Below are 42,692 nucleotides of genomic sequence, written 5' to 3'. Positions count from 1 at the left end.
AGCCGCGCCGAAGTGTCCATCGTCTGGTGCAGCATCGCCATCACCTGGTTCTCGATGCGTCGGGTCAGTTCGCGGCTCTGCTGTTCCTGGCACCGGGCAAGGCGCCGCCCCGACGCCTGGTCGCGTTCGTCGAACTCGCGAAGCGTCGCCCACAGGTCGGCGACGCCGTCGCCGGTGAGGGCGACCGTGCAGCACACCGGCGGCATGTCGGTGTGCGAGTGTCTGGCCCCGACGGCGAGCGCCTGCTTGAGGTCTCGCACGAATCGGGAGGTCTCCGGCCGGTCGGCCATGTTGACGACGAACAGGTCGCCGATCTCCATGATCCCGGCCTTGTTCATCTGCATGGTGTCGCCGAGCCCGGGCACCAGCACCACCGCGACCGTGTCCGCGACGGTGAGCACGTCGAGTTCCACCTGCCCCACGCCGACCGTCTCCACGATGACGATGTCGTAGCCCGCCGCGTCGAGCACCTTCACGGCGTCGCGGGCCGCGCGGGCCAGCCCGGTGGTGGATCCGCGAGTGCCCATGCTGCGTATAAAGATTCCCGGGTCCTGGCTGTGCGACGACATGCGGACCCGATCACCGAGCACGGCCCCTCCGGTGAGATGGCTCGACGGGTCGATCGCCAGAATCGCAACGGTGCGACCGTCGGCCCGCATCTGCCGCGCCAGCACGTCGACGAGTGTGCTCTTGCCCGAGCCGGGGCTGCCGGTGATGCCGATGACGTGGGCGCCCGCCGACGTGCCGAACGCCAGTTCGCCTGCGACGTCGGTGACCTCGCCTCGCTCGACCTTGCTGATGAGGCGGGCGATCTCGCGTTCGGATGTCAGCCCGACGGTTGTCCCGCTCATGGTCACGCGTCCACGCGAACGAGGTGGTTGACGCCCCGCCTGACGGTCCAGCCCGCCTGTTCGCGATCCCATTCTGCGGCACAGGGTTCGGCGGTAGCGGCACGCAGCGTTCGCTTGAGGACCTTGCCGGTCGGGGTTTTCGGCAGCTCCCCGATGAACTCGAGGTAACGCGGTACGGCGAAGTAGGGGAGTCGGGTCACGCAATGGCTGAGCACTGCGACGGGGTCGGGCGGCGATACGTCCTCGGCGACAACCAGATACGCCTTGATGTCGTCTTCACCTTCCTGCGCCGGCTTGGCGATCACGGCCGCCTCCTCGATTTCGGGCAATTCGGTGAGTGCGACTTCGACGTCGTAGGTCGTGATGTTCTCGCCCCTGCGACGGATGCGATCCTTGAGGCGGTCGAGGAAGTAGTAATAGCCGTCGGCGTCGCGCCTGGCGGCATCTCCGGTGTGGAACCACAGATTCCGCCATGCTTCGACGGTCCTGTCCGGCATGGCGTGGTAGTTCAGGAACGTCGTGAAGGGATAGCGGGGCCGGACCACGATTTCGCCGGCCGCTCCGTCCGGCACGGGTTCGTCGGTGTCGGGGTCGACGACGGCGACCTCGAACCACTCGTCGAGGGCCTTGCCGCAACTTCCCGGGCGCAGCGGCTCGTCGATCGGCCGATAGATCGGCAGGCAGATCTCGGTCATGCCGTATGCCTCAACGCATGTGGTGTCGAAGCGCCGCTCGAAGTCCTCTGCGACCACCGTCGGCAGCGGGATCGTGATCATCCGCCGCACGTGGTGGTCGGCGTCATGCGGCGTCGCCGGTTGGTTGAACACGTACTGCGCCATGACGCCCAGCAGACTGGTGACCGTCGCGCCCGACGCGCGCAGGTCCTCGAGCCAGCGACTGGCGCTGAAGGCGTCTGCCAACACGACTTCGGCGCCGGTCATCAGACACGGCAGCACCTGCATGAACTGCGCGTTGGCGTGAAACATCGGCAGGCAGATGTAGTACACGTCGTCCTCGCCGATGCGGAGCTGCTCGACGACGTGCGCCGCGAACGTGTGCATGTGCCCGTGCGGGACCACCACGCCCTTGGCGGGGCCCGTCGTTCCTGATGTGTAGATGATCGAGGCCGGGTCCCGATAGGTCACCTCGACCTCAGGAGGAGCGCCGGGCGAGGCGTCGAGATCCGGCAAACCGATTGTCGCCCAGGGAAGGTCGGGCACGCCGCCGCGAACAACCGCAGTCCGCAATGCGGTCAGTTCGCCCGCCACGTCGACGAGCGCGGCCGCATGTCGGGCGTCGATGATCGCCACCGTCGCGCCGGAGTTGTTGGCGACGTGCACGAGGCTGGGCCCGCGATTGGCGGTGTTGACCGGAACCTCAACGGCGCCGAGCAGGTTGATGGCGAACCAGCAGACGACCATGTCGATGGAGTTGTCCATGATCAACAGCACACGATCTCCCTTGGACACCCCGAGGGCCGCGAGACCGGCGGCTCTGCGCTCGCTCAGGGCCAGCAGTTCGGCGTAGGTGAGGCTGTCGCCGCCGAGCGTACGGATACCGCGCTTCGACGGGTGTTTGTCAGCCGCGCTGCGCAGGAAGGTGGGTAGCGTGAAACCGCTGCGGTCGGCGGGAGTGAAGCGTATCGAGCTCTTTGACGGTGCGGCCATGAGGGTTTGGCGAGCTGACACGACTCATGCCTCCGCGTGTTGGGCGCCCCGGATCGCGGCGACCCGTTCCTCGATGAACGACACAATGTCGGCCGTATCGGTGCCCGGCGGGAAGCAGCCGTCAATACCCATCCGGCCAAGCTCCTCGATGTCCTCGGGCAGCAGGCTGCCGCCGGCGATCATCAGGATGTCGTGAGCGCCCGCCGCGTCGAGCCGCTCCTTGAGCTCCCGCATCAGCCGGACGTGCTGCGCCGACAGGTTGGACACGCCGACCACGTCGACGTCCTCCTGGACGGCGGCCCGCGCGACGTCGGGAATGGTGGTGCGCAGGCCGGTGTAGATGACTTCCATGCCGGCATCGCGCAGCGCGCGGGCGACGATCTTGACGCCGACGTCGTGGCCGTCGATGCCGGGCTTGGCAAGAAGAACGCGGATCATGAAATGCCTTCCGGTGATGGGGATCAGGGCTGGACTCAGTAGATGGGCGGCGCGATGTACTCGCCGACCTCGGCGATGACCCGCTTCACGATCTCGCCTTGTGACGCGTGGACCTTGCTCGCCGCGATGACGGCCTCCATGACGTTGCCGCCGTCCGCGACGACTTTCTGCAGGTCGTCCAGCGCTCGTTCGACGTCGGAGTCGTCCCGCTCGGCGCGCACCTTCTCGAGGCGACGGATCTGCTCCTTCTCGGACTGCTCGTCGACGCGGAACGTCTCGATCGGGCGTTCACCCTGAGTGCCCTTGAAGTCGTTGACGCCCACGATGGTGCGCGTTCCGTTCATGATCTGCAGCTGTTGGGCGTGGGCGGTGTCGGATACCGTCTTCTCCAGCCAGCCGCTTTCCACAGCCCGGATTGCCCCGCCCTGGTCGTCGACTCGCTCCATCCAATCCCATGTGCGCCTTTCGATTTCATCGGTCAGGCTTTCGATGTAGTAGGAGCCCGCCAGCGGGTCGACGACGTTGGTGACGCCGCTTTCGTAGGCCACCACCTGCTGGGTGCGCAGCGACATGCGCTGGGCGAATTCCGAGGGAATCGAGTACGCCTCGTCGAAGCACGACACGGCCATGGATTGCACGCCGCCGAGCGCACCGGCCATCGCCTGCAGCGCTCCGCGGATGAGGTTGACCTCCGGCTGCTGGTACGTCATTGTGCTGCCGCCGGTTTGGACGTGCGTGCGGAGCTTCGCGTTCTTCGGGTCGGCGCCGAAACGGTCGTGAGTCAGTTGCGCCCACACCCGGCGGGCGGCCCGCAGCTTGGCGATCTCCTCGAGAAAGTCGTTGTGCACGTTGAAGATGAACGAGAAGCGTCCGATGAAGCTGTCGATCGGCAGCCCGCGGCCGAGAAGATCCTCGATATAGGCGATCGCGTGGCCAAAGGTGAACGCCAACTCTTGATCAGCGGTGGTGCCCGCCTCGCGAATGTTGTAGCCATTCAGGCTGATTCCGTTCCAGCGGGGCATGTGCAACGAGCAGTACTCGATGAGATCGCAGGCCAGCCGCACCGACGGAGCCGGCGGGAAGATGTAGGTCTTCTGCGCGTAGAAGTCCTTCAGCGGGTCGTTCTGCACCGTGCCTGCCAGCTTGCGGAGGTCGAGCCCGCGCATCTGGGCTGCCGCGACATACTGCGCTACCAGCACAAACGCCGGGTGGTTGATGGTCATCGAGACGCTGATGTTCTCCAGGTCGATACCGTCGAACAGGTCGTACATGTCGGGCAGCGTGTCGATCGCGACGCCGGTGCGGCCGACCTCGCCGACCGCACGCGGGTCGTCGGAGTCAAGGCCGATGAGCGTCGGCACGTCGTAGTCGTTGGACAGACCCGTCTGCCCCTGCTCGATGACGTACTTGTTGCGGGCGTTCGTCTCCGGCGCGGTGCCGAGGCCGACGACCTGCCTGCGGGTCCACTGCCGGGTGCGGTACATCGTCGGGTGCGGTCCGCGCGTGTACGGGTATTCACCCGGTGCGCCCAATTTGGTTGTCGGGTCCCACGATTCGAGTCGCGACTCGTCGTAGAGAGCGTCGACGGGAACGCCCGAGAGTGTCTGAAAGCTCGGTTCGACGGTGTCCTCGGTCGTGCTGGCTCGCGTGTCTGACACGGTCATGCGGACCCCTCTGTGACGTAGTGCTGTGGTTGGACCACATTTGTGGTGTACGTTACTATGGACTCTGGATCCAGGATTTGCAACCCGTTCCGCGATCGGACTCCACGGACTTCAATGAACCAAGGATTGGTGCCCATGCCCGAGATGACCGTTTCCCAGCTCATCGCCGATCGGCTGGTCAGCCAGGGTGTACGCCGCATTTTCGGCCTGTGCGGCGGACACATCCAGCCGCTGTGGGACGCGGTGGCCCGCGCCGGCATCGAGGTCGTGGATGTGCGGCATGAGGCCGCCGCCGTCTACATGGCCCATGCGACGGCCGACCTGTCCGGTGACCTGAGCGTGGCGATGGTGACCGCGGGCCCGGGGCTGACGAATGCGGTGACGGCGATTTCGAACGCGTTCGTCGGGCGAAGCCCGGTGCTGGTGATCTCCGGTCGCGCGCCGCGGCCGCAGACCGGCATGGGCGCGATGCAGGACATCGCCCAGGCCGAGATCGTCAGGCCGATCACCCGCCTCGTCGAGCAGGTGTCCGAACGTCACCACGTCATCTCGCGCCTGGACAAGACGATCGCGGCGGCGCTCGGCGCAGCGACCGGCGCGACCGGACCGGCCTACATCGACTTCCCGACGGACCTCTTGGAGGAGACGGTTCACGACGCCGACATCCCCGCTGTCGCAATGGAACCGCGTGCCGCGGTAAAGATTGCTCCCAGCCCGGACTTGGTCGCCCGGGCCGCCGAACTGATCCGCGCGTCGTCGCGGATCGTCGTCATCGGCGGTCGGTCGGTACGCACCGCCGCGGACGAGGTGCGGGCGTTTCTCGAAGCGGCACAGGCGCTTTACCTGGATTCGGGCGAGAGCCGCGGCGCGATTCGCGACGACGTGCCGGGCTACGTGCCCGCAGTGCGGGGACGGGCGATGGCCGAGGCCGACCTCGTCGTCACGCTGGGGCGACGCCTGGACTTCCAACTCGGCTACGGGTCACCGGCGGTGTTCTCTCCGAACGCGCGGTTTCTGCGCATCGGCACCTCGTTCGAGGAGTTGGGCGAGACGCGCCGCGGCGACGTCGAGGTACAGGGCAGCACCGCGGCGGTGCTCACCGCCTTGATGCAGAGCGAGGCGAGTCCCGCTGCGCCGGACACGGATTGGCTCACCGACATGCGTAAGTCGAACGAGGAGAGGTCGCGCAAGCTGGTCGCGAAACTGCAGTTGCCCGACCTTGACTCCGACGGCCGGATGTCACCGAATTTCGTCGTCGGCGCGGTGAACGACCTTTTGACGGACCGATCGGTGGTGGTCGCAGACGGAGGCGACATCCTCTCCTTCGCGCGGGTCGGCCTCAAATCCGTCGACTACCTCGACTGCGGTGCGCTGGGGTGTCTGGGTGTCGGGGTGCCGTTCGCGACCGCGGCCGCGTTGGAGCGGCCCGACGAACCTGTCGTGGCCGTGATCGGCGACGGCAGTTTCGGTTTCACGGCGATGGAGATCGACACCGCCGTTCGGCGGGGAGCGCGGGCGGTGTTTGTCGTTGCCAACAACGAGGGGTGGAACATAGAGCGCCACGATCAGGTCGATCGGTTCGACGGTAATTGCGTCGGCGTCGATCTGCCGGGGTGTCGCTATGACCAGTTGGCACGCAGCTTTGGCGCGCACGGCGAGCGGGTGGAAGATCCGGGTGAGCTCGCCGACGCGCTGAAGCGCGCGATGGACAACGCGCCGGCCGTCGTCGACGTCGTCGTCTCGCGACAGGCCAAGTCGCCGGACTATCTCAGCGGGCTGGCCGCGGTTCCGCCACGCCAGGCGGTCGGCCCGTGGAATGCCGCGGAGATGAAGCGCTTTGCCACTCAGTGAACAATCCACCCGCGAAGGCACTGGTTCGACGGCACGCGAATACAGTGACTCCGTTGCGCATGCCATCAGGAGACCAGACGTGAGCCTCAACCCCGATACCGACGCGGGCCTTCTCCAGGAGAAGGCCTCGTGCTTCTCTTCTCTGAGCGCTCTGCCGCCGCGTGACACGAGCGCCCTCGCCAGGTCTGTCCGAGACCGGCTGCGCAGGGCGATCGTGCTCGAGGAGTTGCCTGCGGGCGTGCGCTTGAATCAGGTGATGGTGGCGCAGCAACTCGGGGTGAGTCGCATGCCGGTGCGGGTAGCCGCTGCGGATCTGGTGGTTGAAGGGCTGCTCGAACCGCTGCCCACCGGCGGCGTTGCGGTCAAGGCGTTGTCCAGAAGCGACGTGGAGGCCGCATACAAGGTCCGCGAGGCGCTCGAGACACATTCGGTCCGCGAGGTGGCGCAGGCCCGGCCGGAGCGAGGGCTGCGCGAGTTGTCGTCGGTGCTGAAGAGGCATGAAGAACTGGGCGGAGTCAACGACACCGAACGGCTCCTGGAGCTGGACCGCGCGTTCCACTGGGCCATACTCGACGCCACTGGCAATCCGTATTTCAGGCGGGCGATGGTGCCGATGTGGTCGGTCGTCGAACGTGCGATGGTCGGCATGCTGCGCACCATTCCGGAGATGTTCGACCTGGCGTGGCGCGAACACCGGCAGATCGCCGAGGCGATCGCAAACGGCGACGCAGACCTGGCCGAACAACGGATAAGAAAGCACATCCGCGACTCGGCGACGAAGTTCTCGAAAGCCATCCGCGAGGGGTAGCGCACCACCGCTGAGGGGACGGCTTCGGCTGCGCTGCAGCATATTTCGGTGGATTTGTTGTGGGAAGGAGGCCGCCGTGACAGAAGCAACAGGCAACGCGGCCCCGGGAGGCAGGCGGCGCGCGTTGCGCTCGGGCGCCGTGGCGATGCTGCCGATACTCATCGGCATCGCACCGTTCGCCGCAGTCGCAGGCCTTGCGGGCACCCACAACGGCTTCACCGTTGTTGAAACGGCGGCTTTTTCGCTGTTCGCCTACGCCGGCGCAGCGCAGGTGGCCGCGCTGGATCTGATCGGCAACGGCGCCGGGGTCGGTGTGGTGATCGCGACGGCGCTCATCATCAATGCCCGCTTCATCGTCTATTCGGCGACATTGGCGCCAATGTTCTCCGATGCGAACGTCAAACAGCGAGTGGCCGGCTCGTACCTGTTGGTGGACCACGCCGTGCCGCTCACCCTGACCCGGACAGTCGAGTGGGCGCGCCGCGACAAGATCGCGTTCTATCTGGGCGCGTGCCTGATGTTCTGGAGCACCTGGCAGATCTGCTCATTCATCGGATCATTTCTCGGGGTCGCTGCCGGACACCGGTATCGTCGCATTCGCCGTCCCGATCTCGTTCCTAGCGCTTCTTGCGCCGCAACTCAGCAATCGGCCAAGGGTTTTCGCTGCTCTGGTCGCTGCCGTGGTAGCCGTTGCGGGAGCGGATCTGCCCGCGAACCTCGGCATGATGCTCGGCACCTTCGCCGGCATCGCGACGGGTGTGGCGCTCGGGTGGCGTTCGGCCGGCGAGAAGGCCGAATCATGAGCACGGCGACGGTATGGCTGCTCATCGCCGCGATCGCGGCCGGCGGCTTCGTCCTGCGCGCGATCTTCATCCTCGTCCCGATCCTGCCCAGGGAAGTCCCGCCACGGCTGAGCCTCGTGCTGCAGATGGTTCCCGCTGCGGCGTTCGCGGCGCTGGTGGCGCCGTCGCTGTTCCGCGAAAACGGGCATCTGCAACTGATTTCACCGGCATCGCTGGCGGGCGTCATCGCATTGTTGGTGTCGTTCCGGTTCAAGAACCTGGCACTGACCATCGTGTGTGGTCTGATCGCCTACGGCTGCCTGGACCTGCTGCTCTAACGGCTCCGGTAACACAGCTCAGGTGGCCGGCGATAGCCGGGCATGACGTTGTTTCGTGGAGCCGCGCTCGCCCTCGCGCTGATGGCGCCATGGGGTTGGGCGCCTGCGGCCCATGCGGAGAGCGCAGCGCAACTCGAACCCGTTGCGGTGCAGGCCTCGCCGACCTGCGGCGGCAGTGTCAGCGCCGAAGCGCAGGTGACGCCGGTACAGGTCGACGACCGCGTCGAAGACGGCGTGCGGGTGGCGATCCACTACGACGCAGGCATCTACGACGGCTCCTGCACGCTGACCGTTACCGCCAACTGGACGAACCTCGACACCGGCGGCTCGGGCAGCGGCGACATCACCGCGGTGTCCACGATCGACGGGCATTACGGTTTCATCGGCTACGCCAATGCGACATTCGAAACGGGCGAAGGGACCATCGTCATCACGGTCAGCTCGCACCCGGGCGCCGAAATGCGCATCACGACCTGAAGTCGCTTTTCGTCAGTGAATCGGCGTCTGGTAGCACCCGCAGCCACACCCACTGACACGATTGCAGGGTCCGCTCGAGCTCCTGTTCGGAGATCCTCGATGCCTGATAGAAACCGCGCTCGACCATCCAGCACAGCATGCGCGCCACCGCGGACGCCTCGTCAGGTCCGTCGCCGGATGGCAATCCGCCGCGCACCAGCAGTTCGGCCACGGCCTCGGCGATTGCATGCGCGGTCTCTGTCCACATCCGGTCGACTTCGGGAACGGTCGATGCGAAATCCACCGCAGCACGCAGCACCACGCCGTGGTCACGCCATTGTCCGGCGGTGTATTCCAAAGCGGCCGGGATGATCTCTTTCACGGGGCCGGAGCGTCCGAGAACCTCCTCGGCGCCCCGCTGAAGGGTTTGGCCGGTGCGCGCCACCAAGGCAATCAGAATGTCTTGTTTGGACGCGAAATAGAAGTACACCCCGCTACGCGTCATGCCTGCCGTCTCGGCGATGTCGCTGACGGTCATGTGCACGTAGCCGCGTGTCGCCAACAACGTTTCGGCCGCGTCGAGGATCTGTTGTTCCCGAAGGTCGCCCTTGCGCATTGCCGGTGGTGCGCCGCGGCGCGAAGGATATGCCTTGGCCATCGACCCGAGGGCGTCAGCTCGCGGCGAGCTGAGCGCCGTCAGGGAAATCCGTGCTGCGAGACAGTTTTTCCCACTGTCGGATATCGTCGTCGACAGCCTTGCGGGCCGCGGAGGCCAAACGCAGTGCATCCGAGCCGAGCACCAAGTGCGCGGGCGGCTCGTCGACATCCAGGATCGACAGGACGGCCTCGGCCGCCTTCTCGGGGTTGCCCAACTGGTTGCCGCTTGCCTTCTGTCGCGCAGTGCGGATCGGATCCATCAGCGCGTCGTAGTCGGCGATCGACCGCTCGGCGCGCGTCATCGAGCGACCGGCCCAGTCGGTGCGGAACGAACCCGGCTCGATGGCGGTCACGTGAACGCCGAAGTCCGCGACCTCTTTTCGCAGGCTTTCCAGCAGACCCTCCACCGCGAACTTGCTCGCGCAGTAGGCCGACATGCCCGGGACCGCCATGAGGCCGCCCATGGAAGTCACCGCCATCAGATGGCCAGCGCGACGCTGCCGCATGTAGGGCATGGCGGCCTGCAGTGTCGCGGCGACGCCAAACACGTTGGTAGCGAACTGCGCTCGCACATCCGAAAGGGGCGTTTCTTCGAAGATGCCCTCGACGCCGTAACCGGCATTGGCGATCACCACATCGACCGGACCCACCGTCGATTCGACCTCGGCGACCGTACGAAAGACCGCGGCGTCGTCGGTGACATCGAGCAACCGGGCGTGCGCACGGCCGGGACCCAGGGCCTCGAAGGCCGCGGCGTCGTCAGGCTTGCGCACCGTGCCGACGACTACGTCGCCGGCCTGCAGGGCGGCCGAGGCGAACGCGCGCCCCAGTCCAGTGCTGACTCCGGTGATGAGGAATGTACGCACAGCAGCTGTCCTTCTCGTCGAGCGATGGGTCTTGACACAGTGTCAACTCGAATCGACACAATGTCAACTTTCCAAGTCGGAACCACCTCGACAGGGACGCCGATTGGGGATTAGCGGAGTTTGGCGCCGATCTGCTCGGCTGCCTCCCGCACCTTCTGACCGGCGTACGCCAAGCTGTCAGGCGCCAGCCGATGGGTGACGAAGCTGACGCTCAACGCGTACTCGGGCGTCTGTCCCGCCCTGGCAGGCACGGCCGCAGCCACGCAGCACAGCTCTTCGTCGGCTTCTTCGTTGTCGATGGCGTAACCGCGGGCACGCGTGCGTTCGATTTCGTCGGCGAGACCCTCGATCGAGGTGATGGTCTGCGCGGTGAATGCCGGCAACGGTGCGGTCCCAACGATGTTGCGCCACTCGGCATCTGACATCGACGCGAGCAGGGACTTGCCCAGCGCGGACGCATGCCATGGGTCATGCTGCCCGACGACGTTGGTCTTCTTGACGCCGCGCCGACTCTCCAACACGTCGATGATGACGACGGCGTCGCCCTTGATCATCGCGAAGTTGACCGTCTCGTTGAACTCCGCCAACAGGTTCTCCATCGTCGGACGGACGGCGTCGCGCGGCACCCGGTCCGAAATGGCGTGCTGGCCCATCCGAAACACTTCCCACCCGAGGCGATACTGCGTGGAATCGAATCGCTCGATGAAGCCGAGGTTGCTCAAGCTGTTCAGATATCGCAGCGCGGTCGCCTCGTTGAGTCCGGCGCGCCGGGCGATGTCGGCGAGGTTCGTCGCGCCCGCTGCCTCGACCGCCTTCAGGATTCGGACGGTGCGTTCGACGCCGGACAGCGTGGTGCTGACTTCACGATGCTCTTTCACTCAGTGAAGGGTATCAGCAGCGATTGAAAGATGTCCGCTGCCTGCTGTTCGCGCTGCGACCCGGCATCGCTCGGGTCATCTTTCATCCAGTGAAACGAGGCAACGATTACTGAAAGAAATTCCGTCGGCTCCATTGACACCGGACAGTCGCCGTCGTCAAGTTTCAATCACTGCAAGCTAGTTTCAGTCAGCGAAAGCCGCTCGGCTGGCCAACCAAAGGAGCGCTTAATGTCATCGACACCGTCGGGCAACGGGTCATCGAGGATCGACGGGGCCGGGATCCTCGCCGCGCAACTCCTGCCGACGGCCGATGACTACGCCTTGACGCCATCGGACAAGCGCTTCCCCGACGGCGGCCACTACCGCCTGGAGATATCCGGCGTCGAGCGGGTGTCGACCCTGGAAGCGATGCTCGACGAAGCGACCAAGCACGGGGTCTTCATCAACCGCGTCGTGGCATTCGGGGGTGGAACAACGCTGCTCACCAAGGAGGAGTTGCGCGACTTCGCCACTCTGGCCGACGAGAACGGCATCGAGGTGATCGCCGTGCCCGGCCCCCGGACCGGCTGGGATGTCGGCCGCCAGGCGTTGAGCACCGAAGGGCAATCCGGCGGGCGTCGGGTGCGGGGGATCGACAATATCCGCTACCTACTCGACGATTACTTGCGGATCTTCTCGACCGGGTTGCGCGGCGCCCTGGTGTGGGACGAGGGCGTGTTGCAGATTCTCCACAAGGCGCGCGACGCCGGGCACATCCCCGCCGACACCAAATTCAAGGTGTCCGTCTACGCCGGACACGCCAACCCGGCGGCCATCAAAATCATGCAGGACCTCGGCGCCGACAGCGTCAACCCGGTCGGCGACCTGAGCCGGCCGATGCTCGCCGCGATCCGCAGCAAGGTCGACATTCCCCTCGACGTGTGGGCAGAGACCTTCGACTCCTTCGGCGGGATGAACCGGCTGTGGGAGGCAGGCCAAATCGCGGCCGTGACAAGCCCGGTGTACTTCAAGATCGAGCCGGGCGAATCAGAAGGGGTTATGTACAACGGCTGGATCGAGCCCGAATTTCACGAAAAGTTGGTGCGACACAAGGTTCGTCACGCAGCGATCCTCAACGAGCTCGCCGCCGCGACCACACCCGGCATCACCGTATCGCCTGCGCCGCAACGGAACGCATTGATGCACTGAGCTACGGCCCACGGCGACGACACGACGACGACAGACCAGAAAGAAGACCTCGTGAGTGCACAAGCAGCCATCGTCGGGTCGGGCAACATCGGCACCGACTTGATGGTGAAGCTCCGGCGCCATTCGACGCTCGAGCCGGTCGCCATGGTGGGGATCGACCCATCCAGTGACGGGCTGTCGCGAGCCCGCGGCTACGGGTTGTGGACCGCCGCCGGCGGTATCGACGCCTTGCTCATGTCGGAGGCGTTCCGTGATGTCGACATCGTTTTCGACGCCACCAGCGCCGACGCGCATATGTACAACTGGGCCCGGCTGCAGCGCACCGGACGCCGGGTAATCGACCTCACCCCGGCCGCGGTCGGACCCTTCGTCGTGCCGACGGTCAACCTCGAAGAGCATTGCGCAGCAACAAATGTGAACATGGTGACCTGCGGCGGTCAGGCGACCGTACCTGTTGTCGCGGCGCTGTCACGCGTCACTACCGTTCACTACGCCGAAATCGTGGCGTCCATCTCGTCGCGATCGGCCGGGCCGGGCACTCGCGCCAACATCGACGAATTCACGGTCACGACGGCACGCGCCCTTCGCGCCGTGGGCGGTGCGCAACGGGCCAAGGCCATCATCGTGCTCAACCCTGCCGACCCGCCGGTCATCATGCGCGACACCGTGACGGCACTGATCGAGCGGACCGATGACGCGGCAATCGCGGGAGCCGTCGTCGACATGGTTGAGGCCGTCGCGAAATACGTGCCGGGATATCGGCTCAAGCAGGACGTGCAGATGGTCGACGTCCCCCCTGGCGACACCCGTCGCAGCCTTGCCGGTGACATCGAGGGGCCGATGTGCCACGTGACGGTTTTTCTTGAAGTCGAGGGCGCCGCCGATTATCTGCCTCCGTACGCGGGAAATCTCGACATCATGACGGCCGCCGCGGTCCGGGTGGGCGAGTTGATAGCCGCTGATCGCGCTGAGCCTCAGAGGGTTTCGCTGTGATGACCGATATCTACGTCCAGGACGTCACACTGCGTGACGGCATGCACGCGATCGGTCACCAGTTGGAATTGCCGGATGCTCGCCGCATCGCCGCGGCACTGGACAGGTGCGGCGTGGCCGCCATCGAGGTGGCCCACGGCGACGGACTGGCTGGCGGAAGCCTCACCTACGGAGCGGGCAGCCACCCCGACGCCGACTGGATCAGCACAGCCGCCGAGGTCCTCACTCGAGCGCGCCTGACCACCCTGCTGCTACCGGGCATCGGCACACTGGACGACTTGACGGCCGCAGCGGACCTGGGCGTCACATCGGTGCGAGTGGCCACCCACTGCACTGAAGCCGACATCCCTGAGCAGCACATCGACGCTGCGCGCGAACGCGGCATGGACGTCGCCGGCTTCCTGATGATGTCGCACATGACCGACGCGAACAGCCTTGCCCGACAAGCCAAAATCATGCAGGACGCGGGAGCTCAGTGCGTCTACGTGACCGATTCGGGCGGGCGGCTGACCATGAGCGACGTCCGTGACCGCATCCGCGCCTACCGAGACATCCTCGACCCGGCCACCACCATCGGCATCCACGCCCACCACAACCTGGGGCTGGGCGTGGCCAACTCGGTCGTCGCCGTCGAGGAAGGCGCCCATCGGGTCGACGCCTCACTGACCGGACTCGGCGCCGGTGCGGGCAATTGCCCATTGGAAGTGTTCGTCGCGCTCGCCGACGTCACCGGGTGGAAACACCACTGCGACGTCTTCGCACTGATGGACGCCGCGGAGGATCTCGTGCGGCCGTTGCAACGTCGCCCGGTGCGCATCGACAGGGAAACGTTGACCCTCGGATATGCCGGGGTCTACTCCAGCTTTCTGTTACATGCCGAGCGCATCGGCACCGAGTACGGCGTACCGCCACGCAGCCTGATTCTCGAAGCAGGCGCACGCGGCATGGTCGGTGGTCAGGAAGACCTACTCACCGACGTGGCCCTGGACCTTCTGGCCACCCCCACCTGTCGCGGCGCAGCGGCATCCTGCTGATCACTCCCCGGAAGAAGTCGATGACCAATCCCACCCTCCCGCCTCCAGCGCAAGTCAGCGATTCCGCCGCAGCACCGTCGGCACTGAAGAGCCCGATCCGTCAAGCCGCCGGACGCCGGAACAACGGCCTCAAGGAAAACACCTTGGGGGTGCCGAGCATCGTGTTCTACATCATCGCCGCGGCCTCCCCGCTGACCGTCGTGGTCGGCCTGTTCCCCATCATGATCTCGGCGGGCAACGGCATCGGGATGCCAGGCGCCTTCGTGGTCGCCGCGGCGGTGTTGATGATCTTCGCCGTCGGCTACGTCGCGATGAGCCGACATGTCACCAATGCCGGGGCCTTCTACGCCTACTCCACGCTCGGGCTGGGACGCATCCCCGGGCTGGGCGCGGCCACGCTGGCGATCTTCGCCTACAACGCGATCCAGGCCGGCCTCTACGGCGGATTCGGCTACTACGCAGGCGAATTGATCAACAACAAGTTCGGCGTCCACCTGCCGTGGTGGCTGGTTTCGATGGTGGCCATGGTCGGCTGCCTCGGCTTGGGCATTCAGGGCGTACACGCCGGAGCGAAGGTCCTCGGCGTGTTCATGTCGCTGGAAGTCACGATGATCACCATCCTGTCGCTGTTCAGCCTGAGCGGGAAAAACGTTCCGGTGAGCGACTTCTCGCTGGAACCGTTCAGTCCATCTGTGGTGTTCGGCGGCGCGGTCGGTGTCGCGTTGATGTTCGCCCATGCTTCGTTCATCGGGTTCGAGGGGTCGGCCATCTACGGCGAAGAAGCGAAGGACCCGCAACGTACCGTGCCCCGCGCCACCTACATCTCGGTCGCGTTCATGGGAATCTTCTACGCGATCGCCGGCTGGCTCGTGATCAACGCGCTAGGGCTCGACCGGGTGATCGCGATGGCCACCGCAGAAGGCGGCGACTTCATCTTCGCGGCAAGCGACGACATCATCGGCCACAACATCTCGCTGATCTTCCAAATCCTCATCTGCACTGCGATCTTCGCCGCGATCGTCACCTTCCACAACAACGTGTCGCGCTATCTGTTCTCGCTGGGCAGGCAGGGCCTGATCTGGCGGCCGCTGGGCTGGACGAACGCCAAGCGGCAGACCCCGTGGGTGGCTGCGCTGACACAGACCGCGATGGTATTGATCGTGGTCCTCGCATTCGGCGCGGTCACCAGCGACCCGTTCGCCACCCTGTGGACATGGGCGACCGGCATCGGCGCCATTGGCGTCATCAGTTCACAACTGCTCGCCGCGATCGCCATCTTCGTGTTCTTCCGCCGGTCCAGTGTCGACAAGCGGCCGTGGAACACCTTCATCGCTCCACTGCTGGCCATCGCCGGCCTCGGCTACTTCGTCATCGTCACGCTGGGCAGCCTGGACGTGCTGCTGGGTGTGCACGGCGGAACCGCGGTGCTGATGGTGTCGCTGGTGTTCATCGCCTTGGCCATCGGCATGGTTTACGGCATCTACCTCAAATACACCGCGCCGCAGCGCTACGAGCGAGTGGGGCGGGCGCTCAACGAACGCCAACTCGACGAGCCGGCCCCCGAGGCAACCTAAACGGTTCAGCTGCAACGCAATCGCTCGACGCACCACCAAAAGAATCGAGGAACACCATGACATTCCATCCGAAGATGTTCATCAACGGCCAGTGGACCGACGCCGCGTCCGGTGATGTCGACGCGATTCTCGCTCCCGCCAACGGCGAACAGTTCGCCGAGGTTGCTAGCGCCGGTGCGACCGACGTCGACCGAGCCGTCCAAGCCGCCGACGCGGCCTTCTACGGATGGTCCAAGACCCCGGTCGGTGAGCGCAGCCGAGCGGTGCTCAAACTGGCCGACCGGGTGGAAGACGACCTCGAGACCCTGGCGCAGATCGAATCGCGCAACGTCGGCAAGCCGATCGGGTTGGCCCGCGAGGAGATGGAGATGATCGCCGATCACCTCCGGTTCTTCGCGGGAGCGGCGCGCTCGCTGGAGGGCCGCGCCGCGGGCGAGTACGTCGCGGGCAAGATGAGCATCATCCGGCGCGACCCACTCGGAGTGGTGGGATCGGTGGCGCCGTGGAACTACCCACTGCTGATGGCCATCTGGAAGATCGCGCCGGCCGTTCTCACCGGAAACACCCTGGTGCTCAAGCCATCTGAGCACACGCCGTTCTCCGCACTGCGGCTCGCCGAGCTGGCCTCCGACCTGTTCCCGGCCGGCGTGTTGAACGTGGTCACCGGGGACGGGCCCAACGTCGGCGCCCGCTTGGTCAGCCATCCCCGAGTACGGATGTCGTCACTGACGGGATCGCTACAGACCGGACGTGCTCTGTTGCATGCCTCGGCGGACTCGAACCTCAAGCGACTGCACCTCGAACTGGGCGGCAAGGCGCCCGTGCTGGTCTTCCCCGACGCCACGATCGACCTGGCCGTGGACAAAGTGATGGAGGGCGCGTTCTGCAACTCGGGCCAGGACTGCATGGCGGCGTCGCGGCTGTATGTGCATGAAGCCGTTCACGACGAGTTCGTCGCCAGCCTGCACAAGGCCGTCCAAGGGCTCTCACTGGGCGACCTGCAGGACGAAGCGACCGCCATGGGCCCGGTGATCACCGACGCGCACCGCCGCCGGGTGGAAGATTTCGTCGAGCGGGCTCAGTGCAGCGGCCACGTCGAGATTTTGCAGGGCGACGACCCCGGCGTCGGCTTCTACACCGCGCCGACCCTCGTCGTGGGTGCCCGCCAGGGCGATGAGATCGTCAGCAACGAGGTGTTCGGCCCGGTCACCTCGATCACTAAATTCGCCGATACCGATGACATCGTCGGCTGGGCCAACGACACCGAGTACGGACTCGCGGCGTCGGTGTTCACTCGCGACGTCGCGCGCGCGATGTCGGTGGCCGCCGATCTGCAGTTCGGCACGGTATGGGTCAACGACCATCTGCCGGTCACGCCGGAGATGCCGCACGGCGGGTTCAAGCAGTCGGGCAACGGCAAGGACATGTCGGTGTACGCGCTCGAGGAATACACCGAGATCAAGCACGTCATGGTCAACACCGAGGCTGCGTAGCATGTCCCCGGTTACCGCCATCAACAGGTTCTCGCTGCGACCAGGTGTCACCGCGGCGCAGTTCGAGCGGTTCTCCCGCGAGGTGGACCGCCCAGTGTGTCTGTCGTTTCCCGAGGTAAAGCGGTTCGACGTGTTCATCGCGGACGCCGACCCGTCGCGCGTCGAGGTGATCGAGCTGATGACGGTCGCCTCCTGGCCCGAATGGGAGGCGATCCGTGACGGGGCTCCCGAATTGGCTCCCATCGTGCAACGATTCTCCGAACTGGTCGACACCTCGACGGTCAGCACCGTCTTTACCCGCCCGCTGTCGCCGCCGGAAGAGAAGTGACATGTCCTCCACACAGAATTACGACGCCATCGTCATCGGTGCCGGACACAACGGACTCGTGGCGGCGAACTATCTGGCCAAGGCGGGCAGATCGGTGCTGGTGCTCGAAGCCCGCGACGTGGTCGGCGGCGCGTGCGTCACCGAGGAGCTGATACCCGACAGCAAGTGGTCATCGTGCGCATTCATCGCGGGACTGCTGCGGCCCGAGATCATCGAAGAACTCGAACTGCGGCGTTTCGGCCTGGAGCTCTATCAAGGTGATGCGTTGTCGTTCAGCCTGTTTCGCGACGGCACCCACTTCACGATGTGGAAGGAGACCGACCGCACGCTGCGCGAACTGGAGAAGTTGAACAAGCGTGACGCGCAGGCGTTCTTGGACTTCGGCATGCGGGTGCAGAAGTTTGCCGGCCTGGTGACGCCATGGCTGCTTGAACTGCCGCCGGAGCGCTCCGAGGTGCTCGCCAGATTTGAAGCGGCGGGTGAGCAGACGCTGTTCGACGAGTTCACACTGCTCTCGGTGCGCGACCTACTGGATCGCTACTTCCAAGACGAACGCATCAAGTCGATGCTGACCTTCTTCGGCATGGTGTCGATCTACGGCGGCCCCTCCAGTCCTGGTACCGCCTACACCTACGGGCATCATTCGTGGGGCGAATTCAACGGTAACTTCGGTCAATTCGGGATGGCCCGTGGCGGTATGGGCGCAATCTCGGAGGCGCTGGCCGCCGGTGCCCGCCACTACGGCGCGACCATCCGAACGGGTGCTCCCGTGGACAAGGTGATCGTGCGCGGCGGAAAAGCCGAGGGCGTGCGCCTGGTCGACGGAACCGTCATCACCGCCGCGCAGGTGCTGTCCAACGCCGACCCCAAACGGTCGCTGCTGGGCCTGCTCGAGCCGGGCGTTCTCGATGCCCGACTCGCCCGCGACGTCGCGAACATCGACACGCGAGGATCGATGGCGCGGATCCACCTGTTGATAGACGAACTGCCGCAATATCTTCCGTTTTCCGACGCGAGCGAAGGTCCGCAGCACCACGGTCACCAATTGCTCGGTCCCAGCAGGGAGGCCTTCGAGCAGGCGTGGGAAGCTCAACGCCGAGGCACGTTCCCCGACTCGTTCGTCATCGAGGCCGTCATTCAATCGGTGACCGACCCGACGCTCGCCCCACCCGGGTTGCACACCATGACGCTTGGCATACAACAACTTCCGTCGCAGCTGACCGGCACGACCTGGGCCGCCGAGAAACAACGGTGGGCCGACCTGGTACTGGAGGATCTATTCACCTACGCGCCCAATCTGCGCGACCACATCCTCGATCGCGTCGTGATCACCCCCGACGACCTGGACAACGAGTATCTGATCACCGACGGAAACATCTTCCACGGAAGTATGATGCTCGACCAGCTCTTCGGCGCGAGACCGTTACCCGAGATTGCGCACTATCGAACGCCGATCGACGGTTACTACCTTTGCGGGTCGGGCACCCACCCGGGCGGCGGCGTCATGGGCGCCAGCGGCCACAACGCTGCGCGCGTCGCACTCGACGACGCCGCAGGCGTCGCCGCGCTTCGGCCCCGACGTACCGACGCGCCTGTGTGTCCGCCATGGCAGCAGCGTCTGGTCGGCCAACTGATGGGAACGCGCGCCGGCCGCTGGCTGGGCTACCGGGCCGCGAGGCAACCCGCGCTGCGCAAGGTCACCGCGTACGCCGCCCGCAGCCGTTACTGACCGCAGGACTGGAGGGGAGTGGTACATCGATGGCGGAATCATCTCCGCTGAAGAGCAGCAGATGGTTCGGCGGACGCGACATCCCCGGGTTCGCGCACCGAGCCGCGATGCGTGCCTCCGGTTTCTCACGGATGGCCGTGGAAGGTCGCCCCGTCGTGGGGATCTGCAACTCGTGGTCGGAAGTGGTCAACTGCAACATGCACTTTCGCGGTCTCGCCGATGCGGTGCGCCGAGGAGTGCTTACAGCGGGCGGGTTCCCGCTGGAGTTTCCCACCGTCTCGCTGGGCGAGCAGTTGATGAAGCCGACGACTATGTTGTTCCGCAATTTGATGGCGATGGACGTCGAGGAGTCGATTCGGGCGTACCCGTTCGATGCGGTAGTCCTGCTCGGCGGCTGCGACAAAACCGTTCCCGCGCAACTGATGGGCGCCGCCAGCGCCGACGTGCCCGCCATCATGGTCACCGGCGGGCCGGCGACACCGGCAGTCTTCGACGGACGCCAGATCGGCGTCGGCACCGACATCTGGCATTACATGGACCGGGTCCGCGAAGGCACGTTGAGCATGGCCGATTACGACCGGTTGGAAGCGGCCGCCGGACCCTCGCAGGGCCACTGTCCGGAGATGGGCACCGCGTCCACGATGGCCGCGATCGTGGAAGGCCTCGGTATGACGCTGCCGGGCGCGGCGGCAGTGCCTGCGATGGACTCACGCCGAATGCAGGTCGCCGAGATGTGCGGCGCACGCGCAGTCGACATGGCACTCGAAGGTCTGCGGCCCTCTCAGGTCCTGACCGGGGAAGCCTTCGACAACGCCATCACCTTGATGCTGTCTGTCGGCGGGTCGACGAACGCGATCCTGCACCTGTTGGCCATCGCAGGCCGCGTCGGTGTGAACCTGACCCTCGACCGGTTCGCCGAATTAGCCGACCGCACACCACTTGTCGTCAATGTGCGGCCGGCCGGGCGGCATCTCGTCGAGCAAGTCTTCCACGTGGGCGGTATTCCCGCGGTGATGAAGATCCTCGAACCGCTGCTGCACACCCACGCCATCACCGCCACGGGAAAAACGGTGCGCGACAACCTCCCGTCGGCCGTCAATCCGGACGGCGAGGTGCTGGCCGACCTCGACCATCCCTTCCAGCCACCCAACGGCCTGGCGGTCGTACGCGGCAACCTCGCCCCCGCCGGCGCGGTCATCAAGACCAGTGCCGCCAGCCCCGAATTGCTCGTGCACGAAGGCCCCGCCGTGGTTTTCGACAGCATGGGCGACATGATGGCCCGCTTCGACGACCCGGATCTCGACGTCACCGCCGACTCGGTGCTTGTGCTGCGCAACACGGGACCGCGAGGCGCACCCGGCATGCCCGAATGGGGTCAGCTGCCCATCCCGAGCAAGTTGCTCCGCCAGGGTGTCACCGACATGGTCCGCATTTCCGATGCGCGCATGAGTGGAACGGCCTATGGCACATGCGTCTTGCATGTCAGCCCCGAATCCGCGGCCGGTGGGCCACTCGGATTGATCGCCGACGGCGACATCATCTCGCTGGACGCACCCGCAGGAACGCTCAGCGTGCGCCTGTCCGATGCCGAGATTGACGAGCGCCGCCGCACCAGCGATACCGGGGCCAAGGCGCCGCCGCGACGGGGGTATGCGGCCCTCTACGTCGACCATGTGATGCAGGCCGACACCGGGTGTGACTTCGACTTCCTCGTCGGCCGTTCCGACGACCCGGCCGCCGAACCCGAAGGCGTCTTCGATGGATGGGTGGGCGGCTGGTAGCGCCCCTCGTGGCGAAAGCCACAGGACCTCGGCAGCGAGTCCTCACAGGGGTGAGGAATAGCCTCGTGTAGCGGAAGCGTTTCTCAGCGTTGACAGCTAGAGCGAGGTGCACATGGAATTCGGAATCTCCACATTCGTCAACGATGACACCATCGACACCGTGACGCTGGCACGCGCGATCGAAGAGCGAGGCTTCCACGCGCTGGCGATCGCCGAGCACACGCACCTCCCCGCCAGCCGGGAAACCCCGTATCCGCAGGGTGGCGAGCTGCCGTCCATCTACTACCGCACGCTCGACCCGTTCGTCACGCTCGCCGCGGCCGCGGCCGTGACCTCCAAGATCGAGTTGATCACCGGCATCGCTCTGCTCATCCAGCGAGACCCGATCATCACCGCGAAGGAGGCCGCCAGCATCGACCTGATCTCGGGCGGCCGGTTCGTCTTCGGTGTCGGCGCGGGATGGAACATCGAGGAGCTGCGCCACCACGGCACGGATCCGAAGACCCGCGGCGCGCTGCTGGACGAACGTATCGAGGCGATCAAGGCGCTCTGGACCCAGGAGCCCGCCGAATACCACGGCAAATTCGTTGATTTCGATCCGTCCTATATGCGGCCGAAGCCGGTGCAAAAGCCGCACCCGCCGATCCTGATCGGAGGCGACTCCGATGCGACCGTCAAGCGGGTGATCCGCCATCAGGCTGGCTGGATTTCCAACCCGCTGCCGGTCGAGCGCCTCACCAAGCGGATCGAGCAGATGCGTGAGCGCGCCGGCCACGACGTCCCACTGACGACATTCGGCACCCCGATCAAGCCGGACTACTGGCAGGCCCACGAAAACCTCGGGTATCGGCAGGTGAATCTGCTGTTGCCGACGAAGCCGCGCGACGAATCACTGCGTCTGCTCGACGAGTATGCGAAGAAGGTCGCCGAGTACCGCGGCTAATCGCCGTCGGCGTCAGTCGATCCTGACCTCGTCGCCTTCACGCACCGTGCCGCCGACGCTGACCGCCGCGTAGAGGCCGGCGCAGGGCAGGTTGCCGAAATCGCCTGCCTCGACGCGGTTGTGCTCGAACGGATAGCGAACGGCCTGCGGCGAGCGTGGCATCGCGCCGTGTTCCAGCGTCGGCACCGAACAGCGCGGCGTCGGCATGGTGCCGTCCAATGCGACACCGCCGACGCGGATTGTCATACCGACCCAATCGTTTTCGACGAACGGCGGGCATCCGTCGGGAGTCTCGATCACGATGTTCGGCCGGTAGCGCAGCGCCTCGTCCGAGCCGAGGCCGACGGCGTCCAGCGTCGCGGTGGTGATCAGGTGTACCGGCGAATGGTCGACGAACGCACCACCAGAGGTACCTTGAGCGATTTCCAGTAGGGCGGCTTCGATTTCGGCGTCGACGCCGTGGGTCAGCACATCGATCGGGTCGGACCGCTCGACCACGGCGCCTGCCGACCGTTCATCGGCGACGTGCACCTTGCGGCCGCAGAGTTCTGACACCGGCTCCGCGGCCTCGTCGATCGGCACCGTCCGGCCGTCGGGCAACGTCACCACGACACCGTCGGCGGCAGTGACCGCGGAGCACTGCAACAGACGGCGCCACAGGCGTGGATTCTTGGCGGTGGCGACCCTGCCGGTCTCGTCGTCAATGAACGCGTAACGCCGATCACCCACTACGCCAGGCGGATTCACGTCGAGCGTCGCGCACTGCTCACCCAACATCGACTTCACCGGGTAGCGGCGGAGCATGGTCACCCGCCCGGTCACCTCAACACTCATGCCAGAGCAGCCCCTCAGCGGAAGCGGACGTTCAGCGTCGCCAGGCCGAAGATCTTCTTGCCCGCCGACTTCGCCGCGACCATGATCACGCCGGAGCGGGTTTCCGGGTCCAGCGACTTGATCCGGCCGCTGAACTCGATGTCGGCGCCCTCGGCGGACACGATCGCGGGCGCCGACAGCCGCACCGCGTAGCGCGTCACCGCGCCCGGGTCACCCGACCATTTGGAGACGTACCCGGCGCCCAGACCCATGGTGAGCATGCCGTGGGCGATGACGTCGGGAAGGCCGGCCAGTTTGGCGATGGTCTCGTCCCAGTGGATCGGGTTGGCGTCGCCGGCCACGCCGGCATAGTTCACCAGATCGCCACGGGACAGCCGGGTGTGCTGCACGGGCAGCTCGTCGCCGACCTTCACATCGTCGAACGACGGTGTTCCGGGGGTGCGGGTCATACCTTCCTGGGCAATTCGCACCTCGCGGGGCGGGCGCACCGTCTTGTGGTACTCCTCGTCGGCGCCGATCGCGAGGATGTCGACGTCATGCATCATCGCCTTCGCGACAGACTCCTTGATCTTCGGATCCACATCCTCGGCGGTGACGCCGACGACCGTGGTGTGCAACGTGTGCACCCGCTCGCCGGCGGTGTCGGTGAAAGTGTTGGTAACGGTGATCAGGTCGCGGCCCGCGATCCTGCGCACTGACGTCAACTCGACGTCGATGGTCAGTTCATCGCCGGCGACGATCGGGCGGTGCTGCTCGAACACTTCCTCGGTCTGCAGGTAGGTCTCATAGCCGACGACGATCTGCTCGAACATGCGGCGATTGCAGGTCATGCCGGGCGTCGAGGTGAAGGTGAGCGGCGCGACCAGGTCCGAATAGCCCAGCTCGGCCGCTGCGGCGACCTCCCAGTGCGCCGGGTGGTAGTCCTGAACGGCGCGCGCGTACTCGCGTAGCTTCTCGCGGCCGACCAGATAGGTGTTGTCCATCTGGTAGTAGTGGCCGACCCGCGCTTCGAGTGCCGACGTGTCTGCTGCGGTCATGGATGTGCTCAACTTTTCTATCGACTTGTTCGCTGAGGCCGATCGAACGACCCTAACCCGCGTACGCCGCCACGCTGAAACGCCCTGTGCTCGCAGGAGCAGTCCCCACGAATTCGTTAAACCAGGGGCGGGGGGTCCAGGTAGTAACCGTCTTCGGTGGATAGCGTCCGCTTGACTAGGCGGGACTGTTCGTCGGCGAGGACCTCCTCGTCGCCGCGTGCGAGTCCGTCCAGGGCGACGTGTGCGACGAAGTCGGGCGAACTCTTCACGGCGTCGATATCGCGCGCCATGTCGGTGTCGATGAAGCCGACGTGCAGGCCCACCACCTGTGTGTCGGTCTCGCGCAACTCCACACGCAGTGCGTTCGTGTAGCTCCATGCGGCAGATTTCGTCGCCGAGTACGCGGACACCATGGGTCGCGCGAACCATGTGGCGTCGGATAATACGTTCATGATCGCGCTGGGTCGATTGCCCACGATGGCAGGAGCGAAAGCTTGGCAGGACCGGACGGTGCCATAGAAGTTGGTCTCGAACATCTCGCGAGACAGATCGATGAATGCGGTATCGAGGGCACCCACGTTCACCTTGCCGAGTGCGGCGTTGTTGATCAGCAGCGTCACATCACGGCAGTGCTGTGCCGCGGCGGCGATCGAGGCCGGTTCGGTGAGATCGAACCTCATTGGCACGACTCCGGACAGGGTGAGCCGGTCGGGATTGCGGACCCCGGCGTAGACCTTCGTTGCACCGCGGGACTGAAGCGCTTGCACGAATGCGCGACCCAATCCTCGGTTCGCGCCGGTCACAAACGCGACTGAACCTTCGATCTGCATCATGGTCCTCCCGCTTGAGCCGAATAGATGACGGCTCCGCGCCGTTGACGGAGAGAACCCATCGGCTGATCGGATCTATTGCTGGGCACGATGCCAACTCCAGATAGCGGTTATTAGCGCGACGAATGGCCTTTCGGTCAACCGGTGTCGCTACCTGTCCGAGATGTCCGCCTCCTCGAAGGCAGCGATCAGGTGTCCAATGTCGCGGCGACGCGAATTGGCCGGCCACACCACCCATGTGCGACGGATGAGTGGGTGGGCAACGAGCGGCGACCACGCGATGTGGGCGGGACGGGGATGCGGCCAGTCTTCGGGGGCAAGCGCGAACGCTCGTCCACCGCTCGCGCCAACGCTGATCAGCTTCACCGCGGGGATGAGTTCGTGCTCTTGCCGCGGAAGGGCGATGTCAATTCCGTGACTGCGCAGGATTGCGGTCAGCTCGTCGTACCAGGCCGGAGAGTCTTGACGGGGAAACCCCACCCATTCCATTCCGCCGAGAGCGTCGAGGGGAATCCCGTGTTGGCCGGCAAGCTTGGTGGAGACCTCCAATGTGGTGAGAACCCCGAGGGTTTCCCGGTTGACCAGCATGGCGTCGAACTCAGATCCAGCGTGACGCTCACGGACCAGACCGACGTCAAGCTCACCATCGCGAAGGGCGGCGAACTGTGCCGAACTGGACAGATAATGGGGAACGACTCGAGCGTCGGGCCGGCTCTCGGTGAATCGCGAGAGCGTCCGCGGCAGCATGCCACGCGGTGGCTCCAACGGCACACCCAATCTGATGACTCCGCTAGCTTTGTTGGTGTAGTTCGCCATCGTGCGTAGCGCCTGAGCTTGCCGAGCGAGCACCGCACGGGCCTCGCCCAGCAACGCCGTCCCGGCCTCCGTCGGACCGACGCCAGTGCTGCTTCGAACAAGTAGCTTTACACCAAGCTCGCGCTCCAGCGCGTTGACTGTTTGCGATAACGCCGACTGGCTGACGTGAAGCCGGCGAGACGCTGCGGACATTCCGCCTTCTTCGACGATGACCACAAACGCATTCAACTCGCGCAGCTCCACGACCTGTCATCCCTTTACACAGCGAAGCCACCTGCAAGGTAGCCAATTAGCTTATCGCCGTCATCAGCGATTGACATAGCCAAGCGCAATACCCGGCCGTATTAATCCCGTTGTCCTGCTTGGCGGTCCATCCGGTTGCCAAAGACATGGGCCGAAAGGGGCAGGAAATGCAGAAGCACGACATCGTGATCGACACGACCATGCAGGGGCGCGACACCGAACTCTTCGACGTCATCGTCCTGGGCGCGGGCCCCGTCGGGCAGACCGTTGCCGATCGCACGCGAGCCGCCGGACTGAGCGTAGCCGTGGTCGAGCGCGAACTGGTTGGCGGAGAGTGCTCGTATTGGGGCTGCATCCCCAGCAAGGCCATGCTTCGCCCCGTCACCGCGGTCGCCGATGCCGGCGCGTCGAAGGCGCCCGAGAAGCTGTAACCGGACCCATCGACGCCGACGGCGTATTCAGGCGTCGCGATGCCTACGTAACCGACTGGGACGATGCTGGGCAGGCTGAATGGGTGAAAGCGATTGGTGCACAGTTATTTAGAGGCCACGCGCGGTTAACCGGCATCCGCAAGGTGTCGGTAGAGACTTTCGGAGGTGCCAAGAGCCTCAGCGCCCGCCACGCCGTCGTCATCGCCACCGGCAGCATCGCGGCTGTTCCCGATGTGCCAGGGATCGTCGAAGCTCGTCCGTGGACAAACCGAAAGGCCACGGACAGTAGTTCTGTCCCCCATCGATTGGCAATCGTCGGAGGCGGCGGCGTTGGTGTGGAAATGGCGACCGCCTGGCAGGGGCTAGGAGCGTCGGTCACGCTGCTCGTGCGCGGCAAGGACGTCCTGCCGCGGATGGAGTCGTTTGTCGGTGAACTAGTCGGACAGCGATTAACCGAGTCCGGCGTCGTCGTACGTACCGGTGTATCGGTCACCGAGTTGCGCCGACCGAACGCCGTGGGCCCGGTGACTGTGGTGCTCGACGACGGCACCGACCTTGAGGTCGACGAAATTCTCTTCGCCGCCGGTCGTGAACCCCTGACCAGCGACGTCGGACTCGACACCGTCGGCCTGACCCCAGGCGACTGGATCACCGTGGATGACACGGGACGCGTCACAGACGTTGACGGCGACTGGCTCTATGCGCTGGGCGACGCCAACGGTAGGGCCATGCTGACCCATCAGGGCAAATACCAAGCGCGTATCGCAGGCGCGGCGATTGCAACGCGGGCAGCGGGTGAGCCACTCGACACCGAACCGTGGGGTGCACATGTCGCTACTGCCGACCATCTCGCGGTGCCGCAGGTGTTCTTCTCCGATCCGGAAGCCGCCGCAGTCGGTCTCACCGCCGCACAGGCTCGTGATGCCGAGTATCAGGTTCAAGTGGTCGACGTCGATCTCGGTAAATCGGTGCCCGGGGCGAACTTTTACGCCGACGGCTACACAGGGCGTGCGAGGCTGGTGATCGATGCCGAGCGGGAGGTTCTGCTTGGCGCGACGTTCGTCGGTCCCGGAGTCGCCGAACTACTGCATTCAGCGACTATCGCAGTCGTGGGTCAGGTGCCCATCAGTCGGTTATGGCATGCGGTGCCGAGCTTTCCAACAATCAGCGAGGTCTGGCTGCGGCTGCTGGAAGCATATCGAGACGCCGGATAACTCTAATTGCCACTGTATTTCGTTGAGAGACCGAAAAGTGACCGTTGCGCATCTGGCGCAATCGCGTGGCTCATCGGGCGGCTGAGTTGTACGGCCTCCGCTACTTGGGCTCTGCTAGCGCGCCTTGACTGCAAACTCTCGTCGGTTCGCCGCCACGAAGTGTTCGACCGTCATGGGGCTTTTGCCCCCGACCGTCTCCACGACGTCATTGGTGCCGGCGAAGATTCCGTTCTGATAGTCGATCGCGACATTGCTCAGGTGTTGAATCAAGTGCTCGCCAGCGCCGGAGGCGCGAAGCTTCTCAGCGAACGCCGCAACGGTGATGGGCTCGTACCGGACCGGTCGACCAAGTGCGAGGGACATCGCTGCGGCAATCTCGTCATGGTGCATCTCCACCGGTCCGAACAGGGGATACACCCTTCCCGCGTGTGGCTCGGGATCCGCCAAGATGGCGGCGATGACATGCGCCTGGTCTTCGGCCGCGATAGGCGCGTGCCTGCCGTCGCCAAGCGGCAACGCGAGCACGCCCTCGTGTTCGTTGTAGACACCAAATTGAGTCAGCCACTCAGCGAAAAACGTCGGCCGCAGATGCGTGACCCGCAAGGGTGTCCAATCGAGCCAGCGCTCGGCCAGCCAATGTTGTCGTGCCGCATTACTCACAGCGTCGGGCCGTGCGGAAACTTGCGACATGTTCACTACTGCATCGACGCTACGAACATCGTGCGCTGCCTGCGCGAAAACTGCAGTGGCCTCGAGTAGATGGGGACGGATCGGGTAGGTGAAGTACGCGCGGTTGACGCCGTCCAATGCTGCGCGGACGGTCGGCATATCCAGCAGGTCGCCAATGACGACTTCAGCACCGGCCTCTGTCAACAACCGAGAGCGATCGTCTTCCCGATGTACCAGGGCGCGTACGCGAAACCCTCGTTGTACCAGAAGACGAACGGCATGCCGGCCCGTTTTCCCGGTGGCGCCAGTGATGAGGAACAGCTGTCTGTCGGCAGGCTTCATCGCCGAATTCTCCTACGTCTTCGAAGCTTTCCGCTTCGGGGTCCACCCGTCTGTACCGCCCGCAGCGGCGAGCGCGAGGTGCGGGGTTCCTCACCGGCGACCGTAACGGAGGCTGTTGCCGCCGACGACAGTGTGAAGGCGCTGGGCTCGATGTCGAGGCGGTAGGTCACAGTATGGCCAGTTGCTTTGCTTTCGCCGTTGCGCGGCATCACTTTTCGATAGAGGCACAACGCTGCCGCGTTGTCGTCACTGACCAGAGCATGGATAGTGCTCACGTCGCGTGCTACGCACAGATCTATGGCTGCTCTGACCAAGGCAGTTCCCAAACCGCGTCCTTGCTCCGCTTCGGCAACGCATACCCCGACCTCTGCTCCGCGCAGGTCGGTGTGGTCAAGGCTGTACTCGGACCACCCGATCAATATCCCACCACGCAACGCAACTGCTGCATTCCAGCGCGTTGGCCACCATTGACGGATGTAATTCAGGTAGTCCTCCGGTATTCCAGTGGCTCCACCATGGAATCGCGATGCCAACGTGCGGCGCGAGAGCTGAGCGCCAAGGCGTTCGAGATTGGGTAGGTCTTCAGGTCGCCACTCGCGAACGACGATGTCGGGGTCCACGCGGCGCACCGGTCGACTCCTTCGCGAGCTTGCACGCTGTGTCGACATGGATCGATCCTCTCGGCAGGCTGTAAACCTCTAAGTAAGGGAACCGATTTGCAGAGCCTGCGAATTGCCGACGGCCATGACGTTTGCCGATGGTTACGATCAGTGGTGCCAATGGCGCCGGCGGCGGTGCCTGCACAGAAACCTCGATTCGCATCTACAGCGAGAATTTCGGAGGTGCCAGGCGGGCGCACTTGTGCGCGTTGTGCTCACGCCAGGAAACGGAGCGGACCGGTGATCGGTAGCCGGTCGAGGTGGGCACGCTCGAGCGATGAACGATGTGAGCAGGTCTTACGGGGTGCGCCAGTTTGTCGCGCAACCTCCGTTCTGGGTCACAGGGCCCCGTAATGTATGGATTCCAGGCGGCGGCTTTGGCGCTGTTGTTCGGTGGCGTCTACCTCTGGACGCGGTGGTCGCGGCGCAAGGGAGATCGTCATTTTGGTCACCGGCGACGGGTTGACAGTCAGTACACGGCGCGGCGAGAAGTATTCCTTCCACGACGCAAAGCTGGGCATGTGGGGCGAGACCGGCAGGATGACGATGGGCGTCGCGCTGCACTTGCGTAGCGGCGTTACCTCGCAAAGGGTGCGACGACATGAAAACGCTTCCCGCACTGGGGCGGGAAGCGCTTCACGAGGAGGTTCCATCGATATCAGGATGTGCTCTTGCGCCGACGTGCCTGTGATCCGGCCAGCCAGACAGCCGCGATGAGGAAGTAGAGGGCGCCGAACGCTGCGTAGGGCGCGATGTCGGCGACGCCAGGCACCTCGGGTGCGTTGGCCTGCTTCAAGAACAGAATGCCGACGAGTGCCGACTGAGCGCCACTGAGGATCATGGGCCATTGCGCGCCATAGTTTTTCCACCGACGCACTCCTGTCGCGAGCTGGAAAAGCCCTGCCAGCGTCGCCCACACTCCGAACATGCCGAGCACAGCGTTCATGCCGATCGCGAGCGTTATTGCCACGGCCCCAGCAGTGAGGATGCTGACGACGGTGTTGAGCGTCTGGGTCGGGTTTCGCCTCAGTCCGCCGTTGTGTTGCGCATCCATGAGATTGCCTACCGCATCCCAAAGTGGGTAGAGCACAAGCAGAACACCCGCGACCGCCGAGACCTGGGTGCCGATGATGAATGCGGCGGCAACCCAGACGCCGGCAACCGCGGCGCGCAGCAGGTAATACGAATGCAGCCAATGGTTGTCGGTGTCCGTGGCTATGGGCGTATTCAGAGCTGTACTTGTCACCTTGTTTTCCATTCTTTAGTGGTTTCCGCACTCGCGATACGAAGCACGGCAGCGCAAATCAACTAGGTCCTAGCGTCGGCGCACCAGACGTTCGATCATGGGTTGTGTGATCGCCCCGAAGATCTTCGGATCGCCGTAGGCCCTAGCCGACAGCATCGCCCCGTGCACCGTCGCCATGAACATCTCGGCTTCGGATTGGGCATTATCGGACAAGACCAATTCGCCCTCCTGTGCGCCACGGTCGAGGACGGATGCGAGCCATGCCGACAGCGCGCGGAAGTACGCCCGCACTTCCAGTGCGACCTCTTCTGGGAGAACGGGAATCTGACTGGCCAGAAGGGCACATACGCAGTAACTGGTCGTGGGCTCGCCGATGCAGGCCTCCCAGTAGCCGGTGTAACCGCGTAGTTGACCGACCGTGTTTGGCGAACGACGTTCGATTTCGGCCATACCGCCCACGGCCTCTTCGCGGTACCGCTCGACCAGTGTGCGGACGAGGTGGACCTTGGTGGGGAAGTGGTGATGAATGCTCGCCTTGCGGATCCCGACGATCGCGGCGATGTCGGCGTAGCTGAACCCGTTGTAACCGCCGGCGACGATCAGCGATCGTGCGCACCGAAGGATCTCGTCGGCGGTGTCGGTGGCGCTGCGCATGGCCGTCAGCCTACCTTCTAGTAGGTAGGCTGACAAATCCGACTGCGCACATGGGGCGGGGTGGTCGTCGATCAACCCGCGGAACAGGGCTCAATGAGCGCTCTGAGCAGCGGTGGAAAGGGCACGGGCTCTGGTGGCCGTCGCCATCGCCGCCGCGGCGGTCGCCACAGCGCCGAGCGCGATGAACATGGCGGCATACCCGTCCAACAGACTGGCCAGCGCGGCACCGACGAAGGGACCGACAGCGGTGGCGACCATGACGGGGGCGGCCAGAATGCCGCTTAGCCGGCCGTAGTGTGTTGTCCCCCAACGCTCGGTCACTGCCGTGGCCTGCAGCAGGGTCATGACGCCGCGGGCCATACCGGCGGCGAAGACAACCGCGACGAGCGCGGCGAGCGAGGTGACGACGCCCAGCAGGGTGGTGGTCACGGCGACCGCTGCCATCACGATCACACTGCGCGGCACGACACCGATCCGCCTGACCATCGTCTGATATCCGAAGCGTCCCAATACCTGCGCTGCGCCACCCAATCCGAGCGTCACCGCTGCGGCGCCGGTGCTGACTCCGCGCTGTGTCATAAGCGGCACGAGATTCACGATCACCGCGTACGACGCCAGCGCGGTGAGGGCGAACGAGGCTGTCAATGCGATGAACGGCAGGCTGCGCGCGGTTCGGGTGGGATGCTCCACCGCATGGTGGTGGTGCTCGATCCGTGGCCACGGCCGACGCAGCCCGAAGAAGTGTGCCGGGATGGTCACCACGGCGAGAACACCGGCGAGGACGAGAAAGGTGTCACGCCAGCCCAAGTGGGAGTCCAAGGCGGCGGTGAGCGGCGCGAAGACAGTACTGGATAGCCCGGCTGCCAATGTCAACGCGGTCAAGGCGGGTACGGCGTTGGGTGCGAAGTAGCGCGTGAGCGCGGCGAATGCCGGCGGATACAGCGCCGCGCTCATCGCGAACCCGGCGGCAATCCAGGCAGCCACGAACCACCCGAAGTTGGGGGCGAGCGCGACGGCGACCACCGACAACGCGCCGAGCACCGAGCCGGCCGTCATGATCCAGCGGGGGCCGTACCGATCCAACCAGCGCCCGACCGCGATGCCGGCGAGCGCGGAGATGACCAATCCGGCTGAGAACGCCCCTGTCACTGCGGGCGGCGACCAGCCCGTGTCGGCGCAGATCTGCCCGGACAGGACGCTGAACGCGTAATACAGGACGCCCCAACTGGTGATTTCGGTGACGCACAGTGTGACCAGCACCCAACGTGACCCTACGCCGCGGTCGGCGGCGAGCCGGTCGTTGTCACTCCGCGCGGTCATCTCTCAATCATGTTGAGTAGCAAGTAAACCCCCCAGTCAAAAGTACGCGACCGCCGCACATGGCACGGCTATGGGTCTGGATGAGCTCGGCTATACCTCCCATAACGAGAACACGGGTTCAGTGTTCCCGACAGCGCGCGCACTATCTATGTGGGAACCTTCACTTCGGAAATGCAGCAGGAGCGCAGCGTGGGATCAACCTCATTCACCGTCAACGACCGGACCTACACCATGCCGGCCGCCCCAGTGGTTGTCATCTGCATTGACGGCAGTGAACCGGACTATCACTCCGAGGCCATGCGGGCCGGACGGATGCCATGGTTGAGCAAGCTGCTGGACGGCGAAAACAGCAGTTCGTGGCCTGCTCACTGTGCCATGCCGGCGCTGACCAATCCGAACAATCTGTCGATTGCGACGGGGCGGCCGCCGGTCGTGCACGGCATCAGCGGCAATTACATCTTCGACACCGAGCGGGGCGAGGAAGTGCTGATGAACGACAAGCACTTCCTCCGGGCGCCGACGATCTTCGCCGTGGCCAACGAGGCCGGGTTGCACGTCGCGCCGTGGTGACGGCGAAGGACAAGCTGCGTCGCCTCCTCGGCGCGGGACTCGTCGAAGCGGGGCCCGGTCAGCGCAATGACGGCGAATTTGTCGAACCCAGCCGGAAGGGGATTTGCTTCTCCGCGGAGAAGGCCGACCAAGCAACCCTGCAGGACAACGGGATTGACGATGTGTTGGAGCTGGTGGGTCGCCCGCTGCCGAGCGTCTACTCGGCCGATCTCAGCGAATTCGTGCTCGCGGCCGGTGTCGCGACCCTGCGGTCGCGTGCCGTCGACTTGATGTATCTGTCGCTGACCGACTACATCCAGCACAAACATGCACCCGGTAGCGAGACCGCCAACGCGTTCTACGGAATGATCGACTCGTATGTGGCAGAGCTCGACGAGCTGGGCGCGATCGTCGTCCTGACCGCCGACCACGGAATGAGCGCCAAGACCGACGCGTCCGGTCGGCCGAACGTGATCTATGTCGAAGACGAGGTGCGCCGCATCCTCGGCCTCGACGGCACCACGAAAGGTGTTGAGGGCGCCGACGACATCCGGGTGATTCTGCCGATCACCGATCCCTACACGGTGCACCACGGTGCGCTCGGCTCGTTCGCCAGCATTCACCTGCCCGCGAATGCCGATCGTGAATCGGTGATCGCCGGACTGAGCCGGCTCGAGGGCGTCGAAGCAGCGCACACCCGTCAAGAGGCGGTCGATCTCTACAGCCTGCCCGCGGACCGTATCGGCGATGTGATCGTGATCGCTGACGCCGCAACAGCTCTCGGCCGATATGCCGAATGGCATGACCTCAGCGGACTCGACGCGCCGCTGCGTTCGCACGGTGCCCTGGGTGAACTGCAGATCCCCTTCATCGTCAACCGCCGGCTGCCCCGCCCCGAACCATTGGACGAACCGTACGGACAACCTGCATACGTACACAACTACGACGCGTTCTGGGTCGCTACCACGCTGGTGAGCCAAACCGAAGTCTCGGTCGCTCAGCGGGTCGATCGGGCGCGGGTCGAACGCGGCGACGGCTCGACACGAGCCCGCCCATAGACGAACCGCGAGTCGGCTCATAGACGAACGCCGAACGTGCAGCCTCTGCGAATTTCGGCGCGATTATTCGCCGTACGTTCACGTTCGGCGAAGGGGCCGTTATCGACCACCGGGGTGGATGGCCGTTACCGGCTGAACTGTTACGTTGGCCCAACAAGGGCTTCGACCTGATGGCGCGTGGGGAAGGCGTCAGGACGGTGGTCAGCTTCTGACGTCCTGGCGGCGGTTTGACCTCGACCGCCGCGGGTAAACGCCCGTGATTGTAGGGTGCTGACAATCGACCGAGGTGAAATCGTGTTGCTCTTTATCTTCGGCTACGGCATCAAGCAGAAGATGCTCGGCCCCGGGAACGTCCGGACCTGCCCGCGCTGTCACAACACGACGCAATGGACCCGCATGCGCGAATTCAAGCAAGTCAGCCTCTTCTTCATCCCCGTCGCACGCTGGGGCCGCAAGGAGTTCGAGGTCTGCGGCATCTGCGGCGCCACCAGTTACGTGTGACGGCAGGAACGACATTGCCCTCGCAGGTCTTCTTCGACTTCTTCGGCACACTCGTCGATTACGACCCGTCGATTCACCCCACCTACAACGCACCGCTGGCATTCGCCAGGATGGCGGGATTGACGATCAGCGCTGAGGCGGTCGACGAGCAGTGGCGACGCGCCTGGGGCCAGCTCGACGACGCCGCCGCCGAAACAGGACGCGAGTTCTCCATGCACGAAGTAGCACAACAGTATTGGCACACCATAGGTGCGCCGTCACTGCCAGCGGGTGCGATTGAAACGCTGATCGCCGACTACATCGACGCGTGGACCGAAAAGGTCGCCATCGCGGCCGGTGCGCACGACTGCGTCGAGGACTTGACGACAGACCACCGGCTCGCCGTCGTCAGCAATACCCATCACCCTGAGCTTGTTCCGCGACTGCTCCGAAAGTTCGGTCTGCACAACGCGATCGAGACGGTGATCACCTCGGTGACTATCGGCTGGCGCAAACCGCACCCGAAGATCTTCGAGACGGCCCTGCGCCAATGCGGCGTCGCGGCCACCGACGCCGTCTTCGTCGGCGACAACTGGCAGGCCGATATCGAAGGCCCGCGCGCGATCGGGATGGCCGCCGTGTACGTCGGACCAGCCAATGAGCGGACACCGACCGTAACGCTGACCGACCTGCCACACGTCATCCGGTCGTTGTCCTGAGCCAGCACACCCGTAGGCTCACCCAGACACTCACCCGGACGCGGTGGAGCCCTCGGTGTTGAGCAGCATCACCGACGAGTCATCCCGCAACCCGAGCCGAGAGCGGGCCGGCTCGACGGCGAGCACCCGCAACGCGGCCAGACTCGCCGCGCCGCACGGACCGCTGTCGACGCCTGCGGCCGACAACTCGGCGCTCGCGTCCGCGGCGGCCGCATCGTCGACCACCACCGCACCCGCCAATCCCCGCGCCAGGTCGGGCCACGCCAGATACGACGGCGTGCCGCAGTTCAACCCGGCCATACTCGTCTCCCCGGTCGGCACGGTGGTCGGCCCGCCGGCGGCCAGGCTGGCCCGAATGCAGTCGGCCACTTGCGGTTCCACGGCGACGATCCGGCAGTCGGGCTGCGAGCGGCCGAACAGCACGGCGGCATGGGCGAGTGAGCCGACACCGGCGGGCACCACGATGAGGTCGATCCCCACCCCGAGTCCCGGGGCCTGGTCGGCCGCCTCGTCGAACAGGGTCGCGTAGCCGTCGACGATCCACCGCGGCACGTCCTCGTACCCGGGCCAGGACGTGTCCTGCACAAGCAACGCGTTGGGATCGGCCTCGGCGAGCGCCGCCGCGTGCCGAACCGCCTCGTCGTAGGGGACATCGAGCACCCGCACATCGGCGCCTTCATCACGGATCAGTTCGACGGCTCGTTCGGAAACACCGTTGGGCACAACGATTGTCGCGGGAAGGTTCATTAAGGCAGCCATGCGCGCGACGGCCCGGCCATGGTTGCCGTCAGTGGCGGTGACGAGCCGGCGCCCGTCGCGGGAGCCATCGCCGAGCGCGCGGTGCACCGCCCACGAGGCGCCGAGCATCTTGAACGCGGGCAGCCCGAGCCGCAGCGACTCGTCCTTGACCACGACCGAACCCAAGCCCAGCTCCGCGGCGACCGAGGGCAGCGGGACGAGCGGCGTGACGGCGTAGTCCGACAGGCTCTCGTGGAACCGGCGCACCTCCTTGGTCTCGCGCGGCTCGGCGGGTCGTCCGGCACTCCAACTCGGGTTGGGCAGAAACGGTTCGGTCGTCAGCACTGCGCACCTCCTGCCTCGGAACCCTAGGCAGCGGCGGGACGCCGCAACATCACCGATTGCTGCCGTCGATCCGGCAGTAGCACTGAAGTGTTTTACTAGACTCGTCTCGTGCTGGATGTACGCCGACTGCGGTTTCTCGTCGAGCTCAGCCATCGAGGCACCATCGCCGCGGTCGCCGATGCCCTGCACATGAGCCCGTCCGGGATCTCCCAGCAGCTGGCCCTGCTCGAACGCGAAGCCGGTGCGGTGCTGCTCGAGCGGGTGGGCCGCGGCGTGCGGCTGACCGACGCCGGACGCCGGCTGGCCGACCGCGGGGCAGACATCCTGGCGGCGCTCGAATCCGCCCAGGCAGAGCTGCGCTCCGGCGAGGAACCGCCGAGCGGCACCTGCCGGGTGGCGGCCTTCGGCAGCGCCGCCCGCACGTTCGTCCCGGTGCTGCTCGAATGCCAGCAGCGGTACCAGGGGCTGCGCATCGAACTGGTCGAATCCGAACCCGAAGTCGCGGTGCCCGCGCTGCTGAGCGGCGAATTCGACCTGGTGGTCAGCGAGGAGTATCCCGGCACCGACACCGAACAGCCCCGCCGCATCGACCGCGAAGTCCTCGGCGAAGACCCGCTCGAGATCATCGCAGCGACATCGCTGGTGGAGGGCCGCGACCTTCTCAAGGACGGTGGCGGTCTGCCCTGGGCGCTCGAACCCGTCGGCGCCGCTTCCCGCGCGTGGGCGGTGCAACACTGCCGCGGACTCGGGTTCAGCCCGACCGTGCAATACGAGTCCTACGACCTCGACCTGCTTCTGCTCCTGGTCCGCCACGGCGCCGCGGCCAGCGTCCTGCCGAGATTGGTGCTGCCGCCGCAACGCGAGACGCCGGCGCTGCGGCGGCTCGAGACGGGATACTCACGAACCCTGGTCTCCCTCGCCCGACGCGCCAGAGTCGGCGACCCTTCGGTGCGGGCAGTGCGGGATGCCCTGCGCGGCCACTTCGCCTAATCGGCAGTTTCAGTGACTAATGCCATGCAGTGACCGGCGCTGTTCTGCGGCGCCCGCGCCCGCGATACTTGTGCCATTGCGACGTACGAGGCAGGAGGACGCGTGACGGCACAGGTGGCGTTGACAACCGACATCGGCGAGGGACTGGGTCGGTGGAGCTTGGGTGACGATGACGCATTGCTCGAGATCGTCACGGCCGCGAACATCGCCTGCGGCTTCCACGGCGGTGACCCCGGCATCATGCGCCGCACCTGCGCGATCTCGGTCAAAAACAACGTCGCCATCGGCGCCCAGGTCAGCTACCGCGATCTGCACGGCTTCGGGCGCAGATACATCGCGGTCCCGGGGGCAGAACTGCGCGACGACCTGCTCTACCAGATGGGCGCGTTGGAGGTCTTCGCCCGAATCGCCGGCGGCAAGGTCGATTTCATCCGCGCCCACGGCGCGCTGTGGAACGTCGCCACCAAGAACACCGAGCATGCCCAGGCGATCGTCGACGCCACCCTCGAATTCAACAAGGACATCCCGTTGCTCTGCCCGGTCGGAACCGAATTGTGGCGTCTGGGCGAGGAAGCGGGCCTGCGACTGATCGCCGAAGCCTTCGTCGACCGCGCCTACACACCGGAAGGGCTGCTGCAGCCGCGGTCCGAGCCGAACGCGCTGCTTACCGATCCCGACCAGGCGGCCGCGCGGGCCGTGCAGATGGTCAAAGAAGGCCATCTCACCGCCGTCGACGGAAGCGAAGTGTCCGTGACCGCCGAGGCGCTGCTGGTGCACTGCGACACCCCCGGCGCCGTCGAGTTCGCCCGTAAGACGCGCGCGGCGCTGGAAGGCGCGGGAATCGAGGTCGTTCCCATCCGGTGACGCGCGCCGCCTCCCCACCCGTCATACGACCCTGCGGTGACGCGGCGTGGCTTCTCGACGTCGGTGACAACGACCTCGTCCATCGATGGGCCGACGCGGTGCGCGCAGCCGACCTGCCAGGCGTCTGCGATGTCGTTCCGGGACTGGAAACCCTTCTGGTGCAACTGGATCCCGACATCGCTGACGCCGGCACGGTGCGCGCGGCCATTGCCGACATTGAGCCGGCTGCCGGTGGATCGGCCGCACACGAACGGCACGTGATCGATGTGCGCTACGACGGTGAAGATCTCGCCGACATCGCGCGCTTCACCGGCCTGACCGTGGACCAGGTGGTGGCCGCACACACCAGCACCGAATGGCGGGTGGCGTTCTGCGGCTTCGCCCCCGGCTTCTCCTATCTGATCGGTGGCGACCCCCGACTGCGGGTGCCGCGGCGCGACGAGGCGCGGATCAGGGTGCCCGCGGGATCCGTCGCCTTGGCCGGCGAATTCTCGTCGATCTACCCGCGCGTCTCGCCCGGCGGATGGCAGTTGCTCGGGCACACCGACGCGGTGCTGTGGGATTCGGCCGTCGACCCGCCTGCGGTGTTGCGGCCAGGAGCGGTGGTGCAGTTCCGCGCCGTGGACCGATGACCTGATGACCTCACTGACGATCGAATCGGTCGGCGTACTTGCGCTATTGCAAGACCGCGGCCGGCGCGGCCTCGCGCATCTAGGGGTGGGCCGTTCGGGTGCCGCCGACCGCACCTCATACGACCTGGCGAACCGCCTTGTCGGCAACCAGCCCGGAGCCGCATGCATCGAAACCGTTTTCGGCCGTATCGAAATCCGGTTTGACACAACCGTTCTCGTTGCGGTCACCGGTGCTCCGGTGACGATCCGCTGCGGTGGCCGCGAGCAGGCGATCAACAGTGCGTTCACCGTATTCGCAGGCGAGACGATGGCTCTCGGCGCTGCGAGCGACGGCTTGCGCACCTACATCGCGGTCCGTGGCGGCATCGAGGGCGACCGCGTGCTCGGGTCGGCGTCATGGGACACCATGGCCCACATCGGCACGCCGCCGTTGCGCGCCGGCGACGTCTTGAAGATCGGCGACCGGTGCGCGGACTGGCCGCCCGTCGATTGCGCGCCTGTGGCAGCGTCGATGAATTCCTTACTCGAACTGCCGTTGCTGCTCGGTCCGCGCGACGACTGGTTCGCCGACGAGGCCATCGAATGCCTGGCCACTGCGCGATTCACCGTGAGCCCGGATGCCGATCGGGTGGGGATCCGGCTGGACGGTCCGCCGCTGGCGCGCCGACGGCCCGGCGAACTCGCCAGCGAGGGCGTCGTGGTCGGCGCCCTGCAGGTGCCGACCAACGGCAGACCGACGCTGTTCATGCCCGACGCCCCGGTGACCGGGGGATATCCCGTCATCGGCGTCGTGCCGCGCAGCGGCGTGGACCGCGCTGCGCAGGCGGTTCCCGGCGCTCGCATCCGGTTCAAGCCGGTTCGACCAAGCGCTGTGAACCAGTGACAAATATGTTGAGTTCAGCTGGCTATCGATGCCATAGAAACGGCCCTCGGATTGCAATAACGTGGCGCCGCACCAGCCCCTTTCGACAGGGAGGACCTATATGCCGGCGACATTCGGGCTGGCCGTGGAGAACTTCACATCGGCCCAGAAGACGCCTCGCATCGAGGAGTTGCTCACGACGGCTCGCCGGGCCGAACAACTCGGCTTCAGCTCGCTGTGGGCGTGGGACCACCTGTTCCTCGGCAGCCGACAGCCCTTCCCGCAACTGGAAGCACTGACGACGCTCGCCGTGCTGGCCAGCCACACCACGACGATCGAGCTGGGCACCGGAGTCCTGGTGCTGCCGATCCGCGACCCGGCGCTGCTGGCCAAGACCGCGGCCTCGATTCAGGCCATCTCCGGTGGCCGGCTGCGGCTCGGCGTGGCCGCGGGCTGGTACGAGCGCGAGTTCGCCGCTACCGGAACCCCATTCAAGGCCCGCGGTCGGATATTCGAACGCAACCTCGAAATCTGCATGGACCTGTGGACCAACGACGAGGTCACAGGGAGCTGGGATGACCTGTCGTTCCGCCGCGTCAAGATGCTGCCGCCGCCCCAGCCGCGACCTCAAATCCTCGTCGGCGGATACGTCGACCGGGTTCTCAAGCGGGCCGCCACACTCGGTGACGGCTGGCTGACGTACTTCTACACCCCCGAGGCCTTCGCTGCGTCGTGGGCCAAGGTCCGGCGGTTCGCCGAAGAGGCCGGCCGCGACCCGTCCGAACTGCGATCGCTCAACCAGCTGCCGATCTGCATCGGCCCCTCGAAGGAGGCCGCCAGGGCCCAAACCGGTCCCTGGCTGGCGTCCTACTTCGACACACCGGAGTGGAGCAGCGCGACGCCCGACAGCGCAATCTGCGGTACACCCGAGGACTGCGCCGAGCAGATCGCGGCCCACCTCGACGCCGGGGTGCAGGAGATCTGCTTGATCCCGCACCAATACGACCTCGAACAAGTCGAGCGGTGCGCCGCGGAGGTGATGCCCCTGCTCGGCAGCGCGGTGGGGGCGGCGTGAGCGCGCGGCTGGCCACCCAGGGCGTCGTCGCCGCACGCGCCGAGCTGGAAGCACGAGACCGGCGAGACCACGAAAAGCTCACCAGCGCACCAGAAGCCGTGCGCCGCCTGGTGGGCGACGGCGCGGTGATCGGGGTTGGCGGCACCAACCACGCCCGCACTCCCATGGCGTTGTTGATCGAGGTGCTGCGCCAGGGCCGCACCGGGCTGACGTTGGCCCGCCCGCTGTCGTGCTTCGAAGCCGAACTGTTCCTCGCCTCCGGTATGGCCGACCGCGTAATGACCAGCTGGGTCGGCATCGGCCACGGGTGGGGTCTGGCGCCGGTGCTGCGCCATCTCGTCGAAAACGGCCAGGCCACCTTCGAGGAGTGGAGCCACCTCGGCATCGGGTTGCGCTACAAGGCAGGCGCCATGGGTGTTCCGTATCTGCCGACGATCAGCATGCTCGGCTCCGACATCGACCGTCGGCTCGGCCTGGCCAAGGTCACCTGCCCCTACACCGGCCAACAGCTCAACGCGGTGCCCAGCCTCAACCCCGACGTCGCGCTGCTGCACGTGCAGCGCGCCGACGCACTGGGCAACGCCCAGATCGACGGCTATGAGCTGATGGACTCCGACCTGGCGCTGGCCGCGCGCAGCGTCATCATCTCCGCCGAGGAGATCGTCGCCACCGACGAGTTGCGCCGAGATCCCGGCCGCACCGTCATCCCGGGCTTCGCGGTCGATGCGGTGGTGCACCAACCGATGGGCGCCTATCCGCACGAGTGCTACGGGCATTACGAGGCCGACATCGCCGAGTTCTCGGCCTACATGCACGCGGTGAAATCCGGTGGGGTCGATGGCGCGCGCGCCTACGTGTCGGCGCTGGTCGCCCACCCTGACCACGACGCCTACCTCGCCTCGATCGATCCCGCGCGGCTGTCGGCGATCCGGCGAACTGCAGAGGAGATGCTGCGCCAATGATGGAATCGGCAACGAAAATAGCTGACGGTCAACGGAACTCGACTCAGCATCCCGACGCCAAGCCGGATGAGATCATGACCATCACCGCGAGCCGGCTGCTCGAGGACGGCAAAGTGCTGTTCGCGGGGATCGGCCAACCACTGGTTGCCGCGGCGGTCGCCAAGCGTCGGCAGGCTCCGCACCTGACCGTTCTGCTCGAGGGCGGAATGATCGGCGTCGAGTTGGCGCCCGGTGAGCTGCCGGCGTCGACCAACGAAGTCCGCGCCGCGATCGGTGCCCAAATGATCACCGGTGCAACGGATATCTTCCTGATGGCGCAGCGCGGCTACTTCGATTACGGGTTCATCGGTGTCGCGCAGGTGGATCAGTACGGCAACGTCAACACCAGTGTCGTGGGCGATATCGCCAAGCCGAAGGTGCGGCTGCCGGGGCCCGGCGGCGCGAACGACATCGCGTCCATGTGCAACCAGGTGGTGGTCGTCACCCAACACGAGCCGCGCCGGTTCGTCGAATGCGTCGACTTCGTGACGAGCCCCGGTTTCCTCACCGGCGGCACCAGCCGCCGCGACAGCGGGCTGCTGTACGGCGGGCCGCGCTGGGTGGTCACCGATCTGGCGCTGCTCGACTTCGCGCCCGACTCGCACCGCATGCGGCTTCGAGCGCTGCAGCCCGGCGTGACCGTCGATAAGGTGCAGGCGGCCACCGGCTTCGAGCTGCTCGTGCACGAGGACGTGGACGAGCTGGCCCCGGTGGGCGACGACGAACTCGCGTTGCTGCGCTATCTCGTCGGTGCCAGCGAAGACA

General features: G+C 65.6%; 42 protein-coding genes and 1 pseudogene (1 of these 43 only partly in view). 25 read left to right on the top strand and 18 right to left on the bottom strand.

What is annotated here, in order from left to right; translation table 11 throughout:
- The 4 genes from meaB to CQY20_RS12975 all read right to left on the bottom strand — a co-directional run.
- Window positions 1-851 (bottom strand): methylmalonyl Co-A mutase-associated GTPase MeaB (meaB, locus tag CQY20_RS12990; protein ID WP_097940484.1); only part of this gene is annotated, 851 nt, incomplete at its 3' end.
- 2 nt (window positions 852-853) lie between these two features.
- Window positions 854-2,518 carry an AMP-binding protein gene (locus tag CQY20_RS12985; protein WP_097940483.1) on the bottom strand — a complete coding sequence of 555 codons (1,665 nt, stop codon included), beginning with the start codon at window positions 2,516-2,518 and terminating at the stop codon, window positions 854-856.
- A gap of 24 nt (window positions 2,519-2,542) precedes the next feature.
- A complete protein-coding gene (locus CQY20_RS12980; protein WP_097940482.1) occupies window positions 2,543-2,956 on the bottom strand; it encodes a cobalamin B12-binding domain-containing protein in 414 nt (137 codons plus the stop codon).
- 35 nt (window positions 2,957-2,991) lie between these two features.
- Window positions 2,992-4,620: an acyl-CoA mutase large subunit family protein gene (locus CQY20_RS12975; RefSeq protein WP_097940481.1), complete on the bottom strand. Its 1,629-nt coding sequence runs from the start codon at window positions 4,618-4,620 to the stop codon at window positions 2,992-2,994.
- Between the two features lie 135 nt (window positions 4,621-4,755).
- On the opposite strand from CQY20_RS12975, the gene CQY20_RS12970 reads away from it, so the two are divergent.
- From CQY20_RS12970 to CQY20_RS12955, 4 genes are all read left to right on the top strand, one after another.
- The gene (locus tag CQY20_RS12970; RefSeq protein WP_097940503.1) at window positions 4,756-6,471 is read left to right on the top strand and encodes a 2-hydroxyacyl-CoA lyase; all 1,716 of its coding nucleotides are present in this window, start codon (window positions 4,756-4,758) and stop codon (window positions 6,469-6,471) included.
- Window positions 6,472-6,550: 79 nt separating this feature from the next.
- Entirely contained in the window at window positions 6,551-7,279 is a 729-nt protein-coding gene (locus CQY20_RS12965; RefSeq protein WP_097940480.1) for a GntR family transcriptional regulator, read from the top strand.
- A 76-nt stretch (window positions 7,280-7,355) separates the two neighbouring features.
- Complete coding sequence (locus tag CQY20_RS12960) at window positions 7,356-8,399, top strand: AzlC family ABC transporter permease (RefSeq protein WP_097940479.1); 1,044 nt, start codon at window positions 7,356-7,358, stop codon at window positions 8,397-8,399.
- 42 nt (window positions 8,400-8,441) lie between these two features.
- Window positions 8,442-8,876, top strand: coding sequence for a hypothetical protein (locus tag CQY20_RS12955; RefSeq protein ID WP_097940478.1), 435 nt, complete (start codon window positions 8,442-8,444; stop codon window positions 8,874-8,876).
- Here the strand turns inward: CQY20_RS12955 and CQY20_RS12950 are convergent.
- The 4 genes from CQY20_RS12950 to CQY20_RS34830 all read right to left on the bottom strand — a co-directional run bounded on the left by CQY20_RS12950 (window position 8,866) and on the right by CQY20_RS34830 (window position 11,423).
- On the bottom strand, window positions 8,866-9,513 hold the full coding sequence (locus CQY20_RS12950; protein ID WP_097940477.1) for a TetR/AcrR family transcriptional regulator: 648 nt from the start codon (window positions 9,511-9,513) through the stop codon (window positions 8,866-8,868). The genes CQY20_RS12955 and CQY20_RS12950 overlap by 11 nt on opposite strands.
- A gap of 13 nt (window positions 9,514-9,526) precedes the next feature.
- Complete coding sequence (locus tag CQY20_RS12945; protein WP_097940476.1) at window positions 9,527-10,378, bottom strand: oxidoreductase; 852 nt, start codon at window positions 10,376-10,378, stop codon at window positions 9,527-9,529.
- A gap of 110 nt (window positions 10,379-10,488) precedes the next feature.
- The gene (locus CQY20_RS12940) at window positions 10,489-11,256 is read right to left on the bottom strand and encodes an IclR family transcriptional regulator (RefSeq protein WP_097940475.1); all 768 of its coding nucleotides are present in this window, start codon (window positions 11,254-11,256) and stop codon (window positions 10,489-10,491) included.
- The gene (locus CQY20_RS34830) at window positions 11,253-11,423 is read right to left on the bottom strand and encodes a hypothetical protein (RefSeq protein WP_163701075.1); all 171 of its coding nucleotides are present in this window, start codon (window positions 11,421-11,423) and stop codon (window positions 11,253-11,255) included. The genes CQY20_RS12940 and CQY20_RS34830 overlap by 4 nt, the downstream gene beginning before the upstream one ends.
- 61 nt (window positions 11,424-11,484) lie before the next feature.
- Here CQY20_RS34830 and CQY20_RS12935 point away from each other — a divergent pair, with 61 nt between their 5' ends.
- From CQY20_RS12935 to CQY20_RS12895, 9 genes are all read left to right on the top strand, one after another.
- Window positions 11,485-12,444 carry a hypothetical protein gene (locus tag CQY20_RS12935; RefSeq protein WP_097940474.1) on the top strand — a complete coding sequence of 320 codons (960 nt, stop codon included), beginning with the start codon at window positions 11,485-11,487 and terminating at the stop codon, window positions 12,442-12,444.
- 51 nt (window positions 12,445-12,495) lie between these two features.
- Entirely contained in the window at window positions 12,496-13,437 is a 942-nt protein-coding gene (locus CQY20_RS12930) for an acetaldehyde dehydrogenase (acetylating) (RefSeq protein WP_272938809.1), read from the top strand.
- Complete coding sequence (gene dmpG, locus CQY20_RS12925) at window positions 13,437-14,471, top strand: 4-hydroxy-2-oxovalerate aldolase (protein ID WP_174814706.1); 1,035 nt, start codon at window positions 13,437-13,439, stop codon at window positions 14,469-14,471. Before CQY20_RS12930 ends, dmpG begins: the two co-directional genes overlap by 1 nt.
- Window positions 14,472-14,491: 20 nt before the next feature.
- The gene (locus tag CQY20_RS12920; protein WP_097940472.1) at window positions 14,492-16,045 is read left to right on the top strand and encodes an APC family permease; all 1,554 of its coding nucleotides are present in this window, start codon (window positions 14,492-14,494) and stop codon (window positions 16,043-16,045) included.
- 56 nt (window positions 16,046-16,101) lie between these two features.
- Window positions 16,102-17,538: an aminobutyraldehyde dehydrogenase gene (locus tag CQY20_RS12915; RefSeq protein ID WP_097940471.1), complete on the top strand. Its 1,437-nt coding sequence runs from the start codon at window positions 16,102-16,104 to the stop codon at window positions 17,536-17,538.
- Between the two features lies 1 nt (window position 17,539).
- Window positions 17,540-17,866 (top strand): RedY/HapK family protein, encoded by a 327-nt coding sequence (locus CQY20_RS12910; protein ID WP_097940470.1) that lies wholly within the window; start codon window positions 17,540-17,542, stop codon window positions 17,864-17,866.
- Window position 17,867: 1 nt separating this feature from the next.
- On the top strand, window positions 17,868-19,595 hold the full coding sequence (locus tag CQY20_RS12905) for a phytoene desaturase family protein (protein WP_097940469.1): 1,728 nt from the start codon (window positions 17,868-17,870) through the stop codon (window positions 19,593-19,595).
- A gap of 29 nt (window positions 19,596-19,624) precedes the next feature.
- Window positions 19,625-21,376: a dihydroxy-acid dehydratase gene (locus CQY20_RS12900; protein WP_097940468.1), complete on the top strand. Its 1,752-nt coding sequence runs from the start codon at window positions 19,625-19,627 to the stop codon at window positions 21,374-21,376.
- A 112-nt stretch (window positions 21,377-21,488) separates the two neighbouring features.
- On the top strand, window positions 21,489-22,319 hold the full coding sequence (locus CQY20_RS12895) for an LLM class F420-dependent oxidoreductase (RefSeq protein ID WP_097940467.1): 831 nt from the start codon (window positions 21,489-21,491) through the stop codon (window positions 22,317-22,319).
- A gap of 12 nt (window positions 22,320-22,331) precedes the next feature.
- Here the strand turns inward: CQY20_RS12895 and CQY20_RS12890 are convergent, their stop codons facing one another.
- The 4 genes from CQY20_RS12890 to CQY20_RS12875 all read right to left on the bottom strand — a co-directional run bounded on the left by CQY20_RS12890 (window position 22,332) and on the right by CQY20_RS12875 (window position 26,079).
- Entirely contained in the window at window positions 22,332-23,153 is an 822-nt protein-coding gene (locus CQY20_RS12890) for an MOSC domain-containing protein (protein ID WP_097940466.1), read from the bottom strand.
- A gap of 14 nt (window positions 23,154-23,167) precedes the next feature.
- Window positions 23,168-24,190 (bottom strand): fused (3R)-hydroxyacyl-ACP dehydratase subunits HadA/HadB, encoded by a 1,023-nt coding sequence (locus CQY20_RS12885; RefSeq protein ID WP_097940465.1) that lies wholly within the window; start codon window positions 24,188-24,190, stop codon window positions 23,168-23,170.
- Between the two features lie 116 nt (window positions 24,191-24,306).
- Window positions 24,307-25,020, bottom strand: coding sequence for an SDR family oxidoreductase (locus CQY20_RS12880; protein ID WP_097940501.1), 714 nt, complete (start codon window positions 25,018-25,020; stop codon window positions 24,307-24,309).
- Window positions 25,021-25,170: 150 nt separating this feature from the next.
- Window positions 25,171-26,079 carry a LysR family transcriptional regulator gene (locus tag CQY20_RS12875; RefSeq protein ID WP_207767272.1) on the bottom strand — a complete coding sequence of 303 codons (909 nt, stop codon included), beginning with the start codon at window positions 26,077-26,079 and terminating at the stop codon, window positions 25,171-25,173.
- A 167-nt stretch (window positions 26,080-26,246) separates the two neighbouring features.
- On the opposite strand from CQY20_RS12875, the pseudogene CQY20_RS12870 reads away from it, so the two are divergent.
- Window positions 26,247-27,724, top strand: a pseudogene (locus CQY20_RS12870) (dihydrolipoyl dehydrogenase family protein).
- Window positions 27,725-27,838: 114 nt separating this feature from the next.
- Here the strand turns inward: CQY20_RS12870 and CQY20_RS12865 are convergent.
- From CQY20_RS12865 to CQY20_RS12845, 5 genes are all read right to left on the bottom strand, one after another.
- Window positions 27,839-28,735: an NmrA family NAD(P)-binding protein gene (locus CQY20_RS12865; protein WP_097940464.1), complete on the bottom strand. Its 897-nt coding sequence runs from the start codon at window positions 28,733-28,735 to the stop codon at window positions 27,839-27,841.
- Window positions 28,732-29,355 carry a GNAT family N-acetyltransferase gene (locus CQY20_RS12860; protein WP_165789255.1) on the bottom strand — a complete coding sequence of 208 codons (624 nt, stop codon included), beginning with the start codon at window positions 29,353-29,355 and terminating at the stop codon, window positions 28,732-28,734. The genes CQY20_RS12865 and CQY20_RS12860 overlap by 4 nt, the downstream gene beginning before the upstream one ends.
- A 697-nt stretch (window positions 29,356-30,052) precedes the next feature.
- Window positions 30,053-30,652 carry a DUF308 domain-containing protein gene (locus tag CQY20_RS12855; RefSeq protein ID WP_097940462.1) on the bottom strand — a complete coding sequence of 200 codons (600 nt, stop codon included), beginning with the start codon at window positions 30,650-30,652 and terminating at the stop codon, window positions 30,053-30,055.
- A gap of 57 nt (window positions 30,653-30,709) precedes the next feature.
- Window positions 30,710-31,294: a TetR/AcrR family transcriptional regulator gene (locus CQY20_RS12850; RefSeq protein WP_097940461.1), complete on the bottom strand. Its 585-nt coding sequence runs from the start codon at window positions 31,292-31,294 to the stop codon at window positions 30,710-30,712.
- A 90-nt stretch (window positions 31,295-31,384) separates the two neighbouring features.
- On the bottom strand, window positions 31,385-32,614 hold the full coding sequence (locus tag CQY20_RS12845) for an MFS transporter (RefSeq protein WP_097940460.1): 1,230 nt from the start codon (window positions 32,612-32,614) through the stop codon (window positions 31,385-31,387).
- A 171-nt stretch (window positions 32,615-32,785) separates the two neighbouring features.
- Between CQY20_RS12845 and CQY20_RS35150 the strand changes: the two genes are divergently transcribed.
- The 4 genes from CQY20_RS35150 to CQY20_RS12830 all read left to right on the top strand — a co-directional run bounded on the left by CQY20_RS35150 (window position 32,786) and on the right by CQY20_RS12830 (window position 35,420).
- Window positions 32,786-33,184, top strand: coding sequence for an alkaline phosphatase family protein (locus tag CQY20_RS35150; RefSeq protein WP_207767271.1), 399 nt, complete (start codon window positions 32,786-32,788; stop codon window positions 33,182-33,184).
- On the top strand, window positions 33,178-34,221 hold the full coding sequence (locus CQY20_RS12840) for an alkaline phosphatase family protein (protein WP_207767270.1): 1,044 nt from the start codon (window positions 33,178-33,180) through the stop codon (window positions 34,219-34,221). The genes CQY20_RS35150 and CQY20_RS12840 overlap by 7 nt, the downstream gene beginning before the upstream one ends.
- Before the next feature lie 297 nt (window positions 34,222-34,518).
- On the top strand, window positions 34,519-34,722 hold the full coding sequence (locus tag CQY20_RS12835) for a zinc-ribbon domain-containing protein (RefSeq protein ID WP_163701406.1): 204 nt from the start codon (window positions 34,519-34,521) through the stop codon (window positions 34,720-34,722).
- Window positions 34,719-35,420 carry an HAD family hydrolase gene (locus CQY20_RS12830; RefSeq protein WP_207767269.1) on the top strand — a complete coding sequence of 234 codons (702 nt, stop codon included), beginning with the start codon at window positions 34,719-34,721 and terminating at the stop codon, window positions 35,418-35,420. The genes CQY20_RS12835 and CQY20_RS12830 overlap by 4 nt, the downstream gene beginning before the upstream one ends.
- 30 nt (window positions 35,421-35,450) lie before the next feature.
- Here CQY20_RS12830 and CQY20_RS12825 read toward each other — a convergent pair whose 3' ends face one another.
- Window positions 35,451-36,503, bottom strand: coding sequence for a diaminopropionate ammonia-lyase (locus tag CQY20_RS12825; protein ID WP_234816227.1), 1,053 nt, complete (start codon window positions 36,501-36,503; stop codon window positions 35,451-35,453).
- Window positions 36,504-36,611: 108 nt separating this feature from the next.
- Between CQY20_RS12825 and CQY20_RS12820 the strand changes: the two genes are divergently transcribed.
- From CQY20_RS12820 to CQY20_RS12790, 7 genes are all read left to right on the top strand, one after another.
- Window positions 36,612-37,493, top strand: a complete 882-nt coding sequence (locus CQY20_RS12820; RefSeq protein ID WP_097940458.1) for a LysR family transcriptional regulator — start codon at window positions 36,612-36,614, stop codon at window positions 37,491-37,493.
- Window positions 37,494-37,595: 102 nt separating this feature from the next.
- Complete coding sequence (locus tag CQY20_RS12815) at window positions 37,596-38,357, top strand: LamB/YcsF family protein (protein WP_207767268.1); 762 nt, start codon at window positions 37,596-37,598, stop codon at window positions 38,355-38,357.
- Window positions 38,354-38,989 (top strand): 5-oxoprolinase subunit B family protein, encoded by a 636-nt coding sequence (locus CQY20_RS12810; RefSeq protein WP_097940457.1) that lies wholly within the window; start codon window positions 38,354-38,356, stop codon window positions 38,987-38,989. Before CQY20_RS12815 ends, CQY20_RS12810 begins: the two co-directional genes overlap by 4 nt.
- 4 nt (window positions 38,990-38,993) lie before the next feature.
- Window positions 38,994-39,872, top strand: coding sequence for a 5-oxoprolinase subunit C family protein (locus CQY20_RS12805; RefSeq protein WP_097940456.1), 879 nt, complete (start codon window positions 38,994-38,996; stop codon window positions 39,870-39,872).
- Window positions 39,873-39,972: 100 nt separating this feature from the next.
- On the top strand, window positions 39,973-40,926 hold the full coding sequence (locus tag CQY20_RS12800; RefSeq protein ID WP_097940455.1) for an LLM class flavin-dependent oxidoreductase: 954 nt from the start codon (window positions 39,973-39,975) through the stop codon (window positions 40,924-40,926).
- Entirely contained in the window at window positions 40,923-41,888 is a 966-nt protein-coding gene (locus CQY20_RS12795) for a CoA transferase subunit A (protein ID WP_207767267.1), read from the top strand. The genes CQY20_RS12800 and CQY20_RS12795 overlap by 4 nt, the downstream gene beginning before the upstream one ends.
- Before the next feature lie 74 nt (window positions 41,889-41,962).
- Window positions 41,963-42,692, top strand: partial view of a CoA-transferase subunit beta gene (locus CQY20_RS12790; protein WP_097940495.1) — the 5' portion only. It continues 23 nt past the right edge of the window; the window shows 730 of its 753 coding nt (coding positions 1-730); the start codon lies at window positions 41,963-41,965; its stop codon lies beyond the right edge, outside the window.

Origin of the sequence: Mycolicibacterium agri (assembly GCF_002553505.1) — a bacterium.
Classification (GTDB): domain Bacteria; phylum Actinomycetota; class Actinomycetes; order Mycobacteriales; family Mycobacteriaceae; genus Mycobacterium; species Mycobacterium agri.
The sequence above is the reverse complement of the archived record's forward strand: the minus strand, read 5'-3'. Positions and strand labels throughout refer to the sequence as shown.

Excerpts from the sequence above, each read along its gene's own strand:
- CQY20_RS12800 (WP_097940455.1), top strand. The coding sequence starts at position 39,973 with ATGCCGGCGACATTCGGGCTGGCCGTGGAGAACTTCACATCGGCCCAG.
- CQY20_RS35150 (WP_207767271.1), top strand. The coding sequence starts at position 32,786 with ATGCAGCAGGAGCGCAGCGTGGGATCAACCTCATTCACCGTCAACGAC.
- CQY20_RS12905 (WP_097940469.1), top strand. The coding sequence starts at position 17,868 with ATGTCCTCCACACAGAATTACGACGCCATCGTCATCGGTGCCGGACAC.
- dmpG (WP_174814706.1), top strand. The coding sequence starts at position 13,437 with ATGACCGATATCTACGTCCAGGACGTCACACTGCGTGACGGCATGCAC.
- CQY20_RS12890 (WP_097940466.1), bottom strand. The coding sequence starts at position 23,153 with ATGAGTGTTGAGGTGACCGGGCGGGTGACCATGCTCCGCCGCTACCCG.
- CQY20_RS12970 (WP_097940503.1), top strand. The coding sequence starts at position 4,756 with ATGCCCGAGATGACCGTTTCCCAGCTCATCGCCGATCGGCTGGTCAGC.
- CQY20_RS12920 (WP_097940472.1), top strand. The coding sequence starts at position 14,492 with ATGACCAATCCCACCCTCCCGCCTCCAGCGCAAGTCAGCGATTCCGCC.
- CQY20_RS12880 (WP_097940501.1), bottom strand. The coding sequence starts at position 25,020 with ATGCAGATCGAAGGTTCAGTCGCGTTTGTGACCGGCGCGAACCGAGGA.
- CQY20_RS12895 (WP_097940467.1), top strand. The coding sequence starts at position 21,489 with ATGGAATTCGGAATCTCCACATTCGTCAACGATGACACCATCGACACC.
- CQY20_RS12980 (WP_097940482.1), bottom strand. The coding sequence starts at position 2,956 with ATGATCCGCGTTCTTCTTGCCAAGCCCGGCATCGACGGCCACGACGTC.
- CQY20_RS12865 (WP_097940464.1), bottom strand. The coding sequence starts at position 28,735 with ATGAAGCCTGCCGACAGACAGCTGTTCCTCATCACTGGCGCCACCGGG.
- CQY20_RS12850 (WP_097940461.1), bottom strand. The coding sequence starts at position 31,294 with ATGCGCAGCGCCACCGACACCGCCGACGAGATCCTTCGGTGCGCACGA.
- CQY20_RS12910 (WP_097940470.1), top strand. The coding sequence starts at position 17,540 with ATGTCCCCGGTTACCGCCATCAACAGGTTCTCGCTGCGACCAGGTGTC.
- CQY20_RS12900 (WP_097940468.1), top strand. The coding sequence starts at position 19,625 with ATGGCGGAATCATCTCCGCTGAAGAGCAGCAGATGGTTCGGCGGACGC.
- CQY20_RS12855 (WP_097940462.1), bottom strand. The coding sequence starts at position 30,652 with ATGGAAAACAAGGTGACAAGTACAGCTCTGAATACGCCCATAGCCACG.
- CQY20_RS12805 (WP_097940456.1), top strand. The coding sequence starts at position 38,994 with ATGACCTCACTGACGATCGAATCGGTCGGCGTACTTGCGCTATTGCAA.
- CQY20_RS12915 (WP_097940471.1), top strand. The coding sequence starts at position 16,102 with ATGACATTCCATCCGAAGATGTTCATCAACGGCCAGTGGACCGACGCC.
- CQY20_RS12845 (WP_097940460.1), bottom strand. The coding sequence starts at position 32,614 with ATGACCGCGCGGAGTGACAACGACCGGCTCGCCGCCGACCGCGGCGTA.
- CQY20_RS12950 (WP_097940477.1), bottom strand. The coding sequence starts at position 9,513 with ATGGCCAAGGCATATCCTTCGCGCCGCGGCGCACCACCGGCAATGCGC.
- CQY20_RS12885 (WP_097940465.1), bottom strand. The coding sequence starts at position 24,190 with ATGACCGCAGCAGACACGTCGGCACTCGAAGCGCGGGTCGGCCACTAC.
- CQY20_RS12975 (WP_097940481.1), bottom strand. The coding sequence starts at position 4,620 with ATGACCGTGTCAGACACGCGAGCCAGCACGACCGAGGACACCGTCGAA.
- CQY20_RS12985 (WP_097940483.1), bottom strand. The coding sequence starts at position 2,518 with ATGGCCGCACCGTCAAAGAGCTCGATACGCTTCACTCCCGCCGACCGC.
- CQY20_RS12935 (WP_097940474.1), top strand. The coding sequence starts at position 11,485 with ATGTCATCGACACCGTCGGGCAACGGGTCATCGAGGATCGACGGGGCC.
- CQY20_RS12955 (WP_097940478.1), top strand. The coding sequence starts at position 8,442 with ATGACGTTGTTTCGTGGAGCCGCGCTCGCCCTCGCGCTGATGGCGCCA.